The organism is Dokdonella sp. (assembly GCF_035511235.1).
Lineage (GTDB): Bacteria > Pseudomonadota > Gammaproteobacteria > Xanthomonadales > Rhodanobacteraceae > Dokdonella.
In genome coordinates this window covers 1-55,068 of record NZ_DATKFQ010000034.1, presented here as the reverse complement: position 1 = coordinate 55,068, position 55,068 = coordinate 1, and the positions used below count along the sequence as shown (strand labels likewise).

General features: G+C 70.7%; 55 protein-coding genes and 1 tRNA gene (1 of these 56 only partly in view). 26 read left to right on the top strand and 30 right to left on the bottom strand.

Annotation, left to right across the window (positions count from 1 at the left end; all coding sequences use genetic code 11):
- On the bottom strand, positions 1-728 hold the 5' end (the start) of the coding sequence (locus VMR06_RS14020) for a M48 family metalloprotease (protein ID WP_325377335.1). 1,030 nt of this gene lie to the left of the window's left edge; 728 of the gene's 1,758 nt are visible here — the first part of the coding sequence; it begins with the start codon at positions 726-728; its stop codon lies beyond the left edge, outside the window.
- A gap of 120 nt (positions 729-848) precedes the next feature.
- Between VMR06_RS14020 and grxC the strand changes: the two genes are divergently transcribed.
- A complete protein-coding gene (gene grxC / locus VMR06_RS14015) occupies positions 849-1,106 on the top strand; it encodes a glutaredoxin 3 (protein ID WP_325377333.1) in 258 nt (85 codons plus the stop codon).
- 31 nt (positions 1,107-1,137) lie between these two features.
- Here grxC and VMR06_RS14010 read toward each other — a convergent pair whose 3' ends face one another.
- The gene (locus tag VMR06_RS14010; RefSeq protein WP_325377331.1) at positions 1,138-2,130 is read right to left on the bottom strand and encodes a hypothetical protein; all 993 of its coding nucleotides are present in this window, start codon (positions 2,128-2,130) and stop codon (positions 1,138-1,140) included.
- 218 nt (positions 2,131-2,348) lie between these two features.
- Here VMR06_RS14010 and VMR06_RS14005 point away from each other — a divergent pair, with 218 nt between their 5' ends.
- Entirely contained in the window at positions 2,349-3,359 is a 1,011-nt protein-coding gene (locus VMR06_RS14005) for an isocitrate dehydrogenase (protein WP_325377329.1), read from the top strand.
- 52 nt (positions 3,360-3,411) lie between these two features.
- Here VMR06_RS14005 and VMR06_RS14000 read toward each other — a convergent pair whose 3' ends face one another.
- From VMR06_RS14000 to thiD, 3 genes are read right to left on the bottom strand one after another with little or no spacing between them, the layout of a single operon-like run.
- Positions 3,412-5,742, bottom strand: coding sequence for a hypothetical protein (locus VMR06_RS14000; protein ID WP_325377327.1), 2,331 nt, complete (start codon positions 5,740-5,742; stop codon positions 3,412-3,414).
- Entirely contained in the window at positions 5,739-6,038 is a 300-nt protein-coding gene (locus tag VMR06_RS13995; protein ID WP_325377325.1) for a hypothetical protein, read from the bottom strand. The genes VMR06_RS14000 and VMR06_RS13995 overlap by 4 nt, the downstream gene beginning before the upstream one ends.
- A gap of 57 nt (positions 6,039-6,095) precedes the next feature.
- Positions 6,096-6,923, bottom strand: a complete 828-nt coding sequence (gene thiD / locus VMR06_RS13990; protein ID WP_325377323.1) for a bifunctional hydroxymethylpyrimidine kinase/phosphomethylpyrimidine kinase — start codon at positions 6,921-6,923, stop codon at positions 6,096-6,098.
- A 441-nt stretch (positions 6,924-7,364) separates the two neighbouring features.
- Here thiD and VMR06_RS13985 point away from each other — a divergent pair, with 441 nt between their 5' ends.
- Positions 7,365-8,315 (top strand): hypothetical protein, encoded by a 951-nt coding sequence (locus VMR06_RS13985; RefSeq protein WP_325377321.1) that lies wholly within the window; start codon positions 7,365-7,367, stop codon positions 8,313-8,315.
- A gap of 136 nt (positions 8,316-8,451) precedes the next feature.
- On the opposite strand, the gene VMR06_RS13980 is transcribed toward VMR06_RS13985, so the two are convergent.
- The 3 genes from VMR06_RS13980 to VMR06_RS13970 all read right to left on the bottom strand — a co-directional run bounded on the left by VMR06_RS13980 (position 8,452) and on the right by VMR06_RS13970 (position 11,018).
- Positions 8,452-9,855, bottom strand: a complete 1,404-nt coding sequence (locus VMR06_RS13980; protein WP_325377318.1) for a PhoH family protein — start codon at positions 9,853-9,855, stop codon at positions 8,452-8,454.
- Between the two features lie 82 nt (positions 9,856-9,937).
- Positions 9,938-10,399 carry a peroxiredoxin gene (locus VMR06_RS13975; protein WP_325377316.1) on the bottom strand — a complete coding sequence of 154 codons (462 nt, stop codon included), beginning with the start codon at positions 10,397-10,399 and terminating at the stop codon, positions 9,938-9,940.
- Positions 10,400-10,457: 58 nt separating this feature from the next.
- On the bottom strand, positions 10,458-11,018 hold the full coding sequence (locus VMR06_RS13970) for a glycine cleavage system protein R (RefSeq protein ID WP_325377314.1): 561 nt from the start codon (positions 11,016-11,018) through the stop codon (positions 10,458-10,460).
- Positions 11,019-11,269: 251 nt separating this feature from the next.
- Here VMR06_RS13970 and dapA point away from each other — a divergent pair, with 251 nt between their 5' ends.
- Positions 11,270-12,178, top strand: coding sequence for a 4-hydroxy-tetrahydrodipicolinate synthase (gene dapA, locus VMR06_RS13965; RefSeq protein WP_325377312.1), 909 nt, complete (start codon positions 11,270-11,272; stop codon positions 12,176-12,178).
- 26 nt (positions 12,179-12,204) lie between these two features.
- The gene (locus VMR06_RS13960; protein WP_325377310.1) at positions 12,205-12,855 is read left to right on the top strand and encodes a hypothetical protein; all 651 of its coding nucleotides are present in this window, start codon (positions 12,205-12,207) and stop codon (positions 12,853-12,855) included.
- 275 nt (positions 12,856-13,130) lie between these two features.
- On the opposite strand, the gene fdxA is transcribed toward VMR06_RS13960, so the two are convergent.
- The gene (fdxA, locus tag VMR06_RS13955; RefSeq protein WP_325377308.1) at positions 13,131-13,454 is read right to left on the bottom strand and encodes a ferredoxin FdxA; all 324 of its coding nucleotides are present in this window, start codon (positions 13,452-13,454) and stop codon (positions 13,131-13,133) included.
- 42 nt (positions 13,455-13,496) lie between these two features.
- Positions 13,497-13,572: transfer RNA gene (locus VMR06_RS13950), tRNA-Glu, on the bottom strand.
- Positions 13,573-13,687: 115 nt separating this feature from the next.
- Here VMR06_RS13950 and pcnB point away from each other — a divergent pair.
- From pcnB to VMR06_RS13915, 7 genes are all read left to right on the top strand, one after another.
- Positions 13,688-15,076 (top strand): polynucleotide adenylyltransferase PcnB, encoded by a 1,389-nt coding sequence (gene pcnB / locus VMR06_RS13945; protein ID WP_325377306.1) that lies wholly within the window; start codon positions 13,688-13,690, stop codon positions 15,074-15,076.
- The gene (gene folK, locus VMR06_RS13940; protein ID WP_325377305.1) at positions 15,073-15,576 is read left to right on the top strand and encodes a 2-amino-4-hydroxy-6-hydroxymethyldihydropteridine diphosphokinase; all 504 of its coding nucleotides are present in this window, start codon (positions 15,073-15,075) and stop codon (positions 15,574-15,576) included. The genes pcnB and folK overlap by 4 nt, the downstream gene beginning before the upstream one ends.
- Positions 15,577-15,661: 85 nt before the next feature.
- Entirely contained in the window at positions 15,662-16,483 is an 822-nt protein-coding gene (panB, locus tag VMR06_RS13935) for a 3-methyl-2-oxobutanoate hydroxymethyltransferase (protein WP_325377303.1), read from the top strand.
- Positions 16,484-16,485: 2 nt separating this feature from the next.
- Positions 16,486-17,334: a pantoate--beta-alanine ligase gene (gene panC / locus VMR06_RS13930; RefSeq protein WP_325377301.1), complete on the top strand. Its 849-nt coding sequence runs from the start codon at positions 16,486-16,488 to the stop codon at positions 17,332-17,334.
- A gap of 362 nt (positions 17,335-17,696) precedes the next feature.
- Positions 17,697-18,077, top strand: coding sequence for an aspartate 1-decarboxylase (panD, locus tag VMR06_RS13925; protein ID WP_325377300.1), 381 nt, complete (start codon positions 17,697-17,699; stop codon positions 18,075-18,077).
- Between the two features lie 45 nt (positions 18,078-18,122).
- Positions 18,123-19,772, top strand: a complete 1,650-nt coding sequence (gene pgi / locus VMR06_RS13920; RefSeq protein WP_325377298.1) for a glucose-6-phosphate isomerase — start codon at positions 18,123-18,125, stop codon at positions 19,770-19,772.
- Positions 19,773-20,068: 296 nt separating this feature from the next.
- Positions 20,069-21,025, top strand: coding sequence for a hypothetical protein (locus tag VMR06_RS13915; RefSeq protein WP_325377296.1), 957 nt, complete (start codon positions 20,069-20,071; stop codon positions 21,023-21,025).
- On the opposite strand, the gene queG is transcribed toward VMR06_RS13915, so the two are convergent.
- Positions 20,976-22,112 (bottom strand): tRNA epoxyqueuosine(34) reductase QueG, encoded by a 1,137-nt coding sequence (gene queG, locus VMR06_RS13910; protein ID WP_325377294.1) that lies wholly within the window; start codon positions 22,110-22,112, stop codon positions 20,976-20,978. The two genes, VMR06_RS13915 and queG, sit on opposite strands and share 50 nt — an antisense overlap.
- 20 nt (positions 22,113-22,132) lie before the next feature.
- Between queG and VMR06_RS13905 the strand changes: the two genes are divergently transcribed.
- The 6 genes from VMR06_RS13905 to VMR06_RS13880 all read left to right on the top strand — a co-directional run bounded on the left by VMR06_RS13905 (position 22,133) and on the right by VMR06_RS13880 (position 29,074).
- Entirely contained in the window at positions 22,133-23,617 is a 1,485-nt protein-coding gene (locus tag VMR06_RS13905; RefSeq protein WP_325377292.1) for an NAD(P)H-hydrate dehydratase, read from the top strand.
- Positions 23,614-24,090, top strand: coding sequence for a tRNA (adenosine(37)-N6)-threonylcarbamoyltransferase complex ATPase subunit type 1 TsaE (gene tsaE, locus VMR06_RS13900; protein WP_325377290.1), 477 nt, complete (start codon positions 23,614-23,616; stop codon positions 24,088-24,090). The genes VMR06_RS13905 and tsaE overlap by 4 nt, the downstream gene beginning before the upstream one ends.
- A gap of 88 nt (positions 24,091-24,178) precedes the next feature.
- Positions 24,179-25,504 (top strand): N-acetylmuramoyl-L-alanine amidase, encoded by a 1,326-nt coding sequence (locus VMR06_RS13895; protein ID WP_325377288.1) that lies wholly within the window; start codon positions 24,179-24,181, stop codon positions 25,502-25,504.
- Positions 25,505-25,550: 46 nt separating this feature from the next.
- Complete coding sequence (gene mutL, locus VMR06_RS13890) at positions 25,551-27,398, top strand: DNA mismatch repair endonuclease MutL (protein WP_325377286.1); 1,848 nt, start codon at positions 25,551-25,553, stop codon at positions 27,396-27,398.
- Positions 27,399-27,498: 100 nt separating this feature from the next.
- Positions 27,499-28,395, top strand: coding sequence for a DUF1684 domain-containing protein (locus tag VMR06_RS13885; protein WP_325377284.1), 897 nt, complete (start codon positions 27,499-27,501; stop codon positions 28,393-28,395).
- Between the two features lie 55 nt (positions 28,396-28,450).
- On the top strand, positions 28,451-29,074 hold the full coding sequence (locus tag VMR06_RS13880; protein ID WP_325377282.1) for a hypothetical protein: 624 nt from the start codon (positions 28,451-28,453) through the stop codon (positions 29,072-29,074).
- 49 nt (positions 29,075-29,123) lie between these two features.
- Here VMR06_RS13880 and fghA read toward each other — a convergent pair whose 3' ends face one another.
- The 3 genes from fghA to VMR06_RS13865 are packed head-to-tail and all read right to left on the bottom strand — an operon-like array spanning position 29,124 to position 31,641.
- The gene (fghA, locus tag VMR06_RS13875) at positions 29,124-29,969 is read right to left on the bottom strand and encodes an S-formylglutathione hydrolase (RefSeq protein ID WP_325377280.1); all 846 of its coding nucleotides are present in this window, start codon (positions 29,967-29,969) and stop codon (positions 29,124-29,126) included.
- A gap of 20 nt (positions 29,970-29,989) precedes the next feature.
- Positions 29,990-30,316 carry a YnfA family protein gene (locus tag VMR06_RS13870; RefSeq protein WP_325377278.1) on the bottom strand — a complete coding sequence of 109 codons (327 nt, stop codon included), beginning with the start codon at positions 30,314-30,316 and terminating at the stop codon, positions 29,990-29,992.
- Complete coding sequence (locus tag VMR06_RS13865; RefSeq protein WP_325377275.1) at positions 30,313-31,641, bottom strand: NTP/NDP exchange transporter; 1,329 nt, start codon at positions 31,639-31,641, stop codon at positions 30,313-30,315. Before VMR06_RS13865 ends, VMR06_RS13870 begins: the two co-directional genes overlap by 4 nt.
- Before the next feature lie 116 nt (positions 31,642-31,757).
- On the opposite strand from VMR06_RS13865, the gene VMR06_RS13860 reads away from it, so the two are divergent.
- Positions 31,758-32,555 (top strand): MOSC domain-containing protein, encoded by a 798-nt coding sequence (locus VMR06_RS13860; RefSeq protein ID WP_325377273.1) that lies wholly within the window; start codon positions 31,758-31,760, stop codon positions 32,553-32,555.
- Between the two features lie 73 nt (positions 32,556-32,628).
- Here the strand turns inward: VMR06_RS13860 and VMR06_RS13855 are convergent, their stop codons facing one another.
- From VMR06_RS13855 to rpoZ, 6 genes are all read right to left on the bottom strand, one after another.
- Complete coding sequence (locus VMR06_RS13855) at positions 32,629-33,921, bottom strand: citrate synthase (protein ID WP_325377271.1); 1,293 nt, start codon at positions 33,919-33,921, stop codon at positions 32,629-32,631.
- A gap of 314 nt (positions 33,922-34,235) precedes the next feature.
- Complete coding sequence (locus VMR06_RS13850) at positions 34,236-34,487, bottom strand: type B 50S ribosomal protein L31 (RefSeq protein WP_325377269.1); 252 nt, start codon at positions 34,485-34,487, stop codon at positions 34,236-34,238.
- A gap of 213 nt (positions 34,488-34,700) precedes the next feature.
- Complete coding sequence (gene recG / locus VMR06_RS13845; RefSeq protein WP_325377267.1) at positions 34,701-36,809, bottom strand: ATP-dependent DNA helicase RecG; 2,109 nt, start codon at positions 36,807-36,809, stop codon at positions 34,701-34,703.
- 19 nt (positions 36,810-36,828) lie between these two features.
- A complete protein-coding gene (locus VMR06_RS13840; protein WP_325377265.1) occupies positions 36,829-37,209 on the bottom strand; it encodes a RidA family protein in 381 nt (126 codons plus the stop codon).
- 80 nt (positions 37,210-37,289) lie between these two features.
- Complete coding sequence (locus tag VMR06_RS13835) at positions 37,290-39,407, bottom strand: bifunctional (p)ppGpp synthetase/guanosine-3',5'-bis(diphosphate) 3'-pyrophosphohydrolase (protein ID WP_325377441.1); 2,118 nt, start codon at positions 39,405-39,407, stop codon at positions 37,290-37,292.
- Positions 39,408-39,499: 92 nt separating this feature from the next.
- Positions 39,500-39,793 carry a DNA-directed RNA polymerase subunit omega gene (rpoZ, locus tag VMR06_RS13830; protein WP_067648453.1) on the bottom strand — a complete coding sequence of 98 codons (294 nt, stop codon included), beginning with the start codon at positions 39,791-39,793 and terminating at the stop codon, positions 39,500-39,502.
- Between the two features lie 342 nt (positions 39,794-40,135).
- On the opposite strand from rpoZ, the gene VMR06_RS13825 reads away from it, so the two are divergent.
- Complete coding sequence (locus VMR06_RS13825; protein ID WP_325377262.1) at positions 40,136-40,945, top strand: VacJ family lipoprotein; 810 nt, start codon at positions 40,136-40,138, stop codon at positions 40,943-40,945.
- 30 nt (positions 40,946-40,975) lie between these two features.
- On the opposite strand, the gene VMR06_RS13820 is transcribed toward VMR06_RS13825, so the two are convergent.
- Positions 40,976-41,464 (bottom strand): asparaginase domain-containing protein, encoded by a 489-nt coding sequence (locus VMR06_RS13820; RefSeq protein WP_325377260.1) that lies wholly within the window; start codon positions 41,462-41,464, stop codon positions 40,976-40,978.
- Between the two features lie 72 nt (positions 41,465-41,536).
- Positions 41,537-42,094 carry an FMN-dependent NADH-azoreductase gene (locus tag VMR06_RS13815; protein ID WP_325377258.1) on the bottom strand — a complete coding sequence of 186 codons (558 nt, stop codon included), beginning with the start codon at positions 42,092-42,094 and terminating at the stop codon, positions 41,537-41,539.
- A gap of 108 nt (positions 42,095-42,202) precedes the next feature.
- Here VMR06_RS13815 and VMR06_RS13810 point away from each other — a divergent pair, with 108 nt between their 5' ends.
- Positions 42,203-43,207: a LysR substrate-binding domain-containing protein gene (locus tag VMR06_RS13810; protein WP_325377257.1), complete on the top strand. Its 1,005-nt coding sequence runs from the start codon at positions 42,203-42,205 to the stop codon at positions 43,205-43,207.
- Here the strand turns inward: VMR06_RS13810 and VMR06_RS13805 are convergent.
- Both VMR06_RS13805 and wrbA read right to left on the bottom strand, forming a co-directional pair.
- Positions 43,167-43,523: a DUF2069 domain-containing protein gene (locus tag VMR06_RS13805; RefSeq protein WP_325377255.1), complete on the bottom strand. Its 357-nt coding sequence runs from the start codon at positions 43,521-43,523 to the stop codon at positions 43,167-43,169. The two genes, VMR06_RS13810 and VMR06_RS13805, sit on opposite strands and share 41 nt — an antisense overlap.
- Complete coding sequence (wrbA, locus tag VMR06_RS13800) at positions 43,520-44,119, bottom strand: NAD(P)H:quinone oxidoreductase (RefSeq protein ID WP_325377253.1); 600 nt, start codon at positions 44,117-44,119, stop codon at positions 43,520-43,522. The genes VMR06_RS13805 and wrbA overlap by 4 nt, the downstream gene beginning before the upstream one ends.
- A 39-nt stretch (positions 44,120-44,158) precedes the next feature.
- Here wrbA and VMR06_RS13795 point away from each other — a divergent pair, with 39 nt between their 5' ends.
- Genes VMR06_RS13795 through VMR06_RS13785 form a run of 3 tightly spaced genes read left to right on the top strand, consistent with a single transcriptional unit; the run spans position 44,159 to position 46,207 of the window.
- Positions 44,159-45,427, top strand: a complete 1,269-nt coding sequence (locus tag VMR06_RS13795; protein WP_325377251.1) for a virulence factor BrkB family protein — start codon at positions 44,159-44,161, stop codon at positions 45,425-45,427.
- Entirely contained in the window at positions 45,424-45,924 is a 501-nt protein-coding gene (locus tag VMR06_RS13790; RefSeq protein ID WP_325377249.1) for a TlpA disulfide reductase family protein, read from the top strand. The genes VMR06_RS13795 and VMR06_RS13790 overlap by 4 nt, the downstream gene beginning before the upstream one ends.
- Positions 45,925-45,928: 4 nt before the next feature.
- Positions 45,929-46,207: an acylphosphatase gene (locus tag VMR06_RS13785; protein ID WP_325377247.1), complete on the top strand. Its 279-nt coding sequence runs from the start codon at positions 45,929-45,931 to the stop codon at positions 46,205-46,207.
- 10 nt (positions 46,208-46,217) lie between these two features.
- Here VMR06_RS13785 and ppk2 read toward each other — a convergent pair whose 3' ends face one another.
- The 6 genes from ppk2 to VMR06_RS13755 form a co-directional block, all read right to left on the bottom strand.
- Entirely contained in the window at positions 46,218-46,985 is a 768-nt protein-coding gene (ppk2, locus tag VMR06_RS13780) for a polyphosphate kinase 2 (protein ID WP_325377245.1), read from the bottom strand.
- 10 nt (positions 46,986-46,995) lie between these two features.
- Entirely contained in the window at positions 46,996-47,517 is a 522-nt protein-coding gene (gene moaB, locus VMR06_RS13775) for a molybdenum cofactor biosynthesis protein B (protein WP_325377244.1), read from the bottom strand.
- Entirely contained in the window at positions 47,514-49,619 is a 2,106-nt protein-coding gene (locus tag VMR06_RS13770) for a tetratricopeptide repeat protein (protein WP_325377243.1), read from the bottom strand. Before VMR06_RS13770 ends, moaB begins: the two co-directional genes overlap by 4 nt.
- Positions 49,620-49,720: 101 nt before the next feature.
- Positions 49,721-50,803 (bottom strand): peptide chain release factor 1, encoded by a 1,083-nt coding sequence (gene prfA, locus VMR06_RS13765; RefSeq protein ID WP_325377241.1) that lies wholly within the window; start codon positions 50,801-50,803, stop codon positions 49,721-49,723.
- Positions 50,800-52,065, bottom strand: coding sequence for a glutamyl-tRNA reductase (gene hemA, locus VMR06_RS13760; protein WP_325377239.1), 1,266 nt, complete (start codon positions 52,063-52,065; stop codon positions 50,800-50,802). The genes prfA and hemA overlap by 4 nt, the downstream gene beginning before the upstream one ends.
- On the bottom strand, positions 52,056-52,346 hold the full coding sequence (locus VMR06_RS13755) for a hypothetical protein (protein ID WP_325377237.1): 291 nt from the start codon (positions 52,344-52,346) through the stop codon (positions 52,056-52,058). Before VMR06_RS13755 ends, hemA begins: the two co-directional genes overlap by 10 nt.
- 263 nt (positions 52,347-52,609) lie before the next feature.
- On the opposite strand from VMR06_RS13755, the gene VMR06_RS13750 reads away from it, so the two are divergent.
- A complete protein-coding gene (locus VMR06_RS13750) occupies positions 52,610-54,355 on the top strand; it encodes a tetratricopeptide repeat protein (RefSeq protein WP_325377235.1) in 1,746 nt (581 codons plus the stop codon).
- Positions 54,352-54,954: a lipoprotein insertase outer membrane protein LolB gene (gene lolB, locus VMR06_RS13745; RefSeq protein WP_325377233.1), complete on the top strand. Its 603-nt coding sequence runs from the start codon at positions 54,352-54,354 to the stop codon at positions 54,952-54,954. Before VMR06_RS13750 ends, lolB begins: the two co-directional genes overlap by 4 nt.
- Positions 54,955-55,068: the final 114 nt, after the last annotated feature.

Sequence of the window (55,068 nt, the reverse complement as noted above, 5' to 3'; positions counted from 1 at the left end):
CCGTTGACGCGCATGGTCCGGCCGAGCGTGGCGAAGGTATCGGCCATCGCCACCGGGTCGAAGCCGGCGCGGGCCAGCGTCTGGATGCCGATGCGATCGGCCTCGATCTCGTCCTTGCGCGTGAAGTTGATCTGCCGCTGCTGGATCAGCGCGGTGCCGCTCATCAGCGCGGCCGGTGCGGTGTCGTCGCCGCGGCCGGCACCGGCGATCATCAGGCCGAGCATCGCCAGCGTGATCGGGATGCTCGACTTCTTCATGTCCTCGTACGCGCGCAGCAGATGCTGCTGCGTCACGTGGGCGATCTCGTGCGCGATCACCGCGGCGAACTCGTCCTCGCGGTTCATCGCCGTGATCAGGCCGGCATTGGCGCCGATGTAGCCGCCCGGCGCCGCGAACGCGTTGATGTCGTTGTCGCGCACGATGAAGAACGTAAACGGCAGGTCCGGGCGATCGCTCTGCGCGACCAGGCGGTGGCCGAGTCCGTCGAGATAGTCGTTGAGCAGCGGGTCGTCGAGGATGTAGTTCATCGCCCGCATCTCGTGCAGCATGCTGGCGCCGTATTCCTGCATCTCGCGCGGCATCGCCAGCTCGCCCGCCGAGCTGCCGATGTCCGGCAGCTTGACGCCGCTGGTCTCGTGCGCGTCGACGCGGGCGCCGGCGAGCCCGGCGCAGACGGCCAGGGCGGTGACCGGTAGCCAGTTGAATTTGCTCAAGGTGACCACGACCATGGAAGGCAGTTGAACGAGGTGGCGCCGAGCGCGCTCGGTTCGGACCACCATAGCGCAGCGAGGTTCCCCCTGCCAGCGCGCTACCGTTGCGGACAGCCGCGATTCATCTGGAAAGCGACCATGATCGATGTGGAAATCTATTCGACCGCCATCTGCCCCTACTGCGTGGCCGCCAAGCAGTTTCTCGAGCGCAAGGGCCTGAGCTATCGCGAGGTGCGCATCGACACCGATCCGCAGCAGCGCATGCTGATGCTCGAGCGCAGCGGCGGGCGCCGCACGGTGCCGCAGATCTTCATCAACGGCACGCATGTGGGCGGCTTCGACGATCTCGTCGCGGCCGATCGTTCGGGACGGCTCGAAGGCCTGATCGCGGGCTGACGGCGTCCGGCCGACGCCGCGGCGCGCTGCTTCAATCGGCGACGCGGACCAGGCGCAGCCGCTCGCCGTCGGCGCTGCGGCCTTCCAGGCGGTCGATGCCGATCCGGTCGAACACCGCGACCACGGTCGATGCTTCGTACAGCGTGCAGGTCGCCGGCGGCTGCTCGGCTGGGCGCAGGCCGAGCCGGCAAGACAGCGACAGGCCCGACTGCGCGTCCTCGACGCGGAAGCTCTCGCCGTCCTCGCTGCTGAGGCGGCTGAAATCGAACATCCGCACCCGCGACCGGTCGGCATCGCCGACCGCGACCCAGCGGCCGAGCCAGCCCTGGCCGGCCGCACCGTTGCCGAAGGCGCTGCGCTGCAGGACCAGCGGACGCACGTCGATCGCATCGCTCGCGCCGGTCGGCGACGGGCGCACCAGCCAGGCCTTGGCCTGGGCCGGTCCCTCGAACGCGATCAGCAGCTCCGGACCGCTCTCGGCGACCGGCCGTGCCGAGACCTGTCCGAACGGTTCCTCGCCGTCGCGCAGCCGCACCAGGGCGACGCGGGCGATGCGGCCCTCGAGCCGGGCGCTGCCGAAGAACCAGGTCGCCTTGCCGGTGTCGTCGAAGCCGAACAGGCCGACCGCGAGCTGATCGCCCTGACGTTCCAGGCTGATGCCGCTGCCGGCCAGCGCCGGAACGGCCTCGTCGCCGAGCGAGACGGTCCACCAGAAGCCGTTCTCGACCACGGGCGCCGGATCGTTCTCGGTCGCGTCGAGCAGCGTGAAGCGGCTCAGCACCGGCGTCTGCGTGCCGCGCGCCAGATACGCGCGCACCGCATAGACGCGCGCCGGCAGATGCAGCAGCCCGGCCTGCAGGGCCGGGTTGGCGCGCTGCTCGTAAGCGGTCGCGCCGCTGCGGCAGCCGAGCGTCGCGGTGCGCGCGACGATGTCGATCTCGGCGCCGGCCAGGCGCGTGCTCTGGATGCGCGGTACGCAGCTGTCGGGCCAGACGCCGCTGATGCGCAGGCTCGGCGAGAGCATCGGCGAGCTCGTCGACGGCGATTCCAGCGCGAGCTCCATCGAACCCTGCGCGGCCGCGTACGGGGGCGCGACGGCCAGGCACGCGGCCGCAAGGAAGGCCCGCGCGGATCGGCGCAGTGGGCGGAAAACGCTCATTTGGCGATAATGCGCGTCTGCGCGCGGCGCCTCAAGTGGCGCCCCCTTCGTTTTCCTCCCCCCGTTCCAGGAGTTTGAATCCGATGAACAAGACGATCGCGGTCATCCGCGGCGACGGCATTGGCCCTGAGATCATGGATGCGACGCTCGCCGTCGTCGACGCGCTCGGCCTCGGCCTCGCCTACGACTTCGTCGATGCCGGGCTGGCGGCGCAGGCGCGCTGCGGCGAACTGCTGCCGCAGGCCACGCTCGACGCGATCGGCCGCCATCGCGTGGCGCTGAAGGGGCCGCTGACGACGCCGATCGGCGGCGGCTTCAGCTCGCTCAACGTCGAGCTGCGGCGCCGCTTCGATCTGTATGCCAACGTGCGCCCGGCGATCACGATCCCCGGCACGCGCGCGCGCTACGACGGCATCGACATCATCACCGTGCGCGAGAACACCGAGGGCGCCTACGGATCGGAAGGGCAGACGCTGTCCGAGGACGGTCAGACCGCGCAGGGCGTGATCCGCATCACGCGCCACGGTTCCGAACGCATCATCCGCTACGCGTTCGAACTGGCGCGGCGCGAGCGGCGCAAGAAGGTGACGCTGGTCCACAAGGCCAACATCATGAAGACCACCTCGGGCCTGTTCCTGAAGGTCGGCCGCGACGTCGCGGCCGAGTATCCGGATATCGCCTGCAACGAGATGATCGTCGACAACACCTGCATGCAGCTGGTCATGAACCCGCAACAGTTCGACGTGATCGTCACGACCAACCTGTTCGGCGACATCATCTCCGACCTGTGCGCGGGCCTGGTCGGCGGGCTCGGCCTCGCGCCCGGCGCGAACATCGGCAGCGACGCGGCGATCTTCGAGGCGGTCCACGGCTCGGCCCCGGACATCGCCGGCAAGGGCATCGCCAATCCGTGCGCGCTGCTGCTCGGCGCGGTGCAGATGCTGGGCCATCTCGGCCAGATCGAGGCGGCCGCGCGGGTCCGCGACGCGATCCGCGAGACGATCATCGCGCAGGATCGCCTGACGCCCGATCTGGGCGGCGTCGGCACCACCGCGGAGTTCGCGAAGGCGATCGCCGCCCGCCTCGACGGCTGAGCCGTGCCGGCTGCGCGGACGGAACCCGGGTCCCGTCCGCGCAGCGGCCGCGCTACTGGCCGCCGGCCGGCAGCGTCAGCAGCGTGACCGGCGCGTTGGTGCGCGAGAACGTGTAGCCCGAGCCCGGGAACGTCAGCGAGAAGCTCGCGCGGTTGACGCCGGTCGGCTGGCCGCCGACGGTCGGCTCGGTCAGCGTCAGGCTCAATGAGCCGATCGCCGTGAACGTCGTCGTCACCGGCGTGCAGGTGCGGCAGTAGCCGGTGACCGAATACACGCTCGTCGTCGCGCCCGCCGCGTAGCTCTCGAAGTCGGCCGCCGCCCAGCGCAGCGTGCCGCTGGCGTCGGCCGGGTAGTAGATCAGATTGGTCGAGAACGGCGCGGCGCCGCCGCGGCGGACCATCTGCGTGCCGATGCCCCAGCCGCTGTCGTTGCCGCCGTACCACTGGCCGCTCAGGTCCGGCGTCGGATGCGAATCGGGCGTGACCAGCGGCTCGATGCACCACTGGCCGCGGCTGGTGCCGACGCGCCAGCTCATCACGCCGAGCTGCGGCGCCGCGTGGGCGACGCTGCGGCAGGCCGGTGCCGAGGCCGCGGCGTTGAAGTCGATGATCAGATCGCCGCCGACCGAGCCGTCGAGCACCGAGGTCCGCGTCGCCGCGTCGTAGCGCACGCGCTGCATGCCGTTGCCGTTCTGATCGCGCCCGCCGACGAAGACGCCGTCGACGAGGTTGCCGGTGGACGTGTAGATCTCCGGCCGGCCCGTTGCGTCGAACGTATAGAAGATCACGTTGTAGACGTCGCCGAGATTGGCGTCGCGGCGCGCCAGCTGCAGGTCCAGGCCGTGGCCGCTGTGGTTGCGGTCGAACCACCAGCTCGACATCGGCTGCGTGAAGACCGGCGCGGGCGCGTTCGCGTCGCTCCAGCCGACCGCATCGAGCATCGGCTTGGCAAGGCCGAGCGTGCGCGGACCCGGCACCTGATAGCTCGCGTTCATCAGGTCGCCGGCCTGGACCAGGTGCGACAGCGTCGAGCCGCCCTGCGGCGCGCACGGCGAACCGCTGCACGGCGCGTACAGCATCGGCAGGTTGAACGGCGGCGGCTGCGCGGCGAGGTTGTTCAGCGGCGAGCCGACCGCCGCCGGTCCCCACCAGCGCAGGCCGTTGCCGGACACCAGCGCGGCGGCGCGTTCGGCATCGCTGGTGCCGGCGTCGAGGAACGGCTTCCAGGTGCCCGCGTTCGCGTTGAGGATCGCTGCGTTCTCGCCATAGACGTCGTTGTAGCCGGTGCCCGAGTAGCCGGTCGCGCCTTCGCCCGAGAAGCGCGCGCCGAGCGGGCCGTCGGCCGCCTCGATGTTGACCAGGCCGAGGAAGCCCAGGCCGTGCGCGATCTCGTGCATCGTGATCGAGATGAAGTCGAAATTCGTGCCGGTACCGGCGGGCGTGTAGCCGTAGTCGAACGTGCGGCCGCCGAGTACGTCGCTGGCGCCGATGCGCGAGTTGAACGTGGCGACGATGTCCGGCTGCGTACAGGCGCCGCCGACGACGCCGCAGGCGCTGGTGCCGGCCAGGCGCGAGGCCGCCGCGATCGCGTACCAGCTGTAGCGGTTGGGCAGCCAGGGCGCCGGCTCATCCACCTCGTGCAGCGTCAGATTGGTCGGCCCGGCCTGGGCCAGCACGGCGCGCGTCGCGCTCGCTTCCAGATCGCGCCAGCAGGCGCGGATGCGGATCGGTGCCGGCGTCTTGATCTGCGCGGCCAGCAGCTCGGCGGCGCGCTGCATCGCATTGCGGCGCTGCTGGCCGAGCGTCGTGCCGGGGTTGCCGCCGGTCGGCGTCGCCGGCGTGCTGTCGTTCCAGGGCGCGCCGCTGCAGGTGCCGCTGGTCGCGGTCGGAAACTCGAGCTGGATGCCGCCGTCGGCGGGGGCCGACTGCAGCGTCGCGGTGAGGCTGAGCTGCGTCGAAGGCGGCGACAGGTTGACGACCGCGATGTGCCAGCGGCCCGGCCGCAGCGGCTGCCGGCTCGACGCACGCACCACGAGCGATTCGGTCGAGGTGCCGCTGATCGCGGCGTAGTGCGCATAGCGTCGGAACAGATCGAAATCCGCATTCGCGCCGTGCAGCGACCGGTCGGCGAACGGGGTGCCGTAGCGCACGAACACGTCGGCGTCGGCGGTGCCGGTGCCCGAGAGCTGCAGTCTGAGCTGCGTGCCCTGGGCGAGGTTGGCCGGCACGTCGAGGTAGTACGAGGTCGTGAACGAATTGCCCTGCAGTGCGAACGTGGCCGGCGTGCCCGAGGACAGCGGAATCGACGGCGCGGCCGCGGCGGGCATCGAGACCAGCGCCGCCAGAGCCCAGCCGAGCCGGCGGATCGGGTACGGGGCGGTCACTGCACGTTCTCCTGTTCCTGCAGCCGGCGCCGCTCGGCGCGCTCGAGAAAGGTGGCGCGCGCCTCCAGGTTCGGCACCTCTCGGCACTGCAGTGCGACCTGGCCGTCGGCATCGATCACGGCGATCGTGCCGGCCAGCTGCGGCGGCGGCACGGCGAGCGGGGCGATCGTCTTGGCCGGCGCGCCGGCACCGCCGAGCGGCAGTTGTTCGGGCTGGACGGCGAATGCGGCGACCGGCATCGCCAGCCACGTGATCAGGCCGGGCAGGTGCCGGGCGGCACGAAGGAACGGGGACATGCGGCAATCTCCTGTACAGCGCAACCGGGCGCGGCGAACCGTCCGATCATAAGCCGATCAATCGGCGGGCGGGACCTGGACGCCGTGGTCGAGCACGACCAGCGTGCCGCGGCCGGGCCGGTAGCCGGCCGCGAATGCGCGATGCACGTAGTCGATCGCAGCGCCGACCGCCTCGCCGAGCGGCCGCTTCCAGGCCAGGCCGGCGGCGACTGCGGCCGCGAGCGTGCAGCCGGTGCCATGGCCTTCTCCGACAAGGCGAGCGTGCTCGAACCAGGACTCGCCGCGCTCGTCGAGCAGCAGATCGCCGATCCGGCGGCCCGGCAGATGGCCACCCTTGAGCAGTACCGCCCGGCAGCCGAGTGCGCGCAGTGCCCGCGCCGCCTCGCGCATGCCGCGACGGTCGACGATCGGCGCGCCGAGCAGGCGTTCGGCCTCGGGCAGGTTCGGCGTCAGCAGATCGGCCCGCGCGAGCAGGTGGCGCTGCAGCGCGGCGGTCATCGTCCTGCCGGCGAGCGCGGCACCGCTGGTCGCGACCATGACCGGATCGAGAACGAGCGGAACCCCGGGCCGCTCCTCAAGCGCCTCGGCGACGGTACGGACCGCGGTCGCACTGCCGAGCATGCCGATCTTGACGGCCGCGACCGCGAAGTCGTCGAAGACCGCACCGATCTGGCCGCGCAGCAGGCCGGCGGAGATCTGCTCGATCGCCGCCACCGTCCGCGTGTTCTGTGCGGTGACGGCGGTGATCGCGCACAGGCCGTGCGTACCGAACGCGGCGAAGGTCTTGAGGTCGGCCTGGATGCCGGCGCCGCCGCCCGAATCGGAGCCGGCGATCGTCAGGACGGCGGGGGGCGCGCGGCGGCGGCGGGAAGCGGAGATCGTCATGTTGTGTTCCGGCAACAGTTGGAAAGGGGACAGTGGCGGGCGCGGCCGGCGGTCTCGGCACGGCCGGATTTTTCTTGCTGCATCTCAACGAGTTCCGCCGGCTCGGGTCATCGTGTTGCGTAGTTGACACGCTGTTGCGTTTTTCCCATAATGGCGTCGCTTCAAGCCGCAACAGCACTCACACTCCAGGGACCGCAGCACAGGGCAATGCAGCGGGTAACAGCGACTACAGGCAGATTGGCGGGAGCGCTCAGTATCGCACTGGCGCTCCCCCTTTCTTTTGCGCAGGCCGCTTCGCCGGTCGATACGGACGCCGCGGCGGCCGAATCCGACGGGCAGGCCGGGTCGGCGCTCGACCGCTGGCGCAGCTACGCGTTCGCGAGTGTGACACCGCGTTTCTCGTGGGCTCTGGTGCCCACCGCCGAAGCCTCCATCCCCCGCGTGACCGACGCACTGGTCACCGTCCGTCCTTCGTTGTTCCCGTCGCTGGTCGGCGCGTCCTCGTCGGCAGCGCGTCTGTCGCTGTCGATCGCCACCGGAACGGTGTCGGAGACCGCTGCGCGGCCGACGCCGGCCGGGCAGCGCCTGCTCGATCTTCCGCAGTCCGGGCTCGAGCGCACCGTGGTCGCGCCGTCGATGACGTTCCGCGTCGGCAACGACGGCGCCGTCGGCATCTCGGCCCTGCTGGCCTATCAGCGCTTCGCGAGTCCGGGCCTGGGCCTGCTCGACGGGCAGAGTCTGTATCACCCGCCGAGCTGGGCCGCCGGCGAGACATCCTCCGGCAGCGGCGTGCGCGTCGACGCCGCGTACCGGCTCGGCGAGCGCTTCGAGTGGAGCGCCGGCTATCAGACGCGCGTCAACATGGACGCGTTCTCCAACTATCGTGGCGTGTACTCCGATCCGGGCCAGTTCGACATCCCGGCACAGGCCAGTCTGGGCCTGTCCTATGCGCTGGTGCCGTCGCTGAGCTTCGATCTCGGCGTCGACCGCATCCTCTACAGCGGCGTCACGCCGTTCACGAGCAACGGCCTGCCGAACCGCGTGCTGGCTCTGCTCGGCGACGGCCTCAGCCCGACGTTCGCGTGGCGCGACCTGACCGTCTACAGCGTCGGCTCGACCTGGCGCAACCGCCTGATCGGCGAGGTGCAGCTGCGCTACTCGACGCGCCAGCAGCCGGAGCCGACGTCGGCGCTGCTGCGCCGCGCGCTCGAGCCGGACGTCGCCGATTACGCGATCTCGCTCGGCTGGGCGCGTCCGACCGGCTCCAGCTCGCGCCTGGCCTTCGTCGCCAATTACGCGCCGCAGCCCTACATCCTCGGCCTGCCGACGCATCGCAGCCTGTCCTCGGCGAGCCGCGTCGAGTTCGAGGCGCTCTGGGCGCTGCGCTTCTAGCCGCAAGGCGCCGTCCGATCGACGGCGCGACCGCCGCACCGCGTCGCGATCGACGCGATTCCGATTCGACGATTCCGCCGCGGCGACTGCCGCAGGCGCCGTCCGTGGCGCCCGTCGCATCGTGCCGAATCCGGCCTCAGAGCATTTCCGAGGCGCGATCGGCCAGCCGCGAGCGCTCGCCGCGGCGCAGCGTGATGTGGCCGCTGTGCTCCCAGGTCTTGAAGCGGTCCACGGTATAGGTGAGGCCCGACGTGGTCTCGGTCAGGTACGGTGTGTCGATCTGCTCGACGTTGCCGAGGCAGATCATCTTGCAGCCCGGGCCGGCACGCGTGATCAGCGTCTTCATCTGCTTGGGCGTGAGGTTCTGCGCCTCGTCGATGATCACGTAGCGGTTCTGGAACGTGCGGCCGCGCATGAAGTTCATCGAGCGGATCTTGATCCGCGACGCCAGCAGGTCGTTGGTCGCGGCGCGTCCCCAGGAGCCGCCTTCCTGAGGGTTGGTCAGCACCTCGAGGTTGTCGGTCAGGGCGCCCATCCACGGCGTCATCTTCTCTTCCTCGGTGCCGGGCAGGAAGCCGATGTCCTCGCCAACCGACACGGTCGCGCGCGTCATGATGATCTCGCGGTAGCGCTGCTGGTCCATCGTCTGCGCGAGCCCGGCCGCCAGCGCGAGCAGGGTCTTGCCGCTGCCGGCGGTGCCGAGCAGGCTGACGAAATCGACGTCCGGATCCATCAGCAGGTTCAGCGCGAAGTTCTGCTCGCGGTTGCGCGCGTGGATGCCCCAGACCGAGTGCGATCCGTTGACGTAGTCGTCGAGGATCTGCAGCGTCGCTTTCTTGTTGTCCAGACGCAGCACGCGCATCTCCACCTCGTCGTCGCCGGGCAGGTAGAGGCATTCGTGCGGGTGCCACTGCTCGTCCTTGCGGCACTTCACCTCGTAGTAGGTGTGCCCGCGCTCGGACCAGGAGCGCACCTCGGCGTGGCGGTCCCAGAAGTCGCGCGGCAGCTCGGTGTGGCCAGCGTAGAGGAGGCTGAAATCGTCGAGCGCGCGGTCGTTCTCGTAGTCCTCCGCGGCTACGCCGAAGATCGAGGCCTTGATCCGCAGGTTGATGTCCTTGGTGACCAGGACCACCGGCGTCTTCGGGCGCTGCTCGCGCAGGTGCAGGACCGAGGCCAGGATCAGATTGTCCGGCAGCCCGCGCTTGCGGCCGCCGCCGTCGGCGCCGTTCTCGATCGAGCGGATCTCGAAGTAGAGGCGGCCGGCCTGCTTGCCGCGCTCGAGCCGGATGCCCTGGGGCAGGTTGAGGTCGAGGCCTTCGGCGATGCCGCCGCCCTTGCCGTGCTCGATCAGCTCGTTGATGAAGCGGCTGACCTGGCGCGCGTTGCGCGAGACTTCGGACGTGCCCTTCTTCGCCGCGTCGAGTTCCTCGAGCACGGTCATCGGAATGAAGACGTCGTGTTCCTCGAAGCGGAACAGCGAGGTCGGGTCGTGCATCAGCACGTTGGTGTCGAGCACGTAGATGCGCTTGCCTCGGGTCATGCCAGGCTCTCGATGCGGGGACGGGGGAGGGTGGAGCGTCGCGCGGCGCGCCGCGCGTGGGGAGCGGGGAGTCGGTGTGCTCTCACGCGTTTGCCAGCTGGTCCAGCACGGCGGCCGCGTGGCCGGGCACCTTGACGTTGCGCCAGGCCGCAGCCAGCGTACCGTCCGGTGCGATCAGGAAGGTACTGCGCACGACGCCGAGATAGCGCCGGCCGTACAGGGTCTTCTCGTGGATCACGTCGAAGGCGCGGCACCAGGTCTCCTCGGTGTCGGCGACCAGCGCGAACGGCAGCGCCTGCTTCTCGGCGAATCGGCGATGGCTGGCGACCGAATCGCGCGAGACGCCGACGACGACGCAGCCGGCGCGCGTCAGCTCGGCGTGCAGGTCGCGCAGATCCTGCGCCTGACGCGTGCAGCCGGCGGTGTTGTCCTTCGGATAGAAATAGAGCGCCACGTGCCGGCCGCGCAGGTCGCGCAGCCGCAGCGTCGAGCCGTCCTGGATCGTCCCCGCCAGATCGGGAACCGCTGCGCCGACCTCGATCATCCTGGTCCGCTCCGGTTCGTGCATCGATCGTCGTGAAGCGCCGCGCGTGGCTGCATGATCAGAACTTCATCGGATCCATGATCGCATCGAGATTGAGGCCGTCGCAGAACTCGAGGAAGTCGTCGCGCAGCGCCGCGATGTGCATCGTGTTGGGAATGCCGATCGTGATCTGTGCCGAGAACATGTCGGCGCCGGTCTGCATCGCGCGATAGCGCGAGGAATGCAGCTGCTCGATCGAAATATTGCGTCCCGCGAAGAACTCGGCCAGCTGGAACAGCACGCCGGGCTTGTCGGCGGCGATCACCTCGATCACGTACGGCAGCAGCGTCGGCTGCGGCTGGTGCGCGTTGGTGCGGAAGTGTCCCAGCCGCAGATCGCCGTCGCGTTCCAGCCGCGCCAGCGCGTTCTCGAGTTTGGCGATCGCGTCCCAGGAGCCCTGGGCCAGCGCGAGCACGCACAGCTCGCTGCCGAGCGCCGATACGCGTGCTTCGGCGAGGTTGCAGCCGGCGTCGGCGATGCGCTTGCTGATCGCCAGCAGCGGCGATCCGGACGGCTTGCCGAACGCGTGGATCAGCAGGAAGTTGTCGCTTGAAGAGGGACGCGGTGCGGTTTCGCTCAAAGTCTGTCTTCCTGATCGTCTCGCGAAGACCGGTGCTGCGGCCGGCGCGGGCGCAGCACCGAAGCGGCGTCCGGGCCAGCATACTGGCCGCTTCCTGCAGTCGCAACCGGGCCGCGTCGCGATCGAGCCGCGCCGCCGCAGCGGCCGTGAACGGCCGCTGACGGCTGCCGGCGCCGCGCCATGCAGGATGGACTGGCGGCCGGCGCAGCCGGTACTATCGAGCGATTCCTTACCATGCGTTCTCGTCCGTCTTGAACCTCTCCGGCAGTATCTGCGCGCTGGCGACGCCGTTCCGCAACCAGGACGGGTTTCCCGTCGATTTCGATGCGTTCGGCCGTCTGATCAACTACCAGATCGAAGGCGGCACGCGCGCGCTCGTCGCGGCCGGCTCGACCGGCGAAGCGGCGATGCTCGAGGACGCCGAGTTCTCGGACCTGGTCGCCTTCGCGGTCGGGCGCAGCGCCGGGCGGGTGCCGGTGCTCGCCGGTACCGGACAACAGTCCACGCGCAAGACGATCGAGCAGACCCGCCGCGCGGCCGAGGCCGGTGCCGATGCGGCGCTCGTGGTCACGCCGCCGTATGTGCGGCCGACGCAGGAAGGCCTGTACCGTCACTTCGTCGAGGTCGCCGAACGCGGCGGCCTGCCGGTCGTGCTCTACAACGTGCCCGGCCGCACCGCCTGCGATCTGCTGCCCGAGACCGTCGAGCGTCTGAGCGGCCACGAACGCATCGTCGGCATCAAGGAAGCGCGCAGCGAGCCCGAGCGCATGGCGCGGCTGCTGGCGATCCGGCCGGAATACGGTTTCGCCGTCCTTTCGGGCGACGATCCGACCTTCGCGCGTGCGATGCTGGCCGGTGCCGACGGCGTCGTGTCGGTGGCCGCCAACGTGGCGCCGGCCGCGCTGCAGGCGCTGGCCGCGGCCTGCGCCGAGCGCCAGCACGAGCGTGCCCAGGCGCTCGATGCGCGCCTGGGCGATCTGTACGTCCTGCTCGGTGCCGAACCCAATCCGATTCCGGTCAAGTGGTGTCTGGCGCGGCTCGGCCTCGGCAGCGCCGAACTCCGTCTGCCGCTGCTCCGGCTGTCGGCCATCCATCATCCTCAGGCCGAAGCGGTCCTGGCAGCGGTCGGACTCGCCGAACCGCAGCGGGCCACCGCTTGAGGCTTTGCGCTACAGGAACCCGAACCGTGAAACGATCGATTGCGCTGCTGGTGATCATGCCGTTGCTGCTGCTGGCGGGCGGATGCAAGTACTTCTCGCGCGACAGCGCCAAGGACGAATACAAGCGGGCCGTCGAGAGCCGCCCGCTGGAGGTGCCGCCCGATCTGGACGCGCCGGCCAACTCGGGTGCCATGGTGATTCCGGAAGTCCGTTCCGCTGCGTCGGATCCGGCCGGCTCGGTGCGGCGCGCCGACGGCGCGCTGGTGCTCGGTGCGCCGCCGGCCGACTCGCCGCAGGCCTCGGCCACGGTGCCGCCGGCGCCGGGCGTCGCGCTCGGCGGAGACGGGCTGCTGGTCGCCGATGCTCCTGCCAATACCTGGCGCCGCGTCGGTCTGGCGCTGGAGCGTTCGGGGGCCGCGACGATCGTCGCGCGCGACGAGGCCGCGGCCAGCTACGAGATCGAGACTGCCGGCGAAGTCGTCAGCAAGCCCGGCTGGTTCAAGCGTGCGATCACGTTCGGCAAGGCCAAGGGCACGGTCTCGGCGCCGGTCCGCCTCAAGGTCCACGTCAGCGAAGAGGGCGAGGGCAGCCGTGTTCGCATCGAGGGCGCCGACGACGAGGCCGGCCGCGCGGCCGCCCGCCAGGTGCTCGAGACGCTGCGCCAGCGTCTGTCCTGAGCGCGCCGCTGCGCCGCGGGCGGCGCAGCGCATCCTCGCAGGCCGCGCGGACCGCGATCGATCGCGCGGCGATCATCGAGCCCGCGGCGGCCTCGACGCGAAACGGCATGGACGCCGGATTCGATTCCCGCCGTCGCCGCTGCGGCCCGCCGCATCCCGGTCCGGCATCGTCGCGATGCGGACACCGCCGCATTCTCAAACCAGGATCGGCTCGTCCCGTTGCGACACATTGGCACAGGGGCGCCGCCGTCCTTGCGGCGGCGCGGCCGTCCGTCTCAGCGTTCGAGCAGCGGCAGCTTGTCGGGCTTGCCGTCCCAGTCCTTGGCGTCCTCGAGCGGTTCGCGACGCTCGGTGATGACCGGCCAGCCTTTGGCCAGCTCGGCATTGAGCGCGATGAACGGCTCCTGGCCGGCGGGGACGTCGTCCTCGGGATAGATCGCATTGGCCGGACATTCCGGCTCGCAGAGCGTGCAGTCGATGCACTCCTCCGGATCGATCACGAGGAAGTTGGCGCCTTCGTGGAAACAGTCGACCGGACAGACCTCGACGCAGTCGGTGTACTTGCACTTGATGCAGTTCTCGGTGACGACGAAGGGCATGGCGTGCGAGGGCGGCTGGCGGGGTATCGAGAAGCAGCGGAATGGCGCTCCCTACGAGGTTCGAACTCGTGTTCCCGCCTTGAGAGGGCGGTGTCCTAGACCACTAGACGAAGGGAGCGCGGTGCTTGGGTTCCGCAGGGGGCGCGTAGTATAACGGAAACCCAACGCACGGCAATCGAAAGTTTTTCGAGCCGGATCGCCGGTGCGCCCGTCGCGGATCAAGCCATCACTGAATGAATTCTACCGAAGCGAACCTCGTCGGCGACGTCACGCCGCAACTGCGTGTCATCGCCCGGGCCGACCACGCGATATCCCGCAAGAACATCTCCAACGGCGCGTTGCGCGTGCTGTATCGCCTCAACGAAGCCGGCTACGCAGCGTTCCTGGTCGGCGGTGCGGTTCGCGATCTGCTGCTCGGCGGCCATCCGAAGGATTTCGACGTGGCGACCAATGCCACACCGGAGCAGATCCGCTCGCTGTTCCGCAACTGCCGCCTGATCGGCCGGCGCTTCCGGCTGGCCCACGTCGTGTTCGGCCGCGAGATCGTCGAGGTCGCGACCTTCCGCGGCAGCAGCGACGACGGCAGCGGCGATCGCCATGTCGTCGACGGCCGCATCGTGCGCGACAACGTCTACGGCACGATCGAGGAAGACGCGGTGCGCCGCGACTTCACGGTCAATGCGCTGTATTACGACATCTCCGATTTCAGCGTGCGCGATTACGTCGGCGGCATGCGCGATCTGGAGCAGCGCACGATGCGCCTGATCGGCGATCCGGAGCTGCGCTACCGCGAAGATCCGGTGCGGATGCTGCGCGCGGCGCGCCTGGCCGCCAAGCTCGGCTTCTCGATCGCACCGGAGGCCGCCGCGCCGTTCGCGCAGCTCGCGCCGCTGCTGCGCGACGCAGCGCCCGCGCGCCTGTTCGACGAAACGCTCAAGCTGTTCCTCGCCGGTCACGGCCTGGCCGGCTTCCGCACGCTCGAGGCGCACGGTCTGCTCGCCGAGGTGTTCCCGTCGACCGTGCTCGGCCTGGCCGGGCCGCACGGCGCAGTGTTCCGACGCCTGCTCGAGGCGACGCTGCGCAGCACCGACGAGCGCGTGCGTGCCGACAAGGGCGTCACGCCGGCGTTCCTGTTCGCCGCCCTGCTCTGGCAGCCGGTCTGCGACGAGGTGCAGCGACTGATCGCGCACGGCGTCGATGCGACTTCGGCCTGGGTCCAGGCGTCCGATCAGGTCATGCGCGCCCAGGTGGAGCGGGTCGCGATCCCGCGCCGCTTCGGTTTCGCGATCGAGGATATCTGGGCGCTGCAGCCGCGCTTCGAACAGCGCGTGCGCAAACGCGTCTTCCGCCTGCTCGCGCATCCGCGTTTTCGCGCGGCCTACGATTTCCTGCTGCTGCGTGCCGAGGCTGATCCGGCATTGGCCGAGCTCGCGCAGTGGTGGACCGAGGCGCAGGCGGTCGATCAGGCCGCACTCGCCGAGCGGCTGACCACGCCGGTCGCGCCGCCGGCCGCGACGGCCGATGCGCCGCGTCGCAAGAAGCGCCGCCGCGGTGGCCGGCGCAAGGCGTCCTCCGGCGCGCCCGCGGGAGACCAGGGCGGACAGACCGGCGCCGGTGAATGACCGCACCGATTGCCGCCTGGATCGGCCTCGGCAGCAATCTGGCCGATCCGGTGGCCGCGGTCGAGCGCGGACTGGATGCGCTGGCGCATCTGCCCTCGACGCTACTGAGCGGACAGTCTCGGCTGTATCGCACGGCGCCGTGGGGCATGACCGATCAGCCCGCTTTCGTCAACGCCGTGGCGCGGATCGCGACCACGCTCGAACCGCTGGCGCTGCTCGACGCGCTGCTCGCGATTGAGCGCCGCCACGGCCGCGATCGCGCGCGCGATCTGCGCTGGGGGCCGCGCACGCTCGATCTGGACCTGCTGCTGTACGGCCGCGCGCAGATCGCGCAGCCGCGGCTGACCGTGCCGCATCCGCATCTGCACCGGCGTGCGTTCGTACTGGTGCCGCTGGCCGAGCTCGATCCGGGGCTGGACGTACCGGGCTTCGGTCCGGTCGAGGCCCTGCTCGCCGCCGTCGCCGAGGACGCCGCGCAATGCCGTGCGATCGGCGATTGAATGCGGCGAACGGACGCCGCATCTGCGGCTAGGCGCACGCGGGCGCCGATCCGATAATGCCGCGGCCGTCGAGAGGGTTCTCCACATGTACGCTCAATCCGCCTCCGAGTCGCGACCCGCGGTCACCGTGACACGCCTGCGCGAGATGAAGGCCAGCGGCGAGAAGATCGTCAGCGTGACCGCCTACGACGCCGGCTTCGCCGCGCAGGCCGAGGCGGCGGGTGTCGACCTGATCCTGGTCGGCGACTCGCTCGGCATGGTCGTGCAAGGCCATTCGAGCACCCTGCCGGTCGGCCTCGATCACATGGTCTACCACAGCGCCTGCGTTGCGCGCGGCGCGCGCCGCCCGCTGCTGGTGGCCGATCTGCCGTTCATGAGCTACCGCGACGTAGCGCACGCGCTGGCGAGCAGTGCGCGTCTGATCGCCGAGGGCGGCGCGGCGATGGTCAAGCTCGAGGGCGCCGGCTGGACGCTCGAGGTGATCGCCGCGCTGGCCGAGCGCGACGTCGCCGTCTGCGCGCATCTGGGCCTGACGCCGCAGTCGGTGCACAAGCTCGGCGGCTATCGCGTGCAGGGCCGCGAGGCCGCCGCGGCCGAACGACTCAAGGCCGACGCGCTCGCGGTCGAGCGCGCCGGTGCCGACCTGCTGGTGCTCGAATGCGTGCCGAGCGCGCTCGCCGCCGAGATCACGCGCTCGCTGCGGATTCCGACGGTCGGCATCGGTGCCGGACCGGACTGCGACGGCCAGGTCCTGGTCATGCACGACCTCCTCGGCGTCACGCCGGGGCGGCTGCCGCGCTTCGCGAAGAACTTTCTGGCCGGATCGGGTTCGGTCGAGGCGGCGTTCGCCGCCTATGCCGAGGCGGTGCGTTCTGGTCGCTTTCCCGGTCCCGAGCACGGCTACTGACGATGGACATCTTCCGCGACACCGCGGCGCTGCGCGCCGCTCTGGCCGAGCAGCGGCGCGCGGCGCGGCGCATCGCGCTGGTGCCGACGATGGGCAACCTGCACGCCGGTCATCATTCGCTGATCGCGCTGGCGCGCGAGCATGCCGATTTCGTCGTCGCCAGCGTATTCGTCAATCCGACGCAGTTCGGGCCCAACGAGGATTTCGCACGCTATCCGCGCACGCCCGACGCCGATGCTGAGGGGCTGGCGCAGCACGGCTGCGACGCGATGTTCGCGCCGGCGGTGGACGATCTGTACCCGTTCGGTGCCGAAGCGGCCGTGCGCATCCACGTGCCGGGCCTGTCGGACATCCTCGACGGCGCCAGCCGGCCCGGCCATTTCGACGGCGTCGCGACCGTGGTCACGCGCCTGTTCAACCGGGTGCAGCCGGATGTGGCGGTGTTCGGCCGCAAGGACTATCAGCAGCTGCTGGTGATCGAGCGGCTGGTCGAGGATCTCGCGCTGCCGATCCGCATCGTCGGCGCGCCGATCGTGCGCGAGGCCAGCGGCCTGGCGCTGAGCTCGCGCAACCAGTATCTCGATGCCGGGCAGCGCGAACGGGCCGCGTCGATCCACGCCACGCTGGTCTGGATGCGCGAGCAGGCGCTCGGCGGCGCCGAACCGGCACGGGTCGAGGCGCTTGCGCGGCAGCGGCTGGCCGAGGCCGGCTTCGAACCCGACTACGCGGTGATCCGCCGCGCGGCGGACCTGGAGCCGCTCGAGGCCGGCGCCTCGGCCGCCGATGCGATCGCGCTGATCGCGGCGCGTCTGGGCTCGACGCGGCTGATCGACAATCTGCGCTTCGGCTGAGCGGGTCCGGCCGCCGGGCGGTCCGGGCCGGGAGAGAATGTGAAACGGTTCGCTGCCAGGTGTGGTTTTTTGTCGATACCTGTGGTATTCTTCTCACCGCTGTAGGGGTTTTCGCAACGCAAGGCGCGGGCTTCTGCAGCAGCAGGGCGCATTGTAAGGTAGTCGTCACTCCGTATATACCCTCGCGCGTTTATCGCTGCGAGGGTTTTTTTTGCCCTGAGGATTCTGTAAATAACTTAAGGATCAATGAGTTGTTGTCATGTCTCCGGACGGGCGGGCGCACTGTTGCAGTGCGCAAACGGCATCGGCGTATAATTTGCGGACGTAATGTTGCTCGTGCGCAACATCCCCAAGGTAAGCCCATGCAACTCAACATGCTCAAGGCGAAGATCCATCGCGCCACGGTGACCCACGCCGAACTGCACTACGAAGGTTCCTGCGCGATCGACGGTCACCTGCTCGACACTTCCGGCATCCGCGAGTACGAGCAGATCCACATCTACAACGTCAACAACGGCGAGCGCTTCTCGACCTACGCGATCCGCGCCGACGAGCACTCGGGGATCATCTCGATCAACGGCGCGGCCGCGCATCGCGCCCAGCCGGGCGACATCATCATCATCTGCGCCTACGGCGTGCTCGATGCCGCCGAAGCGGCCCAGCACCAGCCGATGCTGGTCTACGTCGATCCCGAGAACCGGCTCGCGCGCACCAGCCAGTCGATCCCCAAGCAGGCCGCCTGAGCGTTCCGTATGATGCGGCGATCGCCATGACGCCGTCTGTTCCCGATGACGCCTGACCAGCTTGCCCGATTGCGCGGCGAGGCCGCGCGCGTACGTCTGCGACCACTGCGCGACCGGCTCGCCGAGCCGGGCCGGTTCGAGGCCTGGTCGCATCGGCTGGGTCCGCTGCTGGTCGATTTCTCACGGCAGTGGATCGACGATGCCGCGCTCGACGCGCTCGGCGCGATGCTCGCCGAGCTCGACTGGGAGGGCCGCCGCGACGCGATGTTCCGCGGCGAGCCGATCAACACCTCCGAGCGGCGCGCCGTGCTGCATACCGCCCTGCGCGCACATCGTGCTCAGCTCCCGGCGCTGGCGCCGCCGGCGGTGCTCGAGGCGGCCGCGCACGCCCGGCACGGCCTCGCGCGCCTGGTCGACGCGGTCCTCGACGGCAGCGGCGACTGCGGCGTGCCGGTCGGCATCGAGGACGTCGTCAACGTCGGTATCGGCGGGTCCGACCTCGGCCCGCGTCTGGCTGTCGAGGCGCTCGCCAACCGCGGCCGCGTGCGCAGCCATTTCCTCGCGAATCTGGACGGAACCAGCGTCCGCAGGCTGATGCGCACGCTCGATCCGCGCCGGACCCTGGTCCTGCTGGTCTCCAAGAGCTTCACGACCCAGGAGACCCATCTCAACGGCGAAGCCTTGCGCGCCTGGATGCTGGAGGCGCATGCGGGCGATGCGGGCGCGGCGTCGCGCCATTTCGTCGCGGTGACCGCCAACGTCGAGGCCGCGTGCGCGCAGGGCATCGCGCCGGAGCGGATCGTGCCGATGTGGGATTTCGTCGGCGGGCGCTATTCGGTGTGGTCGGGGGTCGGGCTCGCGCTCGCATTGGCGATCGGCCACCGCGCGTTCGACGACTTCCTCGGTGGTGCGGCCCTGGTCGACGACCATTTCCGCAACGCGCCGTGGCGCCGCAACCTGCCGGTGCTGATGGCGCTTGCCGGCGTCTGGAACCGCAATGCGCTGGGCTTCCCGGGCCTGGCGGTGATTCCGTATTGCGACGCGCTGGCGAACCTGCCGGCCTTCCTGCAGCAGCTGGAGATGGAGAGTCTCGGCAAGTCGGTACGGCCGGATGGTGCGCCGGTCGATCAGCCGACCGTGCCGGTGCTGTGGGGCCATGTCGGCACCAATGCGCAGCACGCGTTCTTCCAGGCCCTGCATCAGGGCACCGATACGGTACCGGTCGACTTCGTCGGCGTCGCCACGGCCGACCACGGCCTGCCGGATCACCACGCCGCGCTGCTTGCGAACATGCTGGCGCAGGCCGCCGCGCTGGCCGGCGGCAAGAGCTACGAGGAGGCCTGGGCCGAATCGGCCGGCGAAACCGACGCTGCCGCGCGCGCCGTACTGGCCGCGCAGCGCACGTTCCCCGGCAGCCGGCCGAGCACGACGATCCTGCTCGACTCGCTGACGCCGACGGCGCTGGGCGCCTTGCTCGCACTGTACGAGCACAAGGTCTTCGTGCAGTCGCTGCTCTGGAACGTCAACGCGTTCGACCAGTGGGGCGTCGAACTCGGCAAGACCGTCGCCAAGGCGATCCTGCCGGCACTGCGCGCAGACGGCGCGGACGAGACGGCACTCGATCCGCCGACGCGCGCGCTGGTGGCGGCGATCCGCGCGGCGCGCGGCAGCCGTTCGGATACCCGGTCTCCGTAGGCGCCCGCGCGGGATCGACTCGGCCGGGCGTCGCCGCGGCGCCGTACACCGCCTGCGCCACGAGTCGTCGTCCGTGCAGTATCCGAGCCGGCCGGCTGCGATTACGATCGGGCAGACGCGCAGGGTGCCGGCGCCCGGCGGACCCGGAGGAGGAAGAGGCGATGCGACGGAATCGAGCCGCGGCTCGGGTGTTGATCGGGATCGCGCTGGCGTCTGCCGTCTTCGCGGGCATGTATCGCTGGCAGCACGCATCGTCCGGGACGGCTGACGCGCCCGCGTCCACCGCGGCGGCGGTCGTGCCGACCGCGATGCCGTCGCCGCCCGATGTGGCCCCCGCGACCGGGCCGGCCACGGCCGCCGCGCGCGTGCCGTCGAGCGGGCCGGCGGCGACGTCGGCATCGGCAACCGCAACCGCAACCGCGAACGCAGCTGCACCGGCGCGATCCGGGCCGGCACCGTCCGACCTGGCCGGCCTGGCCGCGCGATCGAACGGCGGCGATGCCGAGGCCTCGTTCGAACTCGCCGGCAAGATCGACCGCTGCCGCAACATCGACCGCCTGCTCGCCGATGCCGAACGGGTCATGCAGCTCAAGCAGGGCACGCACGTGACGGTGTCGTCCGGCGAGTCCGGCGCCGAAACGCCGACGCTCGACGACATGGCGCGCCGTATGCTCGACCGCGTCGATGCCGTGCGCAGCGAATGCGAGACGCTCGGTAGCGCCGACGCGACGCTGACGGCCGCGCAGATGCTGCAGCGGGCGATCGATCAGGGCAGCCTGCAGGCCAAGCTGTGCTATCTGGTCGATCCGCAGCAGTACGCGCCCACCCCGCTCGGCGAAGCCTGGCACGACTGGTATGCACGCTATCGCGAACAGGCCCCCGTGCTGGTCGAGGATCTGGTCGAGGCCGGCGTCGCCGACGGCGTGCTCGCCGCGGGACTGGCCTACTCGGGCGCGCGCGACCTCAACGGCGGGCCGAGCTATCTGCCGTATGCGCTCGGCGAAGACCTGCAGAAGGCGGCCGTCTATCTGCTGTGGCAGCAGCGGTTCGCGCCGGGGGCGCGTGCACAGGCATTCGGCCGGATCATCGCCGATCTGCAGGCGCGGCTCGGGCCGGCCTTCGCGGCCGCCGAAGCCGAAGCGGCCGCCTCGCCGCCGCTCGCCTGGCTGGTCTTCGATGCGAATCCGGCCGAGAACTGCACGGTCAAGCTGTACGTGCGGGCGATGGAGGTACAGGCGCTGGGAGCGTTCTGACGTTGCCTTGATCGCGCTTGCGCAGCTGCTCGCCGATCGCCCAGCGCACATGCTCGCGGACCAGGTCGGAGGCGTCGTCCCGGCGCGCCTGCAGGGCGCGCAGCGTCTCGTCGGAGTAAGGCGCATTGCCGAGCGCGACCGCGATGTTGCGCAGCCAGCCGGCGTAGCCGGTGCGGCGGATCGGCGAGCCTTCGGTACGCTGCTGGAAGTCCGTCTCGCTCCACGCGAACAGATCGACCAGCCGGCTGTCGTCGAGGCGATGCCGCGGCGCGAAGTCCGGCGAGGTCGTCGGCGTCGCGAACTTGTTCCACGGACAGATCAGCTGGCAGTCGTCGCAGCCGAAGATCCGGTTGCCGATCAGCGGGCGCAGCTCGAGCGGGATCGGGCCGCGCGACTCGATCGTCAGATAGGCGATGCAGCGGCGCGCGTCGAGCCGGTTCGGACCGAGGATCGCCTGCGTCGGGCAGATCTCGATGCAACGCGTGCAGCTGCCGCAGTGCGCAGTCGCCGGCGGGTCCAGCGGCAGCGGCAGGTCGGTGAACAGTTCGCCGAGGAAGAACCACGAACCGCCGCGGCTGTCGATCAGGCAGGTGTGCTTGCCGATCCAGCCGATGCCGGCGTTGCGTGCCAGTGCGCGCTCGAGCACCGGCGCCGAGTCGACGAAGGCGCGGTAGCCGAACGGACCGGCCGCCGCCTCGATGCGCTCGGCGAGCTTCTGCAGGCGATTGCGCATCAGCTTGTGATAGTCGCGGCCGAGGGCGTAGCGCGCGACGTAGCCGCGCTCGGCGTCGGCGAGCACGTCCCAGCCGTCGCGCGCGGCGGCCGGCAGATAGTCCATGCGGACCGAAATCACGCGCAGCGTGCCCGGCTGCAGCTCGGCCGGGCGGCTGCGCTTGCTGCCGTGACTGGCCATGTAGGCCATCTCGCCGTGGTGGCCGGCGTCGAGCCAGGCCAGCAGATGCGCCTCGTCCTCGCCGAGCTCGGTACCGCTGATGCCGACATCGCCGAAGCCGAGCTCGCGCGCCCATGCACGCACGTCGCGCGCGAGCGCGTCGTAGTCGATGGCGGGCTGGCCGGGGGCTGGCATCGGATCACTATAATCGTTGCATGGCCGACCCCGCCGTCACCGCGCTTTACACCGCCGATCAGGTCCGCCGGCTCGACCGTGCCGCGATCGAGCGCTGCGGCATCGCCGGCTACACGCTGATGCAGCGGGCCGCGGCGGCGGCGTTCGCCTCGCTGCGCCGGCGCTGGCCGGATGCGCGCCGCCTGTGCCTGTTCGCCGGCACCGGCAACAACGGCGGCGATGCCCTGCTGGTCGGCGTCGCGGCATTGCAGGCCGGTCTGTCGGTCGAGGCCGTGCTGCCGCGGCCGTCGCGCGGCGAGGACGCCTGCCGCGCGCGCGAAGCGTATGCCGCCGCCGGCGGCCGTTTCGTCGGCGACGCCGCGACGCAGCTGCCGGAGGCCGACGTCTACGTCGACGGCCTGTTCGGCACCGGGCTGGACCGCGCGCCGGCCGGCGCCGAGGCGGCCTGGATCGAACGGCTCAACGCATCCGCGCGGCCGGTCTTCGCACTCGATCTGCCGTCGGGACTGTCGGCCGATACCGGCCAGCCGCTCGGTGCGGCCGTGCGTGCGACGGCGACGATCAGCTTCGTCGGATGGAAGCGCGGCCTGTTCACGGCCGCCGGCGCCGACTGCGGCGGCGAACGCGAACTGGCCACGCTGATGCTGCCGGATGCCGCCTATGCCGGCGTCGAGCCCGACGCGCAGCTGCTCGACGCAGGCATCGCCGGCCGGCTGCCGCCGCGTGCCGGCGACGTCAACAAGGGCAGCTTCGGCCATGTGCTCGCGATCGGCGGCGATCACGGCATGGGCGGCGCGATCCGCCTGGCCGCGGAGGCCGCGCTGCGCTGCGGAGCGGGCCGCGTCAGCGTCGCCACGCGCGCCGGACAGGTCGGCGCGATCAATGCCGCGCGTCCCGAGCTGATGGCGCACGGCGTCGACGGCCTGCCGGCGCTGGCGCCGCTGCTCGACCGCGCCGACGTGATCGCGCTCGGGCCCGGCCTCGGCCAGGGCGCCTGGTCGCACGCCTTGTGGGATCGTGCGCTCGCCTCGGCGCGGCCGGCGGTGATCGACGCCGACGCGCTGAACCTGCTCGCGCGGCAGCCGGCCGCCGTGTCGGCCGGCAGCGTGCTGACGCCGCATCCGGGCGAGGCCGCGCGCCTGCTCGGCTGCGCGGCGGCCGAGATCCAGGCCGATCGCTACGCCGCGGTGCGGCGGCTCGCCGCGCAGCATCGCGCGGTCGTCGTGCTGAAGGGCGCCGGCAGCCTGATCGCGCATCCGGACGGCCGCGTCGCGGTCTGTCCGTGGGGCAACCCCGGCATGGCCACGGCCGGCATGGGCGACGTGCTGACCGGCGTGATCGCGGCGCTGCTCGCGCAGCGGCTCGATGCCTGGGACGCGGCGCGATTCGGCGTGGCGCTGCACGCGCGCGCCGGCGATCGGGCCGCCGGCGTGCAGCCGCGCGGCCTGCTCGCGACGGATCTGTTCGATCCGCTGCGCCTGCTCGTCAACCGGTTCGCGCCGTGATCGCGGCGCTGCGCGGGTCGGTCGACGAGGCCGGGCTGACCGCGCTGGCCGCGGCGCTGGCGCCGGCGCTGCGCGGTGGCGGCGTCGTCCATCTGCGCGGCGATCTCGGCGCCGGCAAGACCACGTTCGCGCGCGCGCTGCTGCGTGCACTCGGTGTCGGTCAGCGCGTCAAGAGTCCGACCTACAGCCTGATCGAGTCTTACCAGGTCGGCGAGCGCGCACTGCATCACCTGGATCTGTACCGCATCGCCGATCCGGGCGAGCTGGAGTGGCTCGGACTGCCCGATCTGGCCGATCCGGCCGCGCTATTGCTGGTCGAGTGGCCCGAGCGCGGCGGCGCGGCGCTGCCGCCGCCGGACCTGGTCGTGCGGCTCGATCATGCCGGTTCGCGGCGCGATTTCAGCCTCACGCCGGCCAGCGCCCGTGGGGCGGACTGGATCGCGCCAGGCCTCGATGCGGCGGTCCAGACCTGAATCTTTAGTCAGGAATGTCCTGCAGCTTATGGATTTGAAAAGAAAAATAGCTTGAAATTTTGCGAATCCTGGAGTTCAATCGCGACCTATGCGATTGGGGAGACTTCCAGCGCGCATTCTCACCACCTGGGCGCTGCTGCTCGGCGCCGCCGCGTCCGCGCAGGCGGCCGACATCAAGGCGCTGCGGATTTGGGAAGGCCCCGACTACACGCGCGCCGTGTTCGACGTCAGCGGCCCGCTCGACTACAAGCTGTTCGAGCTCAGCGATCCGGGCCGCATCGTGATCGACGTCCGTGACGGCCGCATCGCCGAAGGACTCGGCGCGCCGAGCGCCAAGGGCATGCTCAAGGCCGTGCGGATCGGCAAGCAGGGCAAGAACGATGCGCGCATCGTGCTCGATCTCGGCGCCGAGGTGCGGCCCAAGAGCTTCCTGCTGCCGCCGGCCGAGAAGCTCGGCTACCGCCTGGTCGTGGACCTCTATCCGAAGCAGAAGCCGGCGCCGGTCAAGACCGTCAAGCAGGTGCTGCCCGGCGAGCCGCGCCCGGTCGTGATCGCGATCGACGCCGGCCACGGCGGCGAGGACCCCGGCGCGCTCGGCGCGACCGGCTCGCACGAGAAGAACATCACCTTGCAGGTCGCGCGCGAGCTCAAGCGGCAGATCGACCGCGAGCCCGGCATGAGCGCTATCCTGACCCGCGACGGCGACTACTACGTCAAGCGCGAGGACCGCTACCGCAAGGCGCGCGAGGCGCGAGCGGACCTGTTCATCTCGATCCACGCCGACGCCTGTCCGGGTTCGTGCGAGACCGCGCGCGGCTCCTCGGTCTGGGTGCTGTCCACGCGCGGCGCCTCGAGCGAGGCGGCGCGCCGACTGGCCGACCGCGAGAACCGCGCCGACCTGATCGGCGGCGTCTCGCTCGACGACAAGGAGGACAGCCTCGCGGCGGTGCTGCTCGACCTGCAGCAGGGCGCCACGATGGACGCCAGCAACGCGGTCGCCGAGCACGTGCTGGTCGCATTGCGCCAGATCGGACCGACGCACCGGCGCCAGGTCGAGCGCGCCAACTTCGTCGTGCTGCGCTCGCCCGACGTGCCGTCGATCCTCGTCGAGACCGCCTTCATCAGCAATCCGGCCGAGGAGAAGCGGCTGAAGGATTCGGCGCACCGCGAGAAGCTGGCCGCCGCGATCATCGATGGTGCGCGCAACTACTTCCGGATGATGCCGCCGCAGGGCACCTGGTTCGCCGCCAATGCCGACAGGTTCCGCCCGTCGCGCCACGTCGTCGGCCGCGGCGAGACGCTGGCGATCATCGCCGAGCGGCACGGCGTCACGCCGGGCAAGCTGCGCAGCGCGAACAAGCTCGCCAGCGACAGCCTGCGCGTCGGCGACGTACTGGACATCCCGGCCGGCTGAGCGGCCGCTTGGGCTATGATGCACGGACGTCTCGCCGTCCGTGCTCATGCGACGCATCCACGCGCTTCCCCCCGAACTGGTCAACCAGATCGCCGCCGGCGAGGTCATCGAGCGGCCGGCGTCGGTCGTCAAGGAACTGGTCGAGAACAGCCTCGACGCCGGCGCGACGCGCGTGGAGGTCGACATCGAGGACGGCGGCGCCCGTCTGATCCGCGTGCGCGACGACGGCGGCGGCATCGACCCGGACGACCTGCCGCTCGCGATCACCGCGCACGCGACCAGCAAGATCGCCAGCTTCGACGATCTCGAACGCGTCGGCACGCTCGGCTTCCGCGGCGAGGCGCTGCCGTCGATCGCGTCGGTCTCGCGCTTCGCGCTGGCTTCGCGCACCGCCGCCGGTACGACGGCCTGGCGCATCGAGGTGGACGGCGGCCGGCCGTCGCCGCCCAAGCCCGCGCAGCATCCGGTCGGCACCGTCGTCGAGGTGCGCGACCTGTTCTACAACGTGCCGGCACGACGCAAGTTCCTGCGCGCTGAGCGCACCGAGTTCGGCTACATCGACGATCTGATCCGCTCGATCGCGCTGGCGCGCGCCGAGGTCGAGTTCCGTCTCGTCAACAACGGCAAGCCGCTGCGCCTGCTGCGTCCGGTACGCGGCGAGGGCGATTGGCAGCGCCGCGTCGGCGACGTGCTCGGCAGCGGCTTCGTCGAGCAGAGCCTGCGCGTCGACCACGCCGCGGCCGGCCTGCGTCTGCACGGCTGGGTCGGTCTGCCGACCGCCTCGCGCAGCCAGGCCGACCAGCAGTATTTCCACGTCAACGGCCGCCTGGTCCGCGATCGTCTGGTCGCGCACGCGGTGCGCCAGGCCTATGCCGACGTGCTGTTCCACGGCCGCCATCCGGCCTTCGTGCTGTTTCTCGAGCTCGATCCCGCTCTGGTCGACGTCAACGTGCATCCGGCCAAGCACGAGGTGCGTTTCCGCGAATCGCGGCTGGTGCACGATTTCCTGTACCGCACGCTCGACGAGGCGCTGTCGGCGACACGCGCCGGCCATGCGCTGCCGACGCCGGCGGCGGCTTCCGCGGCCGCGCCGGCAGTGGCGTCGGCCTGGCCGCCCTATCGCCAACAGGGCGGTCTCGGACTCGGTGTGCGCGAACCGCTGGCCGACTACGCGGCCTTGCTCGGCGCGACGCCTTCGGGCGCGAGCGGATCGTTCGATGCGGCGGCCGCCGACCGGATCGGCCGCTTCGAGCCGCATGACGGCGCTGTCGCGGTCGACGGCGCCGCCGCGAGCGAGGGCGACGCCGGGATACCGCCGCTCGGCTTCGCGCTCGCGCAGCTGCATGGCGTCTACATCCTCGCCGAGAACGCGCAGGGTCTGGTCCTGGTCGACATGCACGCCGCGCACGAGCGCATCACCTACGAGAAGCTCAAGCAGGCCCAGGCCGGCGAGGGCATACGCGCGCAACAGTTGCTGGTGCCGCTGACGCTCGCGCTCAGCGAGCGCGAAGCGGCCGCAGTCGAGGAACATGCCGAGCGCTTCGCCGCGCTCGGCTTCGAGGTCGTGCGCAGCGGCCCGCAAGGCGCGCTGGTCAGACGCGTGCCGCTGCTGCTCGAAGGCTCCGACGTCGCCCGCCTGGTCCGCGACGTGATCGCCGATTTCCTCGCGCAGGGCAGCTCGCGCCGGATCGAGGAAGCCGGCAACGAGATCCTCGCGACGATGGCCTGCCACGGCTCGGTGCGCGCCAACCGCCGGCTCGGTCTGCCCGAGATGAATGCGTTGCTGCGCGAGATGGAACGCACCGAGCGTTCGGGCCAGTGCAACCATGGCCGGCCGACCACGGTGCTGCTCGGCATGGGCGATCTGGACCGCCTGTTCCTGCGCGGCCGTTGAGATCGATCGCCGCGCGCATATCCTCATGCCGACGGGCCGCCGGGATGCGCGGGGCCCGGTGGTAAGCTCGCCGCGCATGCCGCTCTCCGGAACCGATGCCATGATCCGCCGCCCGTTCGTACTCGTGACCGCCCTGGTGACCGCCTTGTCCGCCGCCGTATCCGCCGCACCGCCCGACTACGTTAAGCAGGTCGAAACCTGGCGCGCCAAGCGTCTGGAGCGGCTGCAGGCCGCCGACGGCTGGCTCAGCCTGATCGGACTGGACTGGCTGCAGCCCGGCCGCAACACGATCGGCAGCGGCGAGGACAACGACATCGTCCTCAAGGCCGGTCCGGCGCGGCTCGGCCTGGCGACGCTGGCCGACGGCCGCGCCACGCTCGAGCTCGACCCCGCCGCCGACGCGACCGTGGACGGCGCGCCGGCCACGCGCGCGCTGCTGCGCGACGACAGCGCCGAGCAGCCGAGCGTCGTGCGCTTCGGCAGCGCGAGCTTCCTCGTGATCAAGCGCGGCGACCGCTACGCGCTGCGCGTCCGCGACAGCGAGGCGGCCACGCGCAAACACTTCCTCGGCATCGATCAGTACCCGATCGATGCGGCCTGGCGCGTCGAGGCGAAATGGGTCCCGTTCGATCCGCCGCAGACGCTCGACATCCCGAACATCATCGGCACGGTCGACGCGATGACCGTGCCCGGCAAGGCGGTGTTCGAGCGCGACGGCCGCCGCTACGAGCTGCTGCCGGTCGTCGAGGATCCGGACGCGACGCAGCTGTTCTTCATCCTGGCCGATCGCACCAGCGGCAAGGAGACCTACGGCGCCGCGCGCTTCCTCTACGCCGACAAGGCCGAGAACGGGATCGTCGTGCTCGACTTCAACAAGGCCTACAACCCACCGTGCGCGTTCACGCCGTATGCGACCTGTCCGCTCGCACCGCCGGAGAACCGGCTCGCGCTCGCGGTCACCGCCGGCGAGAAGAAATACCGCGGCAGCGATCACTGAGCGCATCGGGGACGGCCGGCTTGCGACCGGTCGCGAACGCCGCTACGGTGCGGCGATGCGTACGCCTCTGCTGCCGCTCGTCCTGAGCCTGTTCCCGATCCTCCTCTGCGGCTGCGAACGCCGCGACGATCCGCCGGCGGTGACGTCGGTGCCGGTCTCGACGCCGGCCGACGCGTTCTTCGCGGCGCTTAGCACCTTGTGCGGACAGGCCTATGCCGGCGCGCTGACCGTCTCCGACGCGCGTGACCGCGAAACCTTCGCCGGCACGCCGGTCGCGCACGTGCGCGAATGCAGCGACGCGGAAATCCGCATTCCGCTGCACGTCGGCGAGGACCGCTCGCGCACCTGGGTCGTCAGCCGCGTCGACGGCGGCCTGCGGCTCAAGCACGACCATCGCCACCGCGACGGCAGCGAGGACCGGCTGACCTGGTACGGCGGCGACAGCCTCGACGGCGGCAGCGGCACCGCGACGCGCCAGGCGTTTCCGGCCGATGCCGAATCCAAGGCGCTGTTCCTGCAGGCCGGCCTGACCGCCTCGGTCGACAACATCTGGGCGCTGGAGGTCGAGCCGGGCGAACGGCTCGCCTACGAGCTGCGCCGCCCGGACCGGCATTTCCGGATCGAGTTCGACCTGTCGCGGCCGGTCGATGCGCCGCCGCCGCCGTGGGGCCACGATTGAGCCGCGCGGCCTGACTGCGGGCGCCGCCGGCGCGGCGCCCGCTCGCAGCTCAACCGAGCGCCTGCGCGTGATGGCGCAGATGGTCTTCGATGAAAGTCTGGATGAAGTAGTAGCTGTGGTCGTAACCCGGCTGCAGACGCAGCGTCAGCGGCTGTCCGGCCGCCTCGGCCGCGGCCGCCAGCAGCTCGGGCTTGAGCTGCGGCTCGAGGAACTTGTCGGCGTCGCCCTGATCGACCAGCAGCGTGCCGTCGAAGCGATGGCCGCTGCGCAGCAGCTCGACCGTGTCGTACGGCTTCCAGGTCTCGCGGTCCTCGCCGAGGTAGCGCGGCAGCGCCTTGAGGCCCCACGGCACCTGCGAGGGGGCGACGATCGGCGCGAACGCCGAGACCGAGCGGTACGTGCCGGGATTCTTCAGCGCGATCGTCAGCGCGCCGTGGCCGCCCATCGAGTGCCCGAAGATGCCGGTACGCGCGGCGTCGGCGGCCGCGAAGCCGGCGCCGATCAGCGCCGGCAGCTCGCGCGTGACGTAGCTGTACATGCGAAAGCGCGGCGCGAACGCCGGCGTGGTCGCGTCGAGATAGAAGCCGGCGGCCTCGCCGAACTCCCAGTCGCCGGTGGCGCCGTCGATGCCGGTATTGCGCGGACTGGTATCGGGCGCGACCAGCATCAGGCCGAGTTCGGCGGCCACGCGCTGCGCGCCGGCCTTGATGATGAAGGTCTCCTCGGTGCAGGTCAGCCCGGCCAGGTAGTACAGCACCGGCACCCGGCCCGACTCGGCCTGCGGCGGCCGGTACACGGCGAACTTCATCGTGCCGCCGGTCTCGCGCGATTCGTGCGAGTAGAAGCCCTGGATGCCGCCGAAGCAGCGCTGCTCGGAAATCGTCTCGAATGTCATGGTACGGCCTCGTTGGAGAATCAGACGGAGCGGGGAGCGAACATGATGACGGCCATGCCGGTCAGCGCGATCGAGGCGCCGACGATGTCCCACGCCGATGGCCGAACGCTATCGACTAGCCACAGCCACGCAAGTGCCACCGCAACATAGACGCCGCCGTACGCGGCGTAGACGCGCCCGGCCGCGGTCGGGTGCAGGCTGAGCAGCCAGACGAACGCGGCCAGCGCGAACGCGGCCGGAATCAGCACCCAGGCGCTCCAGCCCTTGCGCAGCCACAGCCACGGCAGATAGCAGCCGACGATCTCGGCCAGCGCGGTGACGACGAACAGGGCGAACGTGCGGATCATTCCGGGCCGGTCCTCGATGCGTCGTCTGCGTCGATTTGCCGCGCGTCGCGCAGGCGCGCCTGCAGCCGGATCAGCCACAGCGCGACGGCCAGCCAGAGCAGCGCGACGATCACCCAGAGGCCGGCGCGCGCGGCGATGCTGAAGCCGATCGCGCCGAGGCCGATGTAGGTCCAGCTCGAGAGCATGTCGCCGCCGCGATAGACCACGGTGTCGATGAAGTTCTTGGCCTTGTAGCGCGCCTCGCGGTCGACCAGCGTGAACAGCGTCTCGCGCGCCGGCTTGACGAACGCGAACGACATGCCGCGCGTGCCGATCTGGATCGCCGCCAGCAGCAGCGCGCCGTGCGCCAGCGCCAGGCTGCCCAGGCCGATCGCGGCCGCGACGGCCGGCACCAGCAGCAGCGGCCCGACGCCGTAGCGCGCCAGCAGGACGCGCGTGACGAGCAGCTGGGCCAGCAGCACGACCACGTTCATCGTCAGGTCGATCATCGCGAAGTACTGGTTGCGCGCCGCGTAGTCCAGGCCGAGCGCGCGCACCGTGTCGGCCTGCGAACTGTAGAGCAGCACGCCGATGCTGACGCCGCAGAACATGTGCAGCACCAGCGCGAACAAGATCGGGCTGCGGAACACCATCTTGGCGCCGCCGATGATCGAACCGCCGATCAGGCGGTCGCCGTCCTCGCGGCCCTCGAGCGCCTCCTGACGGCGCGCCCACGGGATCAGTCGCAGCAGGCAGGCCAGGCACACGCCGTAGAACGCGGCCGAGACCAGCATCAGGCCGCCGGCGTCGACGTGGCGGACCAGGGCCAGCGAGGCGACCGGTCCCAGGATCGCGCCCATCGTGCCGCCGGCGGCGATCACCGCATAGAAGCGCCGCGCCTGCTGGTTGACGAAGATGTCGGCCATGAAGCTCCAGAACACCGCATCGGTGAACAGGTTGATGACCGACAGGAAGATCGAGAAGCCGATCGCGACGCGCGGGCTCATGTCGCGTCCGACCAGCAGTGCGAACAGCACCAGCATCGCGATCACGAACGCGTAGATCGCCGGCATGAAGTGCCGCCGCGCGACCCGCGCGACCAATGCGCCGTACAGCGGCGTCAGCAGCAGCATGCAGACGAACACCGACGTGAACACGGTCGGGATCATGCGCGCGCCGTCGGCGCTGATCAGCGCCTCGCGCACCGAGCGCAGGATGTAGTAGCCGAACAGCTGCGAGAAGAAGAACACGAACGACCAGGCCAGTGCCACGCGCTCGCGGCGGTCCGCGCCGGCGATCAACGCGTGCCAGCCGGTATCGTGCTTGGGCTCCCCAGTCGCCGTCATCGAGATCATCCGGTGCGCAGGCCGGTGCCGCCGCGACCGGCGGGCAGCGGATCGGCATCAGGATGCGCCGCGCACGCTAACATTGTATGTCCGCTCCGGCCACACCTCGTTCGAGCATGGCGATCGCACTGCGTGGTCTGTACCTGTATCCGCTCAAATCCTGCGCGCCGCTGGCGCAGCCGGTCGCGACGGTCGAGCCGCGCGGCCTGGCCGGCGACCGGCGCTGGATGGTGGTCGACGCTGCCGGCCGTTTCGTGACGGGCCGCCAGCAGCCGCGGCTGACGCTGATCCGCGCCCGGCCCGACGCTGCCGATGCATTGCAGCTGGACGCACCGGGCATGCCGTCGCTGCGGCTTGCGGCGATGCGCGACCGCGCGCGCGTCGCCGCTACGGTATGGGGCAGCACGGTCGCGTCGCTGCCGGCCGCGCCCGAAGCCGATGCCTGGATCGCGCGCTTTCTCGATCAGCCCGCGCGCTTCGTGCACATGGACGAGGCCGCGCTGCGTCCGGTCGATCCGGACTACGGCGACGCTGCGGTCAGCTATGCCGACGGATTTCCGCTGCTGCTGATCTCCGCGGCGGCGATGGACGGTCTCAACGCGCGGCTCGCGCGTCCGCTGTCGGTGCTGCGCTTCCGGCCGAACCTGGTCGTCGACGGGACCGAGGCACATGTCGAGGACGGCTGGAAGCGCATCCGCATCGGCGAGGTCGCCTTCGATGTGGTCAAGCCATGCACGCGCTGCGTGTTCACGACGGTCGATTTCGAGCGCGGCGAGCGCGACGCCGACGGCGAGCCGCTGCGCACCCTGATCGGCTATCGGCGCGGACCGGACGGCGTGACGTTCGGCCAGAACCTGATTCCGCGCGGAGGTGGGCGCATCGGCGTCGGCGATCCGGTCGAGGTACTGGCCTGAAACGACGAACCCCGCCGGTGGGCGGGGCTCGTGGTACGTGGCGATGCGCGCATGCCCGCGCGCGGACGGCCGGTCAGCGCTTGGAAACCGGCACGTAGTCGCGCTGCACGGAGCCGGTGTAGATCTGGCGCGGACGGCCGATCTTCGCGTCCGGCGTGACGTGCTGCTCGAGCCAGTGCGCGACCCAGCCGGCGGTGCGCGCGATCGCGAACATCACCGTGAACATCTCGGTCGGGATCTTCAGCGCCTTGTAGATGATGCCCGAGTAGAAATCGACGTTCGGGTAGAGCTTGCGCTCGATGAAGTACGGATCCTTCAGCGCGACCTCCTCGAGCGCGACCGCGACGTCGAGCAGCGGATCGCTGACGTTGAGGTCGGCCAGCACCTTGTGGGTCATCTCGCGGATGATCGTCGCGCGCGGATCGAAGTTCTTGTAGACGCGGTGGCCGAAGCCCATCAGGCGGAAGCCGGAGTTCTTGTCCTTGGCCTTGGCGACCGCGCTGGCGACGTTCTTGGCGTCGCCGATCTCCTCGAGCATCTTCAGCACCGCCTCGTTGGCGCCGCCGTGGGCCGGTCCCCACAGCGCGGCGATGCCGGCCGAGACGCAGGCATACGGATTGGCACCGGTCGAGCCGACCAGGCGCACCGTCGAGGTCGACGCGTTCTGCTCGTGATCGGCGTGCAGGATGAACAGCAGATCCAGCGCCTTGGCGACGACCGGATTGAGCTCGAGCGGCTCGCTCGGCACCTCGAACATCATGTGCAGGAAGCGCGTGACGTACTCGAGATTGTTGCGCGGATAGCGGAACGGCCAGCCGATGCCGTAGCGGTACGCCGCCGCGGCGATCGTCGGCACCTTGGCGATCAGGCGGATCGCGGCGAGGCGCCGCTGCTCCGGATCGTTCATGTCGAGCGTGTCGTGGTAGAACGCCGACAGCGACGCCACCGAGCCGCACAGCATCGCCATCGGGTGCGCGTCGTAATGGAAGCCGTTGAGAAAGTTCTTCAGCGACTCGTGCATCATCGTGTGATGCGCGACCTCATGCTCGAACCCGCGGAACTGCTCGCCGTTCGGCAGCTCGCCGTTGATCAGCAGGTAGGCCACCTCGAGAAAGCTCGACTGCTTGGCGAGCTGCTCGATCGGGTAGCCGCGATAGAGCAGGATGCCCTGGTCGCCGTCGATGTAGGTGATCGCGCTGCGCGTGCTAGCGGTCGAGACGAAGCCGGGATCGTAGGTGAAGTAGCCGGTTTCCTTGTTCAGCTTGCCGATGTCGAGGGCAGGATCACCCAGGGTTCCGGAGACGACCGGGAGCGCGACGCTCTTGCTGGTGGCGGCATCGGTGAGCGTGACGGAAGGTTCGGACACGGGAGTTCCTCGCTGCTGAGGGTCCGCCGGCATGTTGCGACGCAAACAAGCGGACCCGGTATGACGGGTGGCCTCGATATCGACAGCCCTGGCGTCGATCGGCAGCGCCCGCGGTACCGCGGGAAAGGTGCCGATCGCGGAGCGGGATTATCTCACAGTTGAATGTGGCGTTTTGATGGTGCGCAGCCACATCGGGACGCATCGGCCGGCGCCGGGCACGCAAAAACGCCCGGACGCGCGAGCGTCCGGGCGGAGCAGGGATCAAGCGAAGCGCGGCCGGCGCGATGCGCCGGGACCGCGCGGGCTGCGGCCGATCAGGCCTTGCCGGCGGCGTAACGCTTGCGGAACTTGTCGACGCGACCGCCGACGTCGGCGACCTTCTGCTTGCCGGTGTAGAACGGGTGCGAGTGGCTGGAGATTTCCACCTTGATCAGCGGGTACTCCTCGCCGTCTTCCCACTTGACGGTTTCCTTGCTGGTCATCGTCGACCGGGTCAGGAACGAGAAATCGCTGGCCAGGTCCTGGAAGACCACGGACTGGTACTTGGGATGGGCGTCGGGTTTCATCGTGCGGCTCCAGGACGGACCGGGTTGAAAGAGAGCCGCGCATGATAGCGGCTGCCGTTCCGGTGCGCAATCGACCGGTGCCGGCCCGAAGGCCGGGCTGGAAAGCCCCGCGCGCGGCGGAATCGTACGGCGCGAGGGCCGGCCCAGCGGCGTCGTCAGGCCCGCCCGCGTCGCCGGAGGCCCTGCATGTCGTCGATGTCCGGTTCCCGCATCTCAGGCGCCGGCGTAGCGCGCGGCACCGCCGACCCAGCGTTCGATCAGCCGCTCGACGCGATCCGGCGCGGTTTCGGCCAGCCGGTCGGCCATGCGATGCACGTCCGGCAGCAGGCCGGCATCGCGCACCACGTCGGCCACGCGCAGCTCGATCTGGCCGGTCTGGCGCGTGCCGAGCACCTCGCCCGGACCGCGCAGACGCAGATCCTGCTCGGCGATGCGGAAGCCGTCGCAGGTCTCGCGCATCGTGTCCAGGCGCGCACGCGCCAGCGCGCCGAGCGGCGGCCGGTACAGCAGCACGCAGCTCGACGCGCGGCTGCCGCGCCCGACCCGGCCGCGCAGCTGGTGCAGCTGGGCCAGGCCGAGCCGCTCGGCGTTCTCGATGACCATCAGGCTGGCATTGGGCACGTCCACGCCGACCTCGATCACGGTGGTGGCGACCAGCACGTGCAGCTCGCCGGCCGCGAACGCCTGCATCGCGCGCGCCTTCTCGGCCGGCTTCAGGCGGCCGTGCACGAGGCCGACGCGCAATCCCGGCAGCGCGGCCGTCAGCTCGGCGTGCGCGACCTCGGCGGCCTGCGCCTCGAGCTGGCCGGATTCCTCGATCAGCGTGCAGACCCAGTAGGCCTGGCGGCCGTCGATGCAGGCAGCGCGGATCCGCTCCACGACCTCGTGACGGCGCGCGTCGGAGATCGCGACGGTCTGCACCGGCGTGCGGCCGGGCGGCAGCTCGTCGATGACCGATACGTCCAGATCCGCGTACTGGGTCATCGCCAGCGTGCGCGGAATCGGCGTGGCCGTCATCACCAGCTGATGCGGCACGTGGCCGGCGCTGCGTCCCTTGTCGCGCAGCGCCAGGCGCTGGTGCACGCCGAAACGATGCTGCTCGTCGATGATCGCCAGGCCCAGCCGCGCGAAGCGCACGCCTTCCTGCATCAGCGCATGGGTGCCGATCACCAGCGCGCTGCCCGATGCGACCGCCTCGAGCGCGGCCGCGCGCGTCTTGCCGGCGACCTTGCCGCCGAGCCAGACCGGTGTCACGCCGAGCGGCTCGAGCCAGCCGCGGAACGCGCGCAGGTGCTGCTCGGCGAGCAGCTCGGTCGGCGCCATCACGGCGGCCTGCTGGCCGGCCTCGACCGCGCCCAGCGCGGCCAGTGCGGCGACGATCGTCTTGCCGGAGCCGACGTCGCCCTGCACCAGACGCAGCATCGGCTGGGTGCGGCCGAGGTCGGCCTGGATCTCGGCATCGACCCGCTGCTGCGCGCCGGTCAGCCGAAACGGCAGGCGCTCGATCAGCGCCGCGCGCAGACGGCCGGGGCCGGCCAGCCGTGGCGCGGTCTGGCTGCGGATGCGCGCGCGCAGGCGTTTCAGGATCAGGTTCTGCGCGAGCAGCTCCTCGAACGCGAGCCGCCGCTGGGCCGGATGGATGCCCGCGGCGAGCAGATCGCGGTCGACGTCGGGCGGCGGGCGATGCACGGTCAGCAGCGCCTGGCGCAGGTCGGCGATGCCGAGCGGCGCGAGCAGATCGACCGGGATCAGTTCGAGCTCGTCGACCGGCGGCAGCCGCTCCAGCGCGCGCGCGACGACGCCGGCCAAGCGCTTCTGGCCGAGGCCCTCGGTGGTCGGATAGATCGGCGTCAGCGAGGCTTCGACGCCGCCGATCTCGTCCTCGGCGAGGCGCTGGTACTGCGGATGGACGATCTCCAGGCCGCTGCCGCCCTGGCGCACCTCGCCGTAGCAGCGCAGGCGCGTGCCCGGCGCGAGCTGGGCCATCTGCGCGGCGCGGAAATGGAAGAAGCGCAAGATCAGCGTCGCGCGGCTGCCGTCGCCGATCGCGACGCGCAACTGCGGGCGGTAGCGGAAGCCGCGTTCGACCGCCTCGACGCGGCCCTCGATCAGCGCCGAGGTGCCGGCACGAAGATCGCCGATCGGCGTGACGCGGGTGCGGTCCTCGTAGCGCAGCGGCAGGTGGAACCACAGATGCTGGATACGCGTCAGGCCCAGCCGCTCGAGCGCCTGCGCCAGCGCTGGTCCGACGCCGGGCAGGTCGGTGATCGGCGCGAGGCCGGGATCGGGCGATCCCGGCCGGGGCTTGGCGGCGCTGGCCATCGCGCGCGACCGGCGCGTCTCAGCCGAGCACGAGGATCGCGTCCACTTCGACGTTGGCGCCGCGCGGCAGCGCGCTGACCTGGATCGTCGACCGTGCCGGATACGGTGCGCTGAAGTAGTCCTTCATGACTTCGTTGACGGTCGCGAAGTCGCCGAGGTCGGTCAGATAGATGCCGATGCGGACCAGGCCGGCGAGCGAGCCGCCGGCCGCTTCGCAGACCGCGCGCAGATTGTCGAAGACGCGGCGCGTCTGCGTGGCGATGTCGCCGTCGATCAGCGTGCCGGTGGCCGGATCGAGCGGGATCTGGCCGGACAGATACACGGTGTCGCCGGCGCGCACGGCCTGGGAGTAGGGGCCGATGGCCTGGGGTGCCGCGTCGGTCTGGATGATCGTTCGCATGGTGTTCGTGGTGAGCTGATGGGGGCGCCGCCGGACGGCGGCGTGGCTGCATTATCCCGCAACGCGATCCCGCGACGCGCTCAGACCGGGTGGCGATGGACCGAATTGACGACGCCCAGGCGCCGCACGTGGCGCATCACGTCGGCCAGGTGCTTGCGGTTCTTGACCTCGATCGTGAAGACCAGCATCGCGTTCATCAGATCGCGCTCCTGGTATTCGACGTTCTCGATGTTCGACGCCGAGTCGGCGATCGCGGTGGCCACCTGCGCGAGCACGCCGGGCCGGTTGTGCGCGCTGACGCGCAGCTCGACGCGGTAGTCGCCGGCGACCTCGCGGTCCCAGTCGATCTCGATGCAGCGCTCGGGCGACTTGCGGAACTCGGGCACGTTCGGGCACTCGAGCCGGTGCACGACGACGCCCTTGCCGGCCGACAGATAGCCCATGATCGGATCGCCCGGGACCGGATGGCAGCAGTTGCCGAAGCTCAGCACGCCGCGCTCGGTGCCGGTGATCAGGATCTTCTCGCTGACCGTGTGCGCGGTCATCGCCGGATGGCCCTGCAGCATCAGCAGGCTGCGCGCGACGGTATCGGGCATGCGGTTGCCGAGCGCGATGTCGGCGAGCAGTTCCTCGAGCCGCTTGAAGCGGTTGTCGGCGAGAAAGCGCTCGAGCACCGGCCGGCGCACCAGGTCGAGCGAGGCGCCGAGGCCGTCGAGCGCGCGGTCGAGCATGCGATGCCCGAAGTCGACCGCGTCCTCGTGCTGCAGGCGCTTGAGGTGATGGCGGATCGCGGTACGCGCCTTGCCGGAGACCACCCATTCCAGCCACTGCGGACTCGGCGCCGCCGACGGCGCGGTGATGATCTCCACCGCCTGGCCGCTGACCAGGCGCGTGCGCAGCGGCACCAGGCGCTCGTCGATGCGCGCGGCCACGGCGTGGTCGCCGACGTTGGTGTGCACGGCGTAGGCGAAATCGAGCGCGGTCGCGTTGCGCGGCAGCGCGAGGATGCGGCCCTTGGGCGTGAACAGGTAGACCTCGTCCGGGAACAGGTCGACCTTGACGTTCTCGATGAACTCGATCGACGAGGGGATCACGCGCTGCTCGTCGACCAGGCCCGACAGCCACTCGCGTGCGCGGTTCTGCGCGTTGTTCGACGCGCCCGACTCGTTCTTGTACGCCCAGTGCGCGGCGATGCCGCGCTCGGCGACGCTGTTCATGTCTTCGGTGCGGATCTGGATCTCGATCGGCATGCCGAACGGCCCGAACAGCACGGTGTGCAGCGACTGGTAGCCGTTGGCCTTCGGGATCGCGATGAAATCCTTGAAGCGGCCGTCGAGCGGCTTGTACAGCGCGTGGATCGTGCCGAGCGCGTGATAGCACTCCATGACGCTGTCGACGACGACGCGGAAGCCGAACACGTCCATGACCTGCGCGAACGACTTGGCGTCGTTGCGCATCTTCATGTAGACGCTGTACGGCGACTTGATCCGGCTGACGATGCGGTGCTGGATGCGTTCGGCGCCGAGCCGCGTCTCCAGCTCGGACTCGATCCGCTTCATCGCCTCGCGCCGGTTGCCGGCCGAGGCGCGCACGCGCGCGCCGATGATGCGGTGGCGGTCCGGATACAGCGCACGGAAGCCGAGGTCCTGCAGCTCGGACTTGAACTTGTTCATGCCCAGGCGCTGCGCGATCGGCGCGTAGATGTCGAGCGTCTCGCGCGCGATGCGGCGGCGCGACTCGGGCGCCATCGAGCCGAGCGTGCGCATGTTGTGCAGACGGTCGGCGAGCTTGATCAGGATCACGCGCAGGTCGCGCGCCATCGCCAGCAGCATCTTGCGGAAGCTCTCGGCCGCCGCCTCCTGGCGCGTGCGGAAGCGCACGTTGTCGAGCTTGGTGACGCCGTCGACCAGCTCCGCCACGGTCTCGCCGAACTGCTCGACCAGTTCCTCGCGCGTCAGCGGCGTGTCTTCGAGGGTGTCGTGCAGGATCGCCGCGATGATCGTCTCGGCGTCCATGCCGAGGTCGGCGAGGATCGTCGCCACCGCGACCGGATGGGTGATGTACGGCTCGCCGCTCTTGCGGGTCTGGCCGGCGTGGGCATGGTCGCCGGCGACGTAGGCCAGACGGACGCGCGCGACCTGCTCCGCGGGCAGGTAGGTCGCCAGCCGCTGTTCCAGCGCGACCACGTCCGGCGGCATGGCGCCGGGCGCGGCGGGCGGGATCTTGGCGGCAGCGTCCACGATGGTCGCCCGCTCGTTTCAGCGCATGGCGCTACACGGCGGGCGTCGGCTCACAGGTCGTCTCCGCCCTTGGACAGGTCGTCGTCGACCTCGGCGGCGGCCCATTCGAGCGCCTCGCGCTCGGCCTTTTCGCGTGCCAGACGGTCGATCTCGTCGATCATCGGCTGGTCGACCTTGCGTTCGGCGATCTCGCGCAGCGCGACGACGGTGGGCTTGTCGTTGTTGCTGTCGACGACGCTGTCGGCGCCCTTGGCCAGCTGACGGGCGCGTTTGGTCGCCATCAGCACGAGTTCGAAGCGGTTGTCGACCACTTCGAGGCAATCTTCAACGGTGATACGGGCCATCGTTTATCCTCGACATCAAAACTGGCGCCAATTCATGGCGTTATCTGGCCGCATTGTAGCGGTCGCCGATTGTGCGGTGCAAACATGGCGCGCGCAGCGCCGGCAGGACGATCCCGGCGCCGCGTACGGCTGCCCGGCGGCCGGGACGCTTGATAGTGCCGGGCTCCGTACCCATGCTGCCGCATGGGCGACTGCCCGGGGCGGCGCAGCCGGCCTCCCCGTGCAGTCGCCAATTGTTAGGGAACCGTGCAGTATTTCGTGTACCTTGCTCCGCCCCGCCGCGCCCTGGGCGGGCCGGGGGAACCGTTCGGCGCGCCGTCGCGCCAGGGAAGCCGTCATCTCATGTCGAAAAACCCGCTCCGGAACAGCCTGCGCATCGTCGCCGCAGCCCTGATCATCACGCTGCTGTCCGCCTGCACGATCGCGCCACCGCGCACCGACGATCCGTACGAGCGGTTCAACCGGAAGATGTACAAGTTCAACGATACCGTCGACCGGGTCGCGATCCGGCCGGTGGCGGTCGGCTATCGCAAGATCACGACGCCGAACATGCGCCGGGTGGTCAGCAACTTCTTCGCCAACATCAAGATGCCGATCACGATCGCCAACGACCTGCTGCAGGGCAAGCCCGGGCAGGCCGGGCGCAACACCGGCCGTTTCGTGATCAATACGACACTCGGCTTCCTCGGCCTGTTCGATCCGGCCAGCGAGATGAACCTGCCGCCGGACTCCAACGATTTCGGCGTGACGCTGGCCAAGTGGGGCGTGCCGGACGGCCCGTACCTGGTGCTGCCGCTGCTCGGTCCGACCACCGGCCGCGACGTCTGGCGCACCCCGGTGGACAGCTACTACTTCGATCCGGTGTCCTGGTACGCGCGCGAGCACGATCTGAAGCACAACGCCCAGTACCTGCCGCAGTTCCTGTATCTGGTCACGCTGCGTTCGTCGGCGATCGACGCCGAGGGCCTGCTCGAAGGCGTCTACGACCCGTACGTGTTCTTCCGCGACGCCTATCGCCAGCGCCGCCTCTACGAGATCTACGACGGACAGCCGCCGGTCGAGATCATCGAACGGCTGCAGGGCACCGACGACGTCGACATCGATCAACTGCTCGAGGAGCAGCAGCAGTACGAGCAAGGCAAGGGCGGCTGAGGCTGCGCACGCCGCGGCACGCGCGGCCGCTTACTGGTCGCTCTCGAAGCGGTTGGCCTCGCGGTTCTTGCGGACCTGGGCCGGATTCCAGATCCGGCCGTTCATCGCGATGTAGATGCCGTCCGGCAGCGTCTGCACGGCGCCGACCGCGCAGCCGATGTTGAATACGGCGTCGGACCGGTTGAACAGCGCCGGGTTCAGCGCGCCGGTCAGCACCACCACCTTGCCGGCGAGCCCGGCCAGCGCGCGCGCGGTGTCGACCATCGTGTCGGTGCCGTGCGTGACCAGGACGTGCCGGTGCGGCTGCGTCTCGATCGCCTGGCGGATCGCCGCCCGGTCGGCCGCGTCCATGTGCAGGCTGTCCTTGCGCATCAGCGATTGCACGTCGAACGTGAAGCTCACGCCGAGCGAGGTCAGGATCTGGCCGATCTGCGGCTCGCCGATCTGGAACGTGGACTTGTCGTCGAAGTAGATCTTGTCGATCGTGCCGCCGGTGGTGAGGATCGTCAGATGCTGCATGTGCGGAGGGCCAGCCGAGGGAGCCGCGGATTGTAGCGCCGGCGCGCCGCTGCGCGCGCCGGCGCATTCGCGTCAGGCGGCGCGCGCGGGCAGCGCGGCGACCGCCTCGCGTGCGGTGGCGAGGGCCTGCGTGCGGTGTCCCTCGTCCAGGTTGAGGCCTTCGGCGCGGATCACCTCGACGTCGGTGATGCCGATGAAGCCGAGCACCTTGCGCAGGTACGGCTCCTGGAAGTCGAGCGCGGCGGCCGCGCCCGTCGCATACAGTCCGCCGCGCGTCGACGCGATCACGACGCGCTTGCCGCCGGCCAGCCCGACCGGTCCGCCCGCCTCGTAGCGGAACGTGCGTCCGGCCACGCAGATGCGGTCGATCCAGGCCTTGAGCTGCGAGGGAATGCCGAAGTTGTACATCGGCGCGCCGAGCACGACGACGTCGGCGGCCAGGAACTCCTCGAGCACCGTGTCGGCGGCCGTTTCGGGCGACCAGTCGCCGAGCGGCGCGGCGGCGAGATCGCGATAGGTGACGTGCAGGTCCGGATCGCGGCCGGCGAAGGCCGCGACGATCGCGGCGGTCAGTTCGCGCGAGACCGAGCGGGAGCCCAGGGCGCTGGAATCGATATGAAGCAGGTTCATGACAGGCCTCGAAGAGTGCCGGTGAGTCGGCATCTCGTAGCTTGGGCATGGACGATGATCGTCAAAGAGCGCAATATCGACATGCATCGTTTCCATAGAGAAACAATCATGCGACACGACGGTCTGGCTGACCTCAACGATCTGCGCTTCTTCGCCGCCGTGGTCGAGCACGGCGGATTTTCGGCCGCCGCGCGCGTGCTCGGCGTGCCCAAGTCGCGCCTCAGCAAGCGCGTCGCGCTGCTCGAGCAGCGGCTCGGCGTGCGCCTGCTGCAGCGGACCACGCGGCGGCTCGCGCTGACCGAGGTCGGCGAGCGTTTCCACGGCCATTGCCGGGCGATGCTCGAGCAGGCGCAGGCGGCCCAGGACGCGGTCGACACACTGCGCGCCGAGCCGAGCGGCACGGTGCGGCTGAGCTGTCCGGTGACGTTGGCGCAGACCCTGCTCGCCGCGGTGCTGCCGGCGTTCCTGGAACGCCACCCGAAGATCGCGCTGCGCCTGATCGCGACCAACCGGCGCGTCGACGTGATCGGCGAGGGCATCGACGTCGCGTTGCGCGTGCGCGAGCGCGACGACGCCGAGCCGAGCCTGGTGGCGCGGACGATCGGTCCGGCCCGCGCGGTATTGGTCGCCAGCCCGGGATTCCTGGATCGGCACGGCCGCCCGCAGACGCCGCGCGATCTGGCCGGCTATCCGCTGCTGTCGCCGCACGAGAACGAGAGCGTGCAGCGCCTGCGGCTGCTCGATGCGGACGGTGCGGCGGTCGAGGTGGCGATGGACGCGCGGCTGGTCTGCGGCGACTTCGTCGTCCTGCACGAGGCGGCACGGCGTGGTCTCGGCGTCGCGCTGCTGCCGGACTTCGTCTGCGCGGCGGCACTGGCCCACGGCGAACTCGAGGCGCTGCTGCCGGCATGGGGCGCGCCGCAGGGCATCATCCACTTCGTCTACGCGAGCCGGCGCGGCCTGTTGCCGGGCGTGCGGGCATTGATCGACTACCTCGCCCAGACGCTGCCGGCCCAGGCGCGCGCATTGCCGGAGCGCTGCATCGAAGCGGGCGCGCCGGCCGTGTCGCCGGTTACGGCGGCGCCGAACGGCGCGCGCGCCGCTTCGCGCTGATCGCGCTCCAGCCGAGCGCGCCGATCAGGCCGAGGCACAGCGCGACCTGCAGCAGAGCCGGCACACGCGTGGCCGGCACCGCGTAGGCGGCGACGATGCCATGGCCGAAGTAGAACAGGCTGACGATGCCGATCCAGGTCAGCATCCGTCCGTAGCCCGAACGCAGCGCGAGCAGCGGCAGCAGCAGCGGAACCAGCATGAGGCCCAGCGCGAGCAGGCCCTGGCCGTTGGCCGGCGGTGCCAGCCACAGATACCAGGCCGGCTGCAGCGCGATCAGGCCGATCCAGGCGAAGAGGCCGAGACGGGTCGCCCTCATGCGCCGCGCGCCAGGCGTGCCGCGACGTCGGCGACGCGCCGCCCGAGCGCGCGCGCGAGCTCGCGCTCATCCTCGCTGAGCGCGTGGGCGCCATCGGCGCCGCCGACGTGACTGGCACCGTACGGCGATCCGCCGCTGACGGTGCGGTTCAGCGCGGGCTCGGTGTACGGCAGGCCGACGATCAGCATGCCGTGATGCAGCAGCGGCAGCATCATCGACAGCAGCGTGGTCTCCTGTCCGCCATGCATCGTATTGGTCGCGGTGAACGCGGCGGCCGGCTTGCCGGCCAGCGTGCCGGAGGCCCATTCCGCGCCGGTGGTATCGAGGAAATGCTTGAGCGGCGCGGCCATGTTGCCGAAGCGGGTCGGGCTGCCGAGGATCAGTCCGGCGCAGTCGCGCAGGTCCTCTCGCGTGACGTAGGGCGCGCCCTCGTCGGGCACCGGCGGCTCGGCCGCCGTCGTCACCGGCGCGACCGGCGGCACGCTGCGCAGGCGCGCCTGCATGCCGGCGACCTCGGCGACGCCGCGCGCGACCAGGCGCGCCAGCTGGGCGACCTTGCCGGTGCGGCTGTAATGAAGAACCAGGATTTCGCTCATCGGGCTTTCCGTCGTACGCTCCCCTTCATGATTCGCGCGATGCCCCGATTTGTCACGCAGCGCTACGACCGCGAGCGCGTCTCGGCGTTCCTGCGCTTCACGCTGACGCGCTTTCTCGAGGACCGCTGCACCCAGGCAGCCGGCGCGCTGGCCTATACCAGCGTGTTCGCGCTGGTGCCGCTGACCGCGGCGGTCCTCGGCATCCTCGCCGCGTTTCCGGTGTTCGGCGAATGGCGCAGCCAGCTCACGGCCTTCATCTTCAGCAACTTCGTGCCGGCGGCCGGCGACACCGTGCAGGAGTACCTCACCCAGTTCGCCGAAAACGCCAGCAAGGCCACCGCGATCGGCGTGCTGGTGCTCTTGTTCAGCGCGGTCGCGCTGATGATGAGCATCGAGGACGCGTTCAACCGGATCTGGCGCGTCCAGGCCGGACGGCGCCCGGTGTCGCGCTTCGTGATCTACTGGACCGCGCTGACGCTCGGCCCGCTGCTGCTGGTCGCGGCGCTGGCGATCAGCTCGTATCTGTTCGCGCTGCCGTTCATCGACGTGGCCGAGGCGCAGTTCTCGATCCGAGCGCGCGTGCTCGGCCTGCTGCCGTTCCTGATCGTCTGGACCGCCCTGGTCGCGGCCTTCGTCGTGATCCCGAACCGCGAAGTGCGCTTCCGGCACGCGCTGATCGGGGCGCTGATCGCTGCGGTGCTGTTCGATCTGGCCAAGCGCGGCTTCGCGTACTACGTGACCGATCTGGCCAGCTACCAGAAGGTCTACGGTGCGCTGGCGATGGTGCCGATCTTCTTCTTCTGGATCTATCTGTCCTGGCTGATCGTGCTGTTCGGCGCGTCGATCACCGCGTCGCTGAGCGCGTTCGACTACCGGCCGCCGTCGCAGCGCCTGCCCGAAGGCCACGCGTTCGCGGGACTGCTGCGCGTCGTGGGCCATCTGGCGCAGGCGCAGCACGCCGGGCATGGCCTGACCACGCGCGCGCTGCGCGAGCGCGAGGCCTTCCTGACCGACGATCTGCTGCAGCGCTATCTGAAGGACCTGCAGCACATCAACATGGTGCGGCGGACCGAGATCGGCGAATGGGTGCTGACGCGCAGCCTCGACGGCCTCAGCGTCCGCGACCTCTACGAGGCCGGCGACTACCGCCTGCCGCCGGTGGGCCTGGCCTCCGACTTCACCTGGCCGGCGCAGGATCTCGTGCAGCGCTCCACGCGCGATCTCGCGCGCGAGCTGGCCGTGCCGCTGAGCCGCATCTTTCCGTCTCCGGCGCCGGCCGCGGCGCCCGCTTCCGAGGAATCCAGATGAAACACCTGATCGTTTCGCTGCTGCTGGCCGCCCTGGCGAGCGGCCCGGTTGCGGCCGCTGCGCCCGCGGGCGACGCCGCCGCCCCCGGCGCGCGGCCGACCCTGGCCGTCACCACGCTCGACGGCAAGCCCTGGTCGCTGGCCGATCAGCGCGGCAAGTGGGTCATCGTCAACTACTGGGCGACCTGGTGCGCGCCGTGCATCAAGGAGATGCCGGAGTTCTCGGCCTTCGTCGCCGAGCGCGACGACGTCGTCGCGATCGGCCTGGAGATCGGCGACGAGGAGCGTGCCGAGGTCGACGCGTTCCTCGCCAAGCGCCCGGTGGTCTATCCGATCGCGCAGGTGCCGATGAGCGACCCGCCGGCCGATTTCGGCGCGCCGCGCGGCCTGCCGACGACGTATCTGATCGCGCCGGACGGTACGGTCGCCAAAAAGTTCATGGGGCCGGTGACGCGGCGCGATCTGGAGCAGGTCATCGCCGGCCATCGCGCCGGCTGACGCCGTGCCGCTACGTCGCTACCGCGTGACCGGTCGCGTCCAGAGCGTGTCGTTCCGCGCCTCGACGCGCGATCGTGCGCTCGCGCTCGGCATCGCCGGTCATGCCCGCAATCTCGCCGACGGCAGTGTCGAGGTGCTCGCCAGCGGCAGCAGCGAGGCGCTGGCCGCGCTCGAGGTGTGGCTGCGGCGGGGGCCGCCGGCGGCGCGCGTCGATGCGCTGCACGCCGAGGACATCGATGCCGATGCGGCAGCGCCGACCCCGGCCGGTTTCGGCGTGCGCTGACCGGCGCGACTCAGCAGGTATCGGGCACCCAGAGGCTGCCGTCGGCCGGTACGTCGAGCGCCGGCTTGCGCGCAAGCTTCGGCAGCTTCAACGGCTTGTCCGGCCCGAGGCGCTCGGGCAGGCGGTGGACCAGGTGGTGGATCAGGTTGAGCCGGCCGCGCCGCTGATCGTTGAAGTCGACCAGCGCCCACGGCGCGTTCGGGCGGTGCGTGGCCTGCAGCATCGCGTCGCGGGCCTTGCCGTACTCGGCGTAGCGCTTGCGTGCTTCCAGGTCCACCGGCGACAGCTTCCAGCGCTTGCGCGGGTCGTCGGCACGCTCGGCGAAGCGCTCCTCCTGCTGTGCCTGGTCGACCGTCAGCCAGTACTTGAGCAGGATGATGCCGTCGGCGGTCAGCAGCGCCTCGAAGGCCGGGCAGGCGCTCAGGAAGCGTTGGTACTGGTCCGGGCTGCAGTAGCCCATGACGTGTTCGACGCCGGCGCGGTTGTACCAGCTGCGGTCGAACAGCACGAGTTCGCCGGCGGCCGGCAGGTGCGCGACGTAGCGCTGGAAGTACCACTGGCCGGCCTCGCGCTCGCTCGGTTTGGGCAGCGAGACGGTGCGCACGTAGCGGTTGTTGAGCGGCGCTTCGATCGCCTTGACGACGCCGCCCTTGCCGGCGGCGTCGCGACCCTCCAGCACGACGATCACGCGCTGGCCGGTGCCGATGATCCAGTGCTGCAGATCGACCAGCTCGTCGTAGAGGTGCTCGAGACGTTCCTCGTATCGCTTCTTCTTCATGACTGCGTCCTCAGCGCTCGCGCAGCCGCGGAATCAGGCCGGGCAGGTTGCACGGGCGCGTGCGTGCATCGAGCTGGTCGCGCAGCAGCTTGTCCCAGGCCAGCCGGCAGGCCGAGGTCGAACCCGGCAGGCAGAACACGAAGGTGTCGTTGGACAGGCCGGCGAACGCGCGCGACTGCATCGTCGCGGTGCCGATGTCCTCGTAGCTCAGCGCGCGGAAGGTCTCGCCGAAGCCGGGCATCTCCTTGTCGAGCAGCGGCCGTATCGCCTCGGGCGTCGAGTCACGGCCGGTGAAGCCGGTGCCGCCGGTGACGATGACGCCGTTGACGCCGGGTTCGGCGATCCAGCCGGCGACGATCGCGCGGATCAGATAGCGGTCGTCGCGGCAGATGCGGCGCTCGTGCAGGCGATGGCCGGCCTGGCCGAGCGACAGGACCAGGAAATCGCCGGAGGTGTCCTGATCGGGCGTGCGCGTGTCCGATACGGTCAATACGCACAGATCCAGCGGGATGAAATCGGCTTGCGCGGTCATGACGCGGACGCCTCCTGGCGAAGCGTGGACGTCGCGTCGCCGGGCGGCGTCAGGTCGGTCAGCACGCGGACGAAATCGTCGGCGAAGGCATCCATGTCGAACAGGCCGCTGGACTCGCGCCGATGCGCGAGCTCGGTGTGCAGCGCGGCGCGTGCAGCCGGATCGGATGCGATCGCGACTGCCTTGCGCACGAAGTCGGCCTCGTCGGCAGCGATCAGGTCGGTCAGGCCCAGGTGCGTGTTGAGACTGGCCGCGACGCGCGAGGCGAACGTGTCGCCGGGCAGGGTCAGCACCGGGCAGCCGGCCCAGATCGCGTCCGAGGCGGTGGTGTGCGCGTTGTACGGGGCGGTGTCGAGGAACAGGTCGACGTGGCCGAAGCGCGTCAGATAATCGGCATGCGGCAGCCGCGGCAGGAAGATCAGCCGCGCCGGGTCGACGCCGCCGGCGCGGGCCGCTTCGCGCAGCCGCGCATCGGCCAAGCCCGGACCCGACAGCAGCCAGAGCACCGCATCGGGCACGTCGCGCAGCACAGTCAGCATGCGCGCGAAGCTCGCCGGGTTGAGCTTGTAGCCGTTGTTGAAGCAGGCCAGCACGACGTCCGTCTCGGGCAGGCCGCAGGCGGCGCGGTCGGGCGGGGCGGCGACACGGCGCGCCGTGTCGGACGGCTGGAAGCAGCGCGGCAGATAGGCCACGCGCTCGGAGAACGAGGCCTGCGCCGCCTCGGGCACGACCACCGCATCGGCGATGACGTAGTCGATCCACGGCGCGCCCGAGGTGCCCGGATAGGCCAGCCAGCCGATCTGCACCGGCGCCGGCCGCAGCGCCAGCGCCTCGCCGCTGCCACCCTCGCCCCAGCCGCGCAGGTCGACCAGCCGGTCCAGTCCGGCGGCGGCGATCGTCTGCGCAAGCGCATCGGGCGTCGCGCCGGCCACGTCGTGCCAGCGATGCGCCGCGGCGCGCAGACGCCGGCGGATCGGGCCGTCTCCGCCACCGGTCGCGAACAGGTGCACCTCGATCGGCCGGCTGGCCAGCGCCTCGAACAGCGCCACCGTCAGCAGACCGGTCGGGTGCTCGCCGAAACCGTTCGAGACGAAGCCGACGCGCAGCGGCGTGTTCGGCGCCGAGCGTTCCGGTCGCTCGAGGTAGGCGCGGCGGACGCCGACCTCGGCCTCGACGCCATCGGCAAAGCGGCGCGCGCAGCGCAGCTGCAGGTCGGCTCCGGCGTCCTCGGCGAGGAATGCGAACGGCGTGATGCCGTCGGCGCCGTCGCGCACGCCCTGGACCAGACGCGCCGACAGCCGGTCCAGATCGTCCCAGTCGCACAGGCGGCGCTTGGCGAAGACCCACTGGCTGAGCGCCGGATACAGCTGCGGATCGCGCGCGACCGCCTCGCCGTACGCCGCGGCGGCGTCCTCGAGTTCGCCGAGCGCATCGAGCGCCAGTCCGCGCTGATAGGCCGGCGCGGCCGCCTCGGGCGCAAGCTTCTGCGCGTGCGCGTAGACCGTCGCGGCTTCGCGGTGGCGGCCCTGACCGATCAGCACGTCGCCGTAGAGCAGGTAGGCGGCGAGGTTGCGGCTGTCGACACTGATCGCGTCGCGGATGCAGGCCTCGGCCTCGGCATGATGGCCCAGCTTGAGTTCGGCGGCGGCCAGGTTGATCAGGATCGACGGATGGCGCGGCGCGCCGTAGGTAGCCGTCGCGAACGATCGCTGCGCCTCGACATAGCGGCCGGCCGCCATCAATGCATTGCCGAGCGTCATCAGCACCGCGGCGTGTCCGGGATTCTGGCGCAGCACCACGCGCAGGCCCTCGATCGCCTCGTCGAGGCGGCCGGCCGCGATGCGCACGCTGCCGAGATTGCATTGAGCCGCGACTGACGCGGGCGCACGCTCGACCGCATATTCGAGCGCGGCCAGCGCCTCGCCGGGCCGCCCCAGCTGCAGCAGCGCAATGCCGTGCAGGCGCGCGGCTTCGGCCGAGTCGGGCTGGGCGGCGCGCAGGGCCGCGGCCTGCGCTTCGGCGCCGGCGGCGTCGCCGGCCTCGAGCCGGTCGGCGATCGCGGACAGGGGATCGTTCGTGACGGGGGAGAAGGAGGCGTTCATCGCGCCACGCTAAACCACCCCGGTCCGCGACGCCAGCCTCGCCATCGATCGCGCCGCGCACCCGCGTCCGCGCATGCCATGGCGCACGCCGCGGTGCGGGCTCAGGCCGATGCGGACAACTGCTGCAGCTGATCGGCCTGGTCCTCGCGGGTCAGCGTGTCGATCAGCTCGTCGAGGTCGCCGGCGACGATCTCGGGCAGGCGGTACAGGGTCAGGTTGACGCGATGGTCGGTGACGCGGCCCTGCGGGAAGTTGTAGGTGCGGATGCGCTGGCTGCGGTCGCCCGAGCCGACCTGCAGGCGGCGCGACTCGGCCTGCGCGGCGTTCTGGCGTGCGCGCTCCTCGTCGAGCAGGCGTGCCTTCAGCAGCGACAGCGCGCGGGCGCGGTTCTTGTGCTGGCTGCGCTCGTCCTGGCATTCCACGACGATGCCGGTTGGCAGGTGGGTCATGCGGATCGCCGAATCGGTCTTGTTGACGTGCTGGCCGCCGGCGCCGGAGGCGCGGAACGTGTCGACCTTCAGATCGGCCTCGCGGATCTCGACCTCGTCGATGTCGTCGAGCTCGGGCAGGATCGCCACGGTCGCGGCGGAGGTGTGGATGCGGCCCTGCGCCTCGGTCTCCGGCACGCGCTGCACGCGATGCGTGCCGGACTCGTACTTGAGCCGCGAATAGGCGCCCTGGCCCTCGATGCGCGCGATGACTTCCTTGTAGCCGCCGTGCTCGCCCGGGCTCGCCGAGAGCACTTCGACGTGCCAGCGGCGGCTCTCGGCGTAGCGCGCGTACATGCGCAGCAGATCGCCGGCGAAGATCGCCGCCTCGTCGCCGCCGGTGCCGGCGCGGACCTCGAGGAACAGGTTGGCCTCGTCGCGCGGATCCTTCGGGATCAGGTGCAGGTTGAGCTCGGCGTCGAGTTCGGTGCGGCGGCGTTCGAGTTCGGCGATCTCCTCGCCGGCCAGCTCGCGCAGCTCCGGATCGTGCAGCATGCCCTGCGCGGCGGTGATCGCCCGGTCGGTACGATCGTAGTCGGCGAGGCCGGCGGCCAGCGGCGCCAGCTGTGCGTGCTCGCGCGAGACCTCGCGCAGGCGCCGGGCGTCGGCCAGCACCTCGGGCGACGCGAGCAGATGTTCGAGTTCCTGGTGGCGTTCGGCGAGCTGTTCGAGCTTGCGGCGGATCGAAGGCGTCATTCGCTGGGATCGGAAGGGGCGTCGAACAGGCGCTCGGCCGCGCTCAGCAGGTCGACGTCGCCGCGCAGGGCGGCGTTGCGCAGGTTCGCGCTGGGCGCATGCAGCAGCTTGTTGGTCAGGGTATGGGCCAGGAATGCCAGCGCCTCGTCGGGCGAGCGGCCGCGCGCCAGCAGCGCGCGCGCCTTGTCGAGCACTTCGTCGCGATGGCTCTCGGCGCTGCGGCGCAGCTCGCCGACCGGATTACGCAGTTCCAGCGCGCGCCACCAGCCCATGAAGTGCTCGACCTGCAGCTCGATCAGCGCCTCGGCCTCCTTGGCCGCGGCCTGGCGGCTGCGCAGGCTCTCGTCGATGACCAGGCGCAGGTCGTCGATCGTGTAGAGGAACACGTCCTCCAGTTCGGCGACGTCGGCGGCGATGTCGCGCGGCACGGCGATGTCGACCAGGAACATCGGCCGGTGCCGGCGCGAGGCCAGCGCGGCGGCGACCTTGGCGCGGTCGAGGATCGGCTCGCGCGCGGCGGTGGAGCTGATCACGATGTCGGCCTCGGGCAGGTGGCGCGCAATGTCCTCGAGCGAGATCGCGTAGCCGCCGACGCTGGTCGCCAGCGCCTGCGCGGTCTCGAGCGTGCGATTGGCGACGATCGTGCGCCGTACCTTCGATTCGGCCAGGTGGCGCGCGGCCAGCTCGATCGTCTCGCCGGCGCCGATCAGCAGCACGCAGGCCTTGGACAGGTCGGCGAACAGGCGCTCGACCATGCGCACCGCCGTGTACGCGACCGAGACCGGATGGGCGCCGATGCGCGTGTCGCTGCGCACGCGCTTGGCGACCGCGAACGTGTTCTGGAACAGCCGGTCCAGCGGAGCCTTGAGCGTCTGCGAGCTGCGCGCGATCTGATAGGCGTCCTTGACCTGACCGAGGATCTGCGGCTCGCCGAGCACCAGCGATTCCAGGCCGGTAGCGACGCGGAAGATGTGCCGCACCGCCTCGGCATCGTCGTGGCGGTACAGGAATTCGTCGAGCTTGCGGCCGGCCATGCGATGGTGCTGGTGCAGCCATTCGCCGGGCTGTCCTTCTGCACCCGGCTCGACGGTGCAATACAGCTCGGTCCGGTTGCACGTCGACAGGATCGCGGCCTCACGCACGCCCGGCAGCGCCGACAGATCGGCCAGCGCCTCGGGCGTGGCGTCCGGCGCGAACGCGACGCGCTCGCGCAGCGAGACCGGCGCGGTCAGATGGTTCAGGCCGAGCGCGATCAGCGCCATCGCGAAGCCGGGGCTGGTCGGGGCTGCGGCATCGCCGCGGCGGCCGTGCGGAAGGACCGGTGGCTGTCGACCGTCACCCGGATCGCGACCGCGATCAGCCGGAGCACGGCTGCGGACAGCGGCGCAAGCGCCATCTGGCTCAAACGCAGCGAGCCCGGCCCGGCCGTCACGGCCGCCGGAAGCAGCAGACGGTTGCCGGCCCGGCGATGCAGTACCGCGGGGTCTTCCATGCGTGCGTAGCCCACCGTATTGAGGATGCGGACCGCTCCGGCGAAACGCACGGCCGGCGTGGCCGCCAGCCGCGGCAGCGCCAGGACGAAATGAACCGCAGCGAGGAAATCCACTTGCACTATCCGCTAACGATGACAGATGCGGCAATCAGCTAAGCTAGGTCCGGCGAGCCCGCATGTTCGTCCGACCTGGCGCCGTCCACGCATGTCCGCTGGGGATGCTGCGAGTGGCGAGTCCTGCTGCGACCGGCGGGAATTGTGCGGGCGCCGCGCTGTCACTTCAAGCCGCTATTCCAGTTCCGACAAGGCCTTGCATGCGATTCTCATTCCGTCCGTTGCGCGTCCTCGTCGCCGTGAGTCGGGGCTGGCGGCCGCTCGCCGCGGCCGTGCTCGCACTGCTGCCGGTGGCGTGTGCGACGGTGCCGCAGGCTTCGCGCACGCCGTCGCCCGCAGGGCCGCCGGTGTCGGTGACGGCGGTCGCGCCGGCCGACGATCTGCTGCTGAAGCTGATCGCCGGCCAGTTCGCCGCGCAGGACGGCGATCTGGCGACCGCCGCGGCGCGCTTCGCCGAGGCCGTGCAGCTGTCGTCCGATCCGGCCGTCGCCGAACAGGCGACCCAGCTGGCGCTGGCGGCGCGCGACTGGGGCCGGGCGCGCTCGGCGCTGCTGCGTTGGCGCCAGCTCGCACCGGCGGCAGCCGGTCCGCTGCAGGCCGAAGCCTGGATCGCGCTCGGCGAGGGCGATACCGAAGCGGCCACCGCGCATCTGCTCGCCTTGCTCGGCAGCGGCGACGAGCAGGCCTGGCGGATGGTCGCCCAGACCCTGCTGGCCGCGAGCGACAAGGCCGAAGCGGCGCGCGTATTGGCCGGTCTGGCCTCGCCGGAACGGCTCGGCAGTCGCGAGACCGCCTGGCTCGCGGTCAGCCAGCTGGCCTTCAAGCTCGAGGATCGTGCGCTGGCCGACCGGCTCGCCGACGAGGCCGTCGAGCGCTTCCACAGCGCCGACGCCTACGGCTGGAAGGCGCGGCTGGCGCTCGAGCGCGGCGATCGCGAACGCGCCCGCGCGGTGTTCGCCGAAGGCGTCCGGCGCAGTCCCGCCGACACGCGCCTGCGCGGCGGCTACGCGGCCCTGCTCGCCGAGACCGGCGACAACGCCGGCGCCGCGCGCGTGCTTGCGGCCGGTCCGCAGGACGACACGATCTTCGCGGCGCGCGCGGCCTATGCGGCGCGTGCCGACGACAAGAAGACCCTGGCCGCGCTGTATCGCGAGGTGCAGGCCGACAAGGCGCCGCGCGGCGGCCTGCGGCTGTACCTGCTCGGCCAGCTCGCCGAGCTCTCCGGCAAGCCCGCCGAGGCGCGCGACTGGTATCGCGAGGTGCCGCGCGAGGACGAGCGCTGGTTCGACGCGCAGACCCGCCAGGCGATTCTGCTCGACGAGGCCGGACGCACCGACGAGGCGGTGACGCGCCTGCGCGCGCTCGAGCCGAACGTCGCCGACGACACCGAACAGCTCGGCAGCGTGTTCCTGATCGAGGCCGACCTGCTCAAGCGGCGCGACCGCAAGACCGAGGCACTGGCTACCTACCAGCGCGGGCTCAACAGCCTGCCCGACGACGGCCGGCTGCTGTACGCGCGGGCGATGCTGGCGATCGAACTGGAGGACGTCGCCGCGGCCGAGGCCGATCTGCGCCGCATGATCGCGCTCGATCCGGACGATCCGACCGCGCTCAATGCGCTCGGCTACACGCTGGCCGACATGACCGACCGCTGGGCCGAGGCGCTCGCGCTGATCGAGCAGGCGATCGCGCTGAAGCCCGACGAGGCGACGATCATCGACAGCCTGGGCTGGGTGCAGTACCGGCTCGGCCGGCTCGACGAGGCGGTGGCGACGCTGCGCCGCGCCTACGAGAGGCTGCCCGATCCGGAGATCGCCGCACACCTGGGCGAAGTGCTGTGGGTCAGCGGCCAGCGCGAGGAAGCGCGGCGCGTCTGGAGCGAGGCGCGGCGCGCCGATCCGGACAACTCGACGCTGGCCGAGACGATCCGGCGGCTCGATTCGTGAGCGCTTTGATGCGGTGGCGGCGCGCCGGGCTGTCGGTGCTGGTGCTGCTGGCGACCGGCTGCGTCAGCACCGGCATCCGGCCCGACGCAGCCCGCCTGGCCGTCCAGGCCGAGCGTGAGGCCGCGCTGTCGCCGGAGCGCGACTGGGCACTGACCGCGCGGCTCGGCGTCTCCGACGGCCGCGACAGCGGCAGCGGTACGCTGAACTGGACCCAGCAGGGCGGCGCGTACCGGTTCCGGGTGCATGCGCCGGTGACCGGCAAGACCTGGGAACTGCGCGGCGAGGAGGGCCATGCCGAGCTCTCCGGCCTGCGCGCCGAGGTTCTGCACGGCGACAGCGCCGAGACGCTGCTGCAAGAGGCGCTCGGCTGGCGCGTGCCGGTCGCGCAGTTGGTCGACTGGGTGCGCGCGCTGCGGGCGAGCCCGGCCGCACAGATCAGCTTCCGCGACGACGGCCTGCCGCAGGAGATCCGCGAGGCCGGCTGGACCGTGCGCTATCTGGACTACGACCAGGCCGATCCGCCGATGCCGCGCAAGCTGTTCGCCGAGCAGGGCGACTACCGCGTCCGCCTGGCGATCCAGCGCTGGCAGCAGCCGTAGCGATGGACGCCGACGCGTTCGCCGGCGAGGGCTGGTCGATCTGGCCGGCGCCGGCCAAGCTCAACCTGTTCCTGCACGTCACCGGCCGCCGCCCCGACGGCTACCACACGCTGC

Coding starts and splice junctions, on each gene's coding strand:
- grxC (WP_325377333.1), top strand. CDS start 849: ATGATCGATGTGGAAATCTATTCGACCGCCATCTGCCCCTACTGCGTG.
- VMR06_RS14010 (WP_325377331.1), bottom strand. CDS start 2,130: ATGCTCTCGCCGAGCCTGCGCATCAGCGGCGTCTGGCCCGACAGCTGC.
- VMR06_RS14005 (WP_325377329.1), top strand. CDS start 2,349: ATGAACAAGACGATCGCGGTCATCCGCGGCGACGGCATTGGCCCTGAG.
- VMR06_RS13995 (WP_325377325.1), bottom strand. CDS start 6,038: ATGTCCCCGTTCCTTCGTGCCGCCCGGCACCTGCCCGGCCTGATCACG.
- thiD (WP_325377323.1), bottom strand. CDS start 6,923: ATGACGATCTCCGCTTCCCGCCGCCGCCGCGCGCCCCCCGCCGTCCTG.
- VMR06_RS13980 (WP_325377318.1), bottom strand. CDS start 9,855: ATGACCCGAGGCAAGCGCATCTACGTGCTCGACACCAACGTGCTGATG.
- VMR06_RS13975 (WP_325377316.1), bottom strand. CDS start 10,399: ATGATCGAGGTCGGCGCAGCGGTTCCCGATCTGGCGGGGACGATCCAG.
- fdxA (WP_325377308.1), bottom strand. CDS start 13,454: ATGCCCTTCGTCGTCACCGAGAACTGCATCAAGTGCAAGTACACCGAC.
- pcnB (WP_325377306.1), top strand. CDS start 13,688: ATGAATTCTACCGAAGCGAACCTCGTCGGCGACGTCACGCCGCAACTG.
- folK (WP_325377305.1), top strand. CDS start 15,073: ATGACCGCACCGATTGCCGCCTGGATCGGCCTCGGCAGCAATCTGGCC.
- panB (WP_325377303.1), top strand. CDS start 15,662: ATGTACGCTCAATCCGCCTCCGAGTCGCGACCCGCGGTCACCGTGACA.
- panC (WP_325377301.1), top strand. CDS start 16,486: ATGGACATCTTCCGCGACACCGCGGCGCTGCGCGCCGCTCTGGCCGAG.
- panD (WP_325377300.1), top strand. CDS start 17,697: ATGCAACTCAACATGCTCAAGGCGAAGATCCATCGCGCCACGGTGACC.
- pgi (WP_325377298.1), top strand. CDS start 18,123: ATGACGCCTGACCAGCTTGCCCGATTGCGCGGCGAGGCCGCGCGCGTA.
- queG (WP_325377294.1), bottom strand. CDS start 22,112: ATGCCAGCCCCCGGCCAGCCCGCCATCGACTACGACGCGCTCGCGCGC.
- VMR06_RS13905 (WP_325377292.1), top strand. CDS start 22,133: ATGGCCGACCCCGCCGTCACCGCGCTTTACACCGCCGATCAGGTCCGC.
- VMR06_RS13895 (WP_325377288.1), top strand. CDS start 24,179: ATGCGATTGGGGAGACTTCCAGCGCGCATTCTCACCACCTGGGCGCTG.
- mutL (WP_325377286.1), top strand. CDS start 25,551: ATGCGACGCATCCACGCGCTTCCCCCCGAACTGGTCAACCAGATCGCC.
- VMR06_RS13885 (WP_325377284.1), top strand. CDS start 27,499: ATGATCCGCCGCCCGTTCGTACTCGTGACCGCCCTGGTGACCGCCTTG.
- VMR06_RS13880 (WP_325377282.1), top strand. CDS start 28,451: ATGCGTACGCCTCTGCTGCCGCTCGTCCTGAGCCTGTTCCCGATCCTC.
- fghA (WP_325377280.1), bottom strand. CDS start 29,969: ATGACATTCGAGACGATTTCCGAGCAGCGCTGCTTCGGCGGCATCCAG.
- VMR06_RS13870 (WP_325377278.1), bottom strand. CDS start 30,316: ATGATCCGCACGTTCGCCCTGTTCGTCGTCACCGCGCTGGCCGAGATC.
- VMR06_RS13865 (WP_325377275.1), bottom strand. CDS start 31,641: ATGACGGCGACTGGGGAGCCCAAGCACGATACCGGCTGGCACGCGTTG.
- VMR06_RS13860 (WP_325377273.1), top strand. CDS start 31,758: ATGGCGATCGCACTGCGTGGTCTGTACCTGTATCCGCTCAAATCCTGC.
- VMR06_RS13850 (WP_325377269.1), bottom strand. CDS start 34,487: ATGAAACCCGACGCCCATCCCAAGTACCAGTCCGTGGTCTTCCAGGAC.
- recG (WP_325377267.1), bottom strand. CDS start 36,809: ATGGCCAGCGCCGCCAAGCCCCGGCCGGGATCGCCCGATCCCGGCCTC.
- VMR06_RS13840 (WP_325377265.1), bottom strand. CDS start 37,209: ATGCGAACGATCATCCAGACCGACGCGGCACCCCAGGCCATCGGCCCC.
- VMR06_RS13835 (WP_325377441.1), bottom strand. CDS start 39,407: ATGCCGCCGGACGTGGTCGCGCTGGAACAGCGGCTGGCGACCTACCTG.
- rpoZ (WP_067648453.1), bottom strand. CDS start 39,793: ATGGCCCGTATCACCGTTGAAGATTGCCTCGAAGTGGTCGACAACCGC.
- VMR06_RS13825 (WP_325377262.1), top strand. CDS start 40,136: ATGTCGAAAAACCCGCTCCGGAACAGCCTGCGCATCGTCGCCGCAGCC.
- VMR06_RS13820 (WP_325377260.1), bottom strand. CDS start 41,464: ATGCAGCATCTGACGATCCTCACCACCGGCGGCACGATCGACAAGATC.
- VMR06_RS13815 (WP_325377258.1), bottom strand. CDS start 42,094: ATGAACCTGCTTCATATCGATTCCAGCGCCCTGGGCTCCCGCTCGGTC.
- VMR06_RS13810 (WP_325377257.1), top strand. CDS start 42,203: ATGCGACACGACGGTCTGGCTGACCTCAACGATCTGCGCTTCTTCGCC.
- VMR06_RS13805 (WP_325377255.1), bottom strand. CDS start 43,523: ATGAGGGCGACCCGTCTCGGCCTCTTCGCCTGGATCGGCCTGATCGCG.
- wrbA (WP_325377253.1), bottom strand. CDS start 44,119: ATGAGCGAAATCCTGGTTCTTCATTACAGCCGCACCGGCAAGGTCGCC.
- VMR06_RS13795 (WP_325377251.1), top strand. CDS start 44,159: ATGCCCCGATTTGTCACGCAGCGCTACGACCGCGAGCGCGTCTCGGCG.
- VMR06_RS13790 (WP_325377249.1), top strand. CDS start 45,424: ATGAAACACCTGATCGTTTCGCTGCTGCTGGCCGCCCTGGCGAGCGGC.
- ppk2 (WP_325377245.1), bottom strand. CDS start 46,985: ATGAAGAAGAAGCGATACGAGGAACGTCTCGAGCACCTCTACGACGAG.
- moaB (WP_325377244.1), bottom strand. CDS start 47,517: ATGACCGCGCAAGCCGATTTCATCCCGCTGGATCTGTGCGTATTGACC.
- VMR06_RS13770 (WP_325377243.1), bottom strand. CDS start 49,619: ATGAACGCCTCCTTCTCCCCCGTCACGAACGATCCCCTGTCCGCGATC.
- prfA (WP_325377241.1), bottom strand. CDS start 50,803: ATGACGCCTTCGATCCGCCGCAAGCTCGAACAGCTCGCCGAACGCCAC.
- hemA (WP_325377239.1), bottom strand. CDS start 52,065: ATGGCGCTGATCGCGCTCGGCCTGAACCATCTGACCGCGCCGGTCTCG.
- VMR06_RS13750 (WP_325377235.1), top strand. CDS start 52,610: ATGCGATTCTCATTCCGTCCGTTGCGCGTCCTCGTCGCCGTGAGTCGG.